Origin of the sequence: Anaerofustis sp., assembly GCF_019420015.1 — a bacterium.
GTDB lineage: Bacteria > Bacillota > Clostridia > Eubacteriales > Anaerofustaceae > Anaerofustis.
Genome location: NZ_JAHZIA010000008.1, coordinates 144,459 through 201,729, shown reverse-complemented (window position 1 = coordinate 201,729; position 57,271 = coordinate 144,459). Strand labels below are relative to the sequence as shown.

Here is a 57,271-nt window from a genome sequence, read left to right as displayed (position 1 = left end):
AGGTATATAAAGATAATTGTGCACGGGTAAAAATTTGGAATGATGTTGATAAGGACAGGAGTATGATTGTTAAAGAGGCTTTGGATAAAAGTTTCGGTTTTAAAGAATATGCAGAGTATATTTTAAATTCTCCTGCGATTTTGGTAGAAGACGAAAACGGCAACAGTGTTTATACCGGAGACAAAAAGATTAAAGATATATATTGTGATAAGGAAATGGATATAAAAGAAATCGAGCATGTGATATCTATGTTTTTCCCTGATGTAAGACTTAAAAACTATGTGGAAATAAGAATGGCAGATTGTATGCCTATATGTTATGCCTTATCTTATGCGGCTGTTATAAAAGGTATTTTTTATGGTTGTAATGCGGTGGATATTTTGCTTGAAAAATTTAAAAATATACGAAATGAAGATGTTGTAAAGGCAAAAAAGAATATAATTAAAGACGGATATGATGCAAGTGTATATGGATTCAATGCAAAAACGTTGATTTGCGATATAATAAAATTGGCTAAAGAGAATTTGCACGAGAACGAAAAAGACAGAGTAAGTTTGTTTCTTGAGTTGGCAAATAAAGGTCTTACTTTGAAAATGATTAATGAAAGAGAGATGACAATATGAAGGTAAGAGAGCTTACGGAAGAATATATAAAACTTATCGAAAAGGATTTGGATGAATCAAAAAAGAGTTATGATGAAGCATTTAAATATATTGAATCTTCAACTGCGATTTATCATGGAGAACACATTAGGTTTGCGTATATTCCCAAGCTTTATACAAATGAAGTTATTGATTACTTTAAATATATAGCAAAAACAACACATGGAATACTTTCTAAAATAATAGACAGGTATATGGAGGATAGAGAATACAGAAAACTCTTTCCTTTCAGTAAAGAGTTGGAAGAACTGATACTTTGTGACAGCGGATATGACCAGCCTCTTCCTATAGCAAGAATAGATTTGTTTTTTAATGAAGATGATTTTTCGTTTAAGTTTTGTGAATTTAATGCCGACGGTGCCAGTGCGATGAATGAAGACCGCGAACTTAACAATGCATATGCATATGACGATATTTTTAAGAAGTTCAGCGAGAACTACAATATCGGATCTTTTGAGTTGTTTGACAGCTGGGTAGAGGAATTTATGAATATTTATAATTCATTTGAGAATAAAGTTGAAAATCCAACTATAGCTATAGTGGATTTTATGGAAAGTGCGACAAAGGAAGAGTTTAAAGTTTTTAAGTCGTATTTTGAAAAAAAAGGATATAAAACCGTAATTGCAGATATAACGACACTTAAATACAATAACGGGCTTTATACCGAGGACGGGATAAAAATAGATGCTGTTTACAGACGAGCTGTTACGAGTGAGCTTATGAAGAAAATTGATAAAGCCTCTGCTTTTGTTAAAGCAATAAAGGATAAAACAACTTGTATTATAGGTTCAATAAGAACACAGGTAATACATAATAAAATAATTTATAAAATTATGCGTCAAAAAGAAACTTTTGATTTTCTTACTGAAGAAGAGAGGGCTTTTGTAAATGAGCATATTCCCTATACTTCGTGGCTTAACACAGGGGAATTTAATAGAGAAGAAGTAATAAGCAATAAAGATAAATGGATAATAAAGCCTGATGATTTATATGGGGCAAAAGGAGTTTATGCAGGTATTGATTATACAAAAGAGGAGTTTGCTGAGCTTGTAGATGAGAACACCGATAAAGGGTACTTGCTTCAGGAATATGCCACTATGTATAAAACGAAAAACTTTTTAAAAGAAAAAAACGGTGATTTTGTTTTTGACGAATTCAGCAACATGCCTGGACTTTTCTTATATAACGGTAAATTTAAAGGCGTGTATTGCAGGGCAGGAAGACAGGGGATTATTTGTGAAGATGCCGGAGGTATCGCGATTTGTTCTAAGTATGTGGATGTTTGATTTCTTTTTTGTGATGTTAAATTAAAATGAAGTTTTTATTTGTTTTAAAGTAAAATTATTTGAAACTTATTGAAATAAATTTTTTCTTTAATATAATTATAAATATAAAAATAAAAAAGGAAATGGTGTATTTATAATATGGAAAGACAAGAGATAATTTCAAAAGGCAAGAAAGTTATTGAAATGGAGAGATACGAGCTTGGTCGCTTGATGGACTCTTTGGATGATAACTTTGTTAAGGCTGTAGAGATGATAACTGACTGCAAAGGAAAAATAATTTTGACAGGAACCGGCAAATCGGGGCTTATAAGCAGAAAGATTGCAGCAACGTTATGTTGTACTGGTAAACCTGCATTTTTCCTTAGTGCATATAACTGTGAAAACGGTGATATCGGAGCTATTCAGCCAAATGATCTTATTATTGCGATTTCAAACAGTGGGGAGACTAATATTTTAAAAGATTTGGTTATTCCTTCTGCAAAAACAATAGGTGCAAAAGCTATATGTTTAACGGGAAATACAGAGTCTACTCTTGCAAAACAATGCGATGTTGCTTTATACATAGGGGTTGAAAAAGAAGCTTGCCCTACAGGTGTAAACGCGACAACATCGACTACAAATACGCTTGCTATGGGAGATGCTCTTGCAATGGTAAGTGAAGAGATAAGAGGGGTAACAAGGGAACAGGTTCTTTTCTATCATCAAGGCGGAGCATGGGGCGAAAAATTAAAAGATGAATTTGAGAAATAAAATCAAAGACTGCTTAAAAAGCAGTCTTTATTATTTGTATTTCTTTCCCTGGTATGATTTCCTTATTTTGAATTCGTGATGAAGGGTGTTAAGTACTTTTTTCTTGTTTCCGCTCCATGTTGGGGATATTAAAATTTTTTTTGGACCGTCTCCGGTAATTCTGTGGATTACTATATTTTCTGATAAATGCTCAACACAGTCAATGACAGTGTCGATATATTCTTCCATTGAAAATGTGTGGAATAATCCCTTTCGATAGTCCTCTGCTAAATCCGTATTTTTAAGGACATGAAGCAATTGTAATTTTATTCCTTGAATATCTGATTTGTTTAAATATGATATTGTCTGAAGAATGTTTTCTCTGGTTTCTCCCGGAAGTCCCAGTATAGTGTGAACTATAACTTCAATATTTCTTTTTCTTAGGTTTTCTACCGCAGTGTCAAAACATTTAAGAGAATATCCTCTTCTTATGTATTTTGCTGTTTTTTCGTGTATTGTTTGAAGTCCTAATTCAATCCATACAGGTTTTATTTTATTTAAATTTTCCAATAAGTCTAAAATTTCCTCGCTCAGACAATCCGGTCTTGTTGCTATTGAAAGTATTTTTATATTTTCGTTGTAAAGTGCTTCTTCATATATTTGTTTCAAATATTCTATGGGTGCGTACGTGTTTGTGTATGCCTGAAAATACGCAATAAACCAGGTTGCTTTTGATTTGTTTTTTACAGTTTTTATTTGTTCTTCAATTTGTTCTGTTATGCTTTTTCTTATATTTCCCGCAAAGTCTCCGGACCCGCCTGAGCTACAAAAAATGCATCCTCTTGTGTCTATTGTTCCATCTCTGTTTGGGCAAGTCATTCCTCCGTTTAATGATATTTTATATATTTTTTCTTTATATCTTTGCTTTAACATATAATCAAGTGAATGATAAGGTTTATTGTTCCAATTCTTCAAGATTTTTCTCCTTAGATTTGCTTTATATACAGGATTTATTTAATTTGGGGTTTGATTGATTTATGTTGTATATATTTTATCATTTTATTATATGTAATTACAAATTATGTTTTAAATTTTGTTTTTTATACCTAAGTATATAAAAATTTATTTGTTAAAATGCTTCATATAACAGTTAAACAAATTTGATTGGTATAAGGTCTACTTATGAATTTATAAGTTTCGTTTTTTTATGTAATCATTTAAATTTGTTATATAAAATTTATCTTTTCAGATAGCTTGTTTATTTTTTTTCTTTCTTTTGGAAAATAATGAAAAGTGCTTGAAAATTTTACATTAATGCTTATAATTATATTAGAAACAAATAGAATAAAAGGAGAAAAAAGAAAATGGTAAAATTATCACCTTCAATTTTCGGAGCTGATTTCGGAAGATTAAACGAACAAATTAAAGCTGTTGAAGATTGTAAAGTAGAAATGTTACATATTGATGTAATGGATGGAAATTATGTTCCTAATATCGCATTTGGTCCTGATCAAATTGCAATGCTCAGACCTCATACAGACTTATACTTTGATGTTCATATGATGGTTACGGAGCCGGATAGATATATTGAAAGAATTGTTAAAGCAGGAGCACAAATGATTACTGTTCATGCTGAAGCAACAACTCATTTACACAGAAGTTTAATGCTTATTAAATCTTTCGGTGTAGACTGCGGTGTTGTTTTAAATCCAGCAACTCCACCGGATGTACTTAAATATGTACTTGACGATATTGATATGGTTCTTGTTATGACTGTTAACCCAGGTGGCGGTGGCGGTGCGTTCAATCCTACAATGATTGAAAAAGTAAGAGAAATCAAAGAAATGATTGGTGACAGAGACATCGATATCCAAGTTGACGGCGGTGTTAATGCTGATAATGTTAAATCACTTGTTGATGCTGGGGCAAACGTAATTGTTGCCGGTTCATTTGCTTTTACAGGCGATGTTGCCAAAAATTTAGACGATTTAAGAAAAGCTGCAGATGCATAGTTTGATGTATCAAATTTTATTTAGATAATAAGGAGAAAAGAAATAAAATGAAAGCTGCAAGATTATACGGAAAACAAGATTTAAGACTTGAAGAAGTTCCAATGCCTGAAGTTAAACCTGGTGAAGTTTTAATTAAAGTTAAAGCTGTAGGTATTTGTGGATCTGACCTTTCAAGATATACAAAGTTAGGCCCTAAATTCCCTGAAAAGGGTCCATTGGTATGGGGACATGAATTCAGCGGTGAAGTTGCTGAAGTTGGCGAAGGCGTAACAAAATACAAAGCAGGAGATCATGTAACTGCTTGTCCGGCTCTTCCATGCTTTGAATGTGAATATTGTAAAAAAGGCGAATATGCAAGATGTATGACTCTAGAAGTTATCGGTGCTGTAAGAGACGGTGCTTTTGCTGAATATATTGCACTTCCTGAAAGAAACCTAGTTCCTCTTCCAGAAAGCGTAAGCTACGAACAAGCTGCTTTGATTGAGCCTACATGCGTATGTTTCCACGGTTTATATAAACTTAATATGCAACCTGGCGATGATGTAGCAGTTATGGGATGCGGACCTATCGGTTTATTAGCTATCCAATCTGCTAAAGTATTCGGAGCTAAGAGAATTATTGCAATTGATATTATGGAAGAAAAACTTGAATGGGCTAAAGCTTGCGGAGCTACTGACGTAGTTCTTTCAAAAATCGATGATTACGATTCTGCAAGAAATGGTGTGTTTGACATAACAGGCGGAAGAGGTGTTGACGTTGTAATCGAATCAGGCGGTACACCTGTAACATCTGCGCAAGTTCTTGGACTTGGATGTAAAGGTGCTAAAGTATTATACTTAGGTATCCCATACGGTGATATAAATATTCCTAGAGCATACTTTGAAAAAATCGGCAGAAGCGAGCTTACAATATATGGTGCTTGGAATGCCATTCAACAAGGTTTCCCTGGAAAACCATGGACAAGCGTTGTTGCATTCCTTGAAAAAGGTATGTTAGATTTCTCTCCAATTATCACTCACAGATATCCTTTGGATGATATTGAAGAAGTATTTAAAGCTAACTATGAAAGAAAAACATTATTTGGTAAGATTTTATTCTTCCCAGAAGGAGTAGAAAAATAATGGAAGGTCAATTCAAAACAATTGCCATAGGTTCTGACCATGCGGCAATAGAAGAAAGAAAACTACTTATTAAAGAATTGGAATCATGGGGAATTAAGGTTATCGATAAAGGTCCTGACGCTCCTAAGCCTCCTGTACAATTTTCTTTGATTGCGGAATCAGTTGCATTAGAAGTCGTAAATGATGAAAAAGGTGAAACAGGCGGTATTTTGATGTGCGGTAACGGCGTGGGTATGTCTGTTGCGGCTAACAAAGTTCCTGGTGCAAGAGCTGCTGTTTGTAATGAATTATTTACTGCTAAATTTGCAAAAAGCGATACAAAATTAAATATTCTTACAATGGGCGCAAGAGTTATTGCTCCAAGACTTATGGCTGAAATTGCTAAAGTTTGGATTGAAACAGAATATTCAAAAGAACCAAGATTTACAGAAAGACTTGGTGTTATGGCTGAAATGGAAGCCAAATATCGTACAAAATAATAAATGGACAAAAATCCTAAAGAGAACGTTATCTTTTCTTTGGGATTTTGTTTTAGTTATTGACCTAAATATTAAATGATTGTATAATAATGTGAGATAAAATTTAAGGAAAGGATGTACTTATATGGATAAAATAGCAGCTTCTATAATGTGTGGAAATGCTCTTGAATATGGTGAAGAATTAGATGCACTTAAAGAAGCCGGGGTTGATATGATTCACTTTGATGTTATGGACGGAGAGTTCGTTGGTAACCTCGGTATGGGACTTTATATGCTTGAAGCCATGAAAGAATATTCTGATATACCTTTTGACGTGCATTTGATGGTTGTTGAACCCGATTGTTATTATGAAAGAATAGCAAAAACGGGAGCAGAATATATTTGCATTCATGCAGAAGCCGTAAAACATTTGCATAGAAGTATTTTAAGAATAAAAAAAGCGGGTGCCAAAGCAGGGGTTGTTTTGAATCCGTCTACTAATTTAAATGTTTTAAAAGAGGTAATAAAAGAAATTGATTTGGTATGTTTAATGACAGTTAATCCCGGAGGCTCGGGAGAAAAGTTTATTCCTAATCAATATAAAAAAATTGCCCAATTAAAAGAAATGAAAGAAAAATATAATCCGGATTTGTTAATTGAAATTGACGGTAATGTAGGTCCTGAAACAATACCTGGATGTGCAAAAGCCGGTGCGGACGTTTTTGTTTGCGGTACAAGTGCAATTTTTAAAGGCGACAGAAATTTATATAAACCTTTGACTAAAGAAATGAAAGATATAATCCATAAAGCGGTAGGGGAGGATAAATAAGATGAATGATTTAAAAGTATCAGCTTCGATTATGTGCGGAAACCCTATGAAATTTGGATGGGAGCTCGAAAAGCTTGAAAAAGCAGGAGCGGATTTGATTCACTTTGATATGATGGACGGGCATTATGTTGAAAATATAGCTATGGGTATTTATATGCTTGAGCATATGAAGAAAAAAACAAATATTCCATTTGATGTTCATTTGGCAATGTTCCACCCTGAAAAGTATATTGAAAAGATTTGTAGTATATTAGATGAAAATGATTTTGTTCACGTTCATCCTGAAAGTACTATACATATACATAGAGTTTTAAGAGATATAAAGAGAATGGGTGTTAAAGCAGGTGTTGCAATTAATCCTGCTACAAACGAAGATGTTTTGGAATACTTAATCGATGATATTGATATAGTTTTGGCGATGACGGTTTCTCCTGGATTTGCGGGACAAAAATTTATTAAACAGACTCTTGGCAAAATAGAAAATATCAGAAAAATGGCAGAAGAAAGAAATCCTGGTTTGATGATTGCTGTTGACGGCAATATTAATGCAGAAACAATTCCTGGATGTGTTAAAGCAGGAGCTGACGTATTGGTGGCAGGAACATCATCTATCTTTAAAGGTGATGATGCTGATTATAAAGAGCTAATTCAAAAAATGAAAGACTCAGTAAAATAAAAGAAAGAGGTAAACTAAATGAGTGAAATGATGAGAGGCTTATGCCTAAACGAAGACAGACAACTTGAACTTAGAGAGTTCCCTATTCCGGAACCTCAAAGAGGATATGTTAGAGTTAAAGTAAAAAGAGGCGGTATCTGTGCTACAGATTTAGCATACTGGAAATTTGGTTCTGACAGACTAGGTGAACTTCCTGTAATTATCGGACACGAAGGTTGTGGTGTTGTAGATAAATTAGGAGAAGGTGCTGAAGGTGTTGAAGTAGGTGATAGAGTTGTTGTTATGACTACATACAAAGTATGTGGTAAATGTAAAAACTGTGCAGTAGGTAACACAAACGTATGTATCGAAAGATTAGGTATCGGTTCTAAAAAGAACGGATGTTTCGCTGAATATGTAGAAGTACCAGCTACAAGCTGTATTAAGATGCCTGATAACATGAGTTTTGAAGAAGGTGCTTTAATCGAAGTGCTTGCTTGTGGTATTCATGCAGTTAGAGAAACGACTACTACTCATGCTGACGAAGTTGTTGTTGTTTCAGGTCCTGGACCAATCGGTACTCTTGCTGCTTTAGCTGCAAAAGCAAATAATTCTACTGTAATCTTAACAGGTATCAATCAAGATAAACATAGATTGGAAATCGCTAAAACATTAGGTATTGATTACTGTGTAAATCAACAAGAAGAAGACTTAAAAGAATTGGTTATGAAATTGACAGATGGCTACGGTGCTGATGTTTGTGTTGAAGCTGCAGGTGCTTATCCATCATTAAATACATGTCTTGATATCGTTAAAAAGACAGGTACAATTTCTCAAATGGGTGTATTCCACGGACCATCTCCTGATTACTTAGACTTAGGAAGAATCCAAGAAAAAGAAATCAGAATTCAAGGTACACTTTCTCAAAAACCAACAGCTTGGAGAAGAGCGGTTGATTTAGTTGCTGCTGGTAAAATTAATATTAAACCATTAGTTTCTGACGTTATGAAACTTGAAGATTGGGAAGAAGCTTTCAATAAAGCTGCAAATGTTACAGGATTTAAAGTATTATTTGATCCTGAAATGAAATAAGAAAATTTTTCTGAATAAGACGGCATTATGCCGTCTTATTTTTTTATCCGATTTTCAAAATATTTTAGGTTACATCTGTAACGATTTATGTAAAAAAATTACAAACGTAATTGACAATGATTGTTATATATTATATAATGTTACCAGTGAGAAAAAACAATATTTAGGAGAGTGAAATAAAAATGGCTAAGAAAAATGTAGTTATTACAGGCGGAGCCAAAGGTATTGGCAAAGCTATTTGCGAAAAATTTGCTAAAGAAGGTTACGATATAATTATCGTGGATTTTGATGAAGCCGGAATGCTTGAAACAAAGAAAGAGCTTGAAGAAAAAGGTACAGTTGCACATGCGGTTAAATGTGACATTGCTAACCTTGATAACTGTAAAGAAGTTGCTGCTTTGGTTGAAAAGGAATATGGATATTTGACAACTTTGGTAAACAATGCTGCAATTGCACCGGGTGGAGAACCTAAAGAAATAAGTTTAGATCCTGCCGTATTCCAAAGAACAATCAATATTAATGTAAACGGTCCTTTCAATATGATTATTTCTTTAATAGATTTACTTTTAAAAGCTAAAGAAAATGATCAAGTACCTTCAGTTGTTAATGTTGCTTCAACAGCTGCATTTACAGGTGGTGGCGGAAGTGTTGCTTATGCAGCAAGTAAAGGTGCCATAGTTTCTATGACAAGAAGTTTTGCAAGATTCTTTGGTGATACAGGCTTAAGAATTAATGCGGTTGCGCCTACATTGATAATGACACCTTTAATGGCAGAAAGATTTAAAGATAATCCGGAAGATTTGGAAGCAAGAAAGAAATCAGTTCCTATGGGAAGATTTATGGATGTTACGGAAGTTGCAGACATAGTTTACTTCCTAAATACACCTTCATTTGTTCATGGCGAAGTTGTTATTGCTGATGGCGGAAGAAGTTTAAGTGTTTAATTGTTATGAGCGAAAAAGAGATTTTAAAAGAAGACGATAAAGTTTTAGATGAAAATGAAATAAAAGATAACGGCGATTTTCATTTGGATCCTACAAGTGATGAAGATAGAAAAAAAATAATGGAGAGTTACAAAAAGAGCCTTAGAAAAAGAGCTTTTGCTCCATTAATCGGAGGAAACGTAGGGATAAATCCTATTGATTTATTAAAAGAGGAAGAGGCTGAGAAAGAGAACGATGAATCTTTGGATATGTATGATTTAATGAACAAAAGATTTCAGGATATCGAAAAAAAAGCTTCTCAGGCGCTTTCTATGGCAAGGCTTGCTTTTATAGTTTCCGTTGCCGTATTCTTTATGCTATTGATATTATTAACTGTAAAATAAAAAGAAGAAATTTTTAATTTCTTCTTCTTTGTTTATTAAAGAATATTATGTTTAATTTAAAATTAAAGTAATAAATCCTTTAATATTTAATATATATTTAATGTAGTTGAATTCCTAATTAATACTTTATAATAATATTGACAAATTCAACATTAAGTATTATACTAAATATGTAACAAAGTCACATTTATGATTAAATGTAACGGTTATCAGATTTTTGACGAAATGTTAAAATTCATTATGATGATTGACAATTTCATAATATTAAATCGGTTAGAATATTTATGCTTACGTGATTTTAATCGGGGGTGATTAGAGATGAAAACAATTCTAGTAGCTTGCGGAACAGCTATTGCTACTTCTACCGTGGTTGCTAAAAAAGTCACAAGACTTTGCGAGCAGAATAATATTGAAGTAAAGACAATTCAGTGTAAAGCTGAAGACGCTGCTTCAAGAGCAAAAGAAATATTACCGGATTTGGTAATTAGTACATGTGATTTGCCCGGGGCTTTTCCTTGTAAAACAGTCAGTGGAAGACCATTTCTAACGGGAATTAAATTACAAGAATGTATTGATGAATTATTAGAAGTATTAAAAAATTAACTTCATTAGGTATTATACGAATTTTAAGTAAGCAGAATATTTAACATAGAAAACAAACAATTTTAATTTTAAAGGAGAAAAACAATGCAAGTCGTAACAAATATATTTAGTTATATAATTGACATGGGTGCATCAGTTATGATGCCAATTATATTCACAATTTTAGGACTTATCTTAGGTGCTAAATTTGGTGAAGCTCTTAGAGCTGGTATGACTTTTGGTGTTGGTTTTATCGGACTTAATGCTGTTATCGGTATTATGTCTAGTGCAATATCAGTTATAGGTCAAAAACTAGTTGAAAACCTTAACTTCCCTTTAACAGCGTTTGACGTTGGTTGGGCAGCCGGTTCAGCTATCGCATGGTCAACAGAGGTTGTTCCATTCGTATTTATCGCAGTAATTATAACAAACATTATCATGATAGCTTTAGGTTGGACAAAAACAATGGACGTTGATATCTGGAACTACTGGCATGTATTATTTACAGCTTCAGCTATTATCTTAGTTTGTGGAGAAGCAAATCCAGCATTAGCTTGGACATTCGCTATAGGTCAAGCTGTAGTAATGATGGGTATTATCTTTATCGTTGCTGACTGGACACAAGCAGACTGTGCTGAAATCTTTGGTTTGGAAGGTATCTCTTTACCACATATCCAATCTATGTGTAACTGTATCGTTACATATCCATTAGATAAATTAATCGGCATGATTCCTGGTATTAAAAATATCAACTGGACAAGTGAAGGTATCGCAGAAAAACTTGGTTTACTAGGTGAACCAATGATCATGGGATTCGTTATCGGTGGTCTTCTTTCAGCTTTAGCTCAATTTACTACAGAAGGTACAACTATTGCAGCAGGTATCCAACAAGTATTAATTGATGGTATGAACATCGCAGCTGTTATGGTTCTTATCCCTAGAATGGTTGCTCTTCTTATGGAAGGTTTAATGCCTATTTCAGAAATGACTCAAACATTCCTTGAAAAGAGATTCCCAGGTAAAGAATTATACATCGGTCTTGATGCTGCCGTAGCTACAGGTCATCCATTCGTAATTGCTTTAGCATTACTTTCTATTCCAATTATTTATGTTGAAGCTCTTATTTTACCATGGAACACAGTTCTTCCATTAACAGACTTAGCAGCATTAGTATTCTATGTAATTTGTGCTGTATTACCTAACAAAGGTAACTTATTCAGAGGTCTTATCGAAACAGTAGTTATGTGTGCTATCTACCTAACATTCTCTACTATCGCAGCAGACGTAATGACAGGTTTAGCAAGCTACACAGGTCTTGCAGTTCCTGAAGGCGCTACACAAATTACTAACATCGCTTTAGGTGCTCAATGGATTACATGGATTCCATTCTTAATTGCTAAATGGATCATGCTTTAATCTGAGTTATTAAAAGTAAAGTAAAATATTTTATAAATAATTAGATTAATCTAGTCACACCCAAGAGTCCTTACTTATGTAAGGACTCTTTTTTATATTAAAAATATTTAAAGATTTGTGTTATGCTGTCGAAAATAAGATGACACATGCAATTACATCAACTTTGATTTATGCGGTAAATATAACAAGTAAATAAGCATCAAGGAAAAAGCTTAATTGAAAATATTGCAATTTATTTCTTATTGTGGTATATTATTTAAGTATTAAATATGCGCCCTTAGCTCAGCTGGATAGAGCGTTTGACTACGGATCAAAAGGCCGGGGGTTCGAATCTTCCAGGGCGCGCCACGATAGAAATAAAACATCCGATATTTTGGATGTTTTTTATTTGCTTAAAAGAAAAGACCTTCGTATTGATATCAATACGAAGGTCTTTTCTTTATAAATTATTTTAATTTGTTGATTGCATCAAAAAGTTTTTTTGCTCCCATTTGTGGATAGTTAAGAGCTAATCCGTCAATTACAGGAATATCAGTATCAGGAACTTTAACTCCTACTTTTACGATTGCATCAGGATTTTCAGAAGCGATTAGTGCTTCAAAGTCATCTGTAACAACATTACATTTTACAACTTCGACATCCTTTCCGCAATTTTTTTGAATAGTTTCTTCAAATTTTACAAATTTAGCATCTTTCATGCTTGCAGCTACTATAAGTTTCATTATCTCTCTCCTTACGTTTTGTCTTGTAATATTATAAATTAATTTACATTTGATTTCAAGTGTTCTAATGCAAAATTAATATAAGTTTATTTTAGACGATGATGGATTTAATGTTTTAAGTCCTCCGTCAATATATATTGTCTGTCCTGTTAAATAATCAGATAAATCTGTAGCTAAAAACTCAATTACTTTTGCGCAGTCTTCAGTGTTTCCGAGTCTGCCCATAGGGACTTTTTCCGTAAGTTCTTTAAATTGTTCCTCAAAATGAGCGTCCCATTTTACTGTGTGTATATATCCCGGAGCTACGGCATTTACATTAACACCATATGGGGCTAATTCAAGGGCAAATGTTCTGGTTAAAGAATCTACGCCTGCTTTTCCGGCAGAATAATGAGCCTGTGTTATAAATAAAGGAACTGAGCCACCTACTGAAGAGATATTGATAATTTTTCCGCTTTTTTGTTTTTTCATTTGTTTTCCGACATATTTACAGAAAATAAAAGTTGAAAGTAAATTTATATGAAGTGCATGAACAAATTTGTCCGTATCCATTTCTGTTGCAAGAGCAGGACCTGCGCCTCCGGTTCCTCCGACATTATTTATAAGTATGTCAATATGTCCAAATTCTTTGATGACTTCATCGACAACTTTTTTTCCGAATTTGTCGTCAGTTGCATCTCCTTCAAAGGCCATTGATTTTCTTCCCAAGACTTCGATTTCTTCTTTTACAGTTGGCGCAAGTACATCTTTTTCTTTAAATTTACTTGCTTTAATATCCAAGTCAGTTATAACAACATCTGCTCCGAGTTTTGCGAGTCTGAGTGCATACTCTCTTCCTATGCCTCTTGCTGCTCCTGTAATAAGAGCAACCTTTCCTAAAAGTTTTTCTTCCATTTTTATATCTCCTTTAATTTTTATCTTATTGTTCTTCCACCGTCTACATGGATTTTTTGCCCTGTTACATAGCTTGACATATCGCTGGCAAAGAACAGTACTGCCTGTGCCGTTTCTTTTGGATCTCCAAATCTTCTCAGTGGTATTTCTTTTGTAACTCTTTTTCGTTTTTCTTCGTCGAAATATTCGTTTACCATATTTGTTTCTGTAGGTCCCGGTGCGACTATGTTGCATCTTATTCCGTGTTCTCCGTGGTTTTGAGCAACAGAACGCATTAAAAGCTCGATTGCTGCCTTACTCATTGCGTACACTCCGTTGCCACTGCTTGGTTGTGCAACTGCAGAGGACGATATGCTGACAATGCTTCCTCCTGTTTTTTGTTTTTCCATTTCGGCTAAAACCAATGTTGTCATATAGTATGTTCCGTCTAGGTTTATTTTCATCAGTTTATGATATTCTTCATTTGTTATATCCAAAATTGAATTTTTGGTAAGCCCCATGCCTGAATTGTTTATGAGTATATCGATATGTCCAAAAGCCTCTATTGCACTGTTAACCAGATGTTTACAATCGTCGTAATCTGATATATCAGCTTTTACAGTTATGGCTTCACAACCCATATCTTCAATTTCTTTTTTTATTTTGTTTGCTTCTTTTTCGCTTGAACGGTAATTTAAAACCACCTTAGCATGGTTTTTGCCGAATAATCGAGCGACTTCTTTTCCTATTCCCGTTCCGGCTCCGGTTACTATTGCAACTTTTCCTTTTAACATATTTAGTCTCCTTATATTTTAATAATATGTACATATGCTATTTTACATTTGTAATAATTAAATGCGAGAATAATAATATGTAATATCTTTTTATATAATATCATATGATTAAACCGAATGTCAATAAACATAGTTATCTTTAGATAAAAACTCTAATGATAATAACCTTTTGTAGGCATAAAAAGAATAATATCAATAAACATAATTAAGTGTATAAAAGAAAAAGAACAGATATTATATTATATCTGTTCTTCGTCTTAATATCTTTTTTAATTAAAGTACTGAAGTTATTTGGGTTTAATAGAATTTATTTTCGTTCTTTAAAATAAATCTTCTTAGTAATAAATACTTAAAAAATAAATATGCTTAATTATTTACAAGCTTCAATTAATTCTTCTTTAAATTGGTTTAAACCAACACCTGTAAGTAGGCATCTACCGTTAAGAAGAGCTGTTCCTTGAAGATCTCCAGGGATATCAGTTGTAGCAACAATTACGTCTGGTTTAATAACTTTAACTTTTGAAGCAGCTTCAGCAGCTTTACATTGAACTGTTTTTACTTGAATACCAGCTTCTTTACAAATTCCTTCACATTTTTTTGCAGCTACTGTAGATGTAGCAATACCTGTTCCACATGCAACTAAAATAGTTTTCATATAATAAAATCCTCCGTTTAATTAAATAAATAATATCATTCTATTATTTACCAAAAAATGTACTTTTAAAAGATTTATTTAAAGCAACTTTTATTACAAACGGCTTAACCGTTTTGTAGCGAATTTGATGAGCTTAATACTTGTACCAAGACCGAGAAAAGCTCTTTTTTAAATTCCGGAATGCCTATTTCCGTTATTAAAGATTTTCCGTTGATAACCGGAACATCAAATTTTTCGTCTAAATTTACAGTTGTAACAATGATATCCGGATCTATCATTTTTTTTCTTGCACTTGCTTCAGATGCTTTGCATTGATATGTATCTATACTTATATTTTCGTCGTTACATAATGATTTTAACTTTTCTGCCGCTAAATTAGACGTAGCAACTCCGCTTCCGCATACAACCAATACAGTTATCATAATAATCCTCTCATGTTACTTTTGCACAAAACTATTATATCATAAATATATATAATTTGAACAATAAAATTATGATTTTTGAAAAAAAGTTCTGCATGGTTACATTTGCTCAATGACTAAAATATGTCTATGTATGCTTATAAAAACTGTTGACAAAAATCACATCTCTAATTAGCATTTTAATGCTTTACAGATAAATTTTCAACACTTTTAGCGAAGTTTTTCATTAATTTTGTATATAGATTTTTTTGTGTTTTTACATTGTAATAATCAATAAATACAAATTTTATTAAAATTCGATTAATAATCATATGTGTTCTTGATAGTACGTTTGATAAGTGATAGAATACTTTAAGTAAGTGCGCCTGTAGCTTAATGGATAGAGCAAGCGGCTTCGGCCCGCTTAGTGGGGGTTCGACTCCTCTCAGGCGTACCATTTGTTTTTTAGAGGGAATTATGAATAAATCGGTATTTTCTAAAATCGCTACGCTTTTTCTGATTTATATTTTTGTTATTTCTATTTCATTTTGTCTTTTCGACAGTGTGAAGGATAATCCGACAATAAGATATTCTATCAAATCTCTTGCATCAGGATTTGATCATGAAAAAAGAATGTTTTGGGGAAGCGGAAAGCAAAAGAATGAAACGGAAAAAATAAAGTCTCCTTTTTTAAGTAAAAAGGAATTGGATAAATTGGATTTAAAAAATGTTAATAAGTTAATGATTGTTGCTCATCCTGATGATGAAACTCTTTGGGGCGGAGTGCATTTAATTGAGGACGATTATTTAGTCTTATGCCTTACCAACGGTAAAAGCACCGGTAATGTAAGATACTCAGAATTTAACAGTGTTTTAAGAAAGACAAAGGATAAGGGGATTATTTTATCTTATCCGGATGCTTATAAGTTTAAAAGAGTGGACTGGAAAAAAGTCGGTGTATACGAGTATATACAAGAAGATATAAAAACTGTGCTTACATATAAAAAATGGGATGAGGTTGTAACTCATAATCCTGAAGGGGAGTATGGACATATACATCATATATATACAAATAATATAGTTACTGATTTATATAAAGAAAATATAAAAGATAATAAGTTGTATTACTTTACAAAATACTACAATAAAGGTGAGATGTTTAAAGTTCGAGAACACATGGTTTCGCTTCCTGTTGAGTTGTTTGAAGAGAAAATGGATTTGTTGGATTTATATGCTTCGCAGCCCGGAGCATTTGTAAAGTACGGTCAAATGATAAAATATGAGAAATTTATAAATGCTGATGATTTTAAATATTCAATATAAACTTTCTTTTAATAATAAGTTATGTTATAATTAAGTAAAATTAACATTACGGAGGATTATATGAACGCAAAAAAAGCTTTGGTAATCGTGGAAGGCTTGGTTGTTATTGCACTTGCGATTTGGGTATTTTTCTTAAAATAAATATATTTAATAAAATCAGATAGTGTACCTACGGTATATTATCTTTTTTTGTATTAAACGAGTATGAATTAATATTTTTCGATGATGGAGGGAATATAATTATGGTAAAGTTAAAAAGTGTAAACACAAGAACATTTGAATTATTAAAAAAACATTTTTGGAAAATGCTCGGATATGTACTTCTTGTATCTTTAATAAGCATATCTATAAATTATATTAATGCATTTGTTTTTGAATCTTTTGCCGTTAGTATTTTGGGTTATTTAATTGAGCTTTATATATCTACGGTTATGGGTATAGGACTATACAAAATAATGATAAAGGCAGATGATGAAGAAGATTTTGGAGTAAATGATTTATTTTCTTTTGTTCCAAGATTCAAAGAATGTTTGATTGCTTACGGTATACAGTTGATGTTTGCCTTTTTTATAACACTGTTGTTTTCTGTATTTGGGGCGATTTTGTTTATGGGAGATTTAGGCAACCTATATGGCGCCTACCCGTTTATTTCGAATAATTTTATGGCGAGCATGATTTTATCATTAATACCCAAACTTTTGTTTTTTATTATTTTTACTATGATTATTACCATTATTTGTGAAATATTTCCTGTGATGGCTATGTTTTTAGCAGCAAAAGAGGACAAGATGTTTAGTAAAAATCTTTTTACCAATACTTTTTCTCTTGGTGTTAAATTTATTAAGCCTTATTTGCTGTTAAATTTGATATATTTGGGCATATGTATATTAATGATTATTCCGTTTTTTATTTTGTTGGTTATCGGGATTGGGGCAGAGACATTGTTTGGTGCTTTTTTGACTCTGTTTATTACAGTTGCATTTATCTGTGCTTTTATATTTCTTTCGGTGTATTTTTCTCTTGCTATTGTTGTTTTGCTTAACAAATCGTTAAATATTGAAATAGCTAAAAGAGAAGAATTATTTAACGCTCGCAGTAGTATTAATAATGATGAAATTCTTTAATGATACAAATAATTTGATTTTAGGCTTCCAAAAATATTTGGAAGCTTTTATTGTATATATTTTAAGGTTTATTTAAGTTAATAAGTTTAATATGTATTATGAATAAATATAATATTTATTTTATGAATATATTATAAATAAATGGATTGGTTAGAATAATTATTTTATTTGATGTATAAATATTGAACGCATCAGAATAGATTAAATTTTCAGAATTTTTTTTAAATTTTTATTTCTCATATATTTAAAATATGCTATAATAAATTAATTATACTTAACGTGTTTTTCGGGAGGTTTTTATGTTGCAAAAAGAAGACAATACTCAAAAGAAATATGCTTTTATGAAAGATACACTCAGTATGTTATATAAAAAGTATGGCTATGAACAAATTACGATACCGATGTTTATGCCTTACGATTTGTATAAGAAATACGATATAAGCCACAGTAACGAGCAACTTAAGCTTATAGACGGAACAGGTAATATTTTGGTTATAAGACCTGATGCTACATTTCATGTGTTAAAAACCGTGGTAAACATGAAAAACAAAGAAAGCGAAAAATATTTTTATGAATCGAAAGTATTTAGAAACACTTTCAAAGACTATACTTTGGATGAAATAAATCAGACGGGAGTAGAGTGCTTTTTAAAAGAGAGCGATTTGGTTGACAGTGACATAATAGCCCTTGCTTTGAACAGTTTATTTGCTCTTGGAATAAATGACATAAGATTGGATTTATCTCATGCAGATTTTGTTTATGGATTAATAGAAGAAATAGAAGAAATAAAAAAAGACGAAGTTGAAACGGTCCATAAATACATAGAGCAAAAAAACAGTGCGGATCTTATATCCTTTTTGGATAAAAGAAATGTTGATAGAAAGTATAAAGAAAAACTTATTGATATTTGTATGCTTTTCGGCGATTTTGAAGAAGTGATGAATAAGGCAAGAGAAATTGCCATAAATGAAAAGATGAATAATGCCCTTGACAAAATAGAAGGTGTATATGAGCTTTTAAAAATATATAATCTTGAAAAATACGTATACCTTGATTTAGGTTTTACAAATGCCATGCATTATTACAGTGGGATTATGTTTAAAGTATATTCTGTCGATGCAGGCGGAGAAATAATAACTGGTGGCAGGTATGACAGATTGGCAAAAAAATTTGCGGGTAGGAACGGTGCTTGCGGATTCAGTCAAAATTTGGATTTAACTTCACAAATAATAGATGAAAACGAAACTTTCTTTAATGTTGATTATATTGTTTATTGTTGTAATGATGATGCTAAAGACGGTATAGAAATATCAAATAAACTAAGAGATAAAAAATACAATGTATCTTTGGTTATGGGCAAAAACTTTAAAGTTATAAATAAGAAAAATAATAAAGCGTTAAAAGAAAACGAAATACAAAGTTTATTGGGAGAATGAGATGATAAAAATAGCGGTTGCAAAGGGAAGAGTTGCAAAACAGGCGATTAAGTTATTTAATGAATTCGGGATTACTTTTTCGGAATTTGACTTAAACCGAAAGCTTATTTTAAACAGTGATGACAACAGCGTGCAGATGGTATTGGTTAAACCGAGTGATACCCCAATATATGTTGAAAGTGGAGTATGTGACTGCGGTATAGTAGGCAAAGATATTTTACTTGAAGATAATCCTGATGTTTACAGATTATTTCCTTTAAATATAGGTAAATGTAAGATGTGTGTTGCAGGATTTAAAGGTATGGATATAAAAAATATGAAGCAAATTGTTGCTGCATCAAAATTTGTGAATATTGCAAAGGAATATTTTGATGAGCTTGGCATAAAAGCAAAGATTATAAAAATAAACGGTTCAGTTGAGCTTGCTCCGCTTTTAAAAATGTCGGATGTAATAGTTGATATTGTTGAAAGCGGTGTTACTTTAAAAGAAAACGGACTTTGCGTTTTGGAAGAAATATTTGATATTTATTCTGTATTTATAGTAAACAAAGCAAGTTTAAAGATGAAGCATTCTTTATTAAAGCCATTTATAGAAAATTTGCAAAAAGCCAGTGACGGAATGGAGCAGTAAAAATATGAAGATTATAGATTTAAAAGGCAAAAGTGATTTTATAGATACGCTAAGAGATGCTTTAAAAAGACATGACAGTAAGCTGGATGAAGTAGAAAGCATTGTTGAAGATATAATTAAAGAAGTAAAGAAGAATAAAGACAAAGCTTTAATTAAGATGATGAAAGACTTTGATGGAGTAGAGGTAAAGAGTCTTAAGGTAGATAAAAAAGATATAAAAAAAGCTTATGATAATGCCGATAAATATTTTATTAAAGTTCTTGAAGAGAGTAAGGCAAATATAGAAAAATACCATAAAAATCAAAAATATTCTCATTTTGATATTGATGACGGCAATAAAAGGTTGACTCAGAAAATTACACCGATTGAAAGAGTTGGGCTTTATATTCCGGGAGGTAAAAGTCCTTATCCTTCTACAGTTTTGATGAATGCTGTTCCGGCAAAGGTTGCGGGAGTAAAAGAAATCGCTCTTATAACACCTCCGGATAAAAGTGGTAAGGTAAATGAAAATATTCTTGCTGCCGCTTATGTTTGCGGAGTGGATGAGATTTATTTATCAGGTGGTGCTGGTGCTATTTCTGCTCTTGCTTATGGTACTGAAACTATAAAACCCGTATATAAAGTCTGCGGTCCCGGAAATCTTTTTGTAGCGGAGGCTAAAAGAAAGGTTTATGGTGATGTCGACATAGATATGTTGGCAGGACCGAGCGAGGTATTGGTTATTGCGGATGAAAATGCCAATCCTATATATGTTGCGGCTGATTTGCTCTCTCAGGCAGAGCATGACGAAAATGCGGCTTGTATACTAGTTACAACATCATATAGCTTTGCAGAATCGGTTCAAAGGGAAGTTTATAAACAGCTTAAAGAATTGTCAAAAGAAGATATTGCATCTAAATCCATAGAAAACTACGGAATGATTTTTATTGTTGACAATATTGATAAAGCTTTTGATGTTTCCAATGAAATTGCACCGGAGCATTTAGAAATATCATTGGAAAATCCTTTTGAATATGTTGATAATATTAAAAATGCTGGAACCGTATTTATGGGAGAATACACTCCCGAACCTGTCGGTGATTATTTTGCGGGCTCAAATCACACGATACCTACTTCAGGCAAGGCAAAATTTTATTCTCCTCTGTCTGCTTATGATTTTATGAAGAGGACGAGTATAGTGTATTATTCAAAGGAGGAGCTTACAAAGCATAAGGATAAGATAATTGCATTTGCGAATAAAGAAGGTCTCAGCGCTCATGCAAAAGCAATTGAAAGGAGATTTGAATAATGAGCATAAAGGATTTTGTTGTGCCTGCACTTAAAGATTATGAATGCTATAAGGCTGCGGGACAGGATTATAATATTATACTTAATGCTAACGAACATTATGAAAATTTTCTCGGTACAAAATTGCAGGGTGAGTTTATAGAGAAAATGAAAAGTATTAATATAAACCGTTATCCGGATCCTGATGCGAAAAAAATAAGAAAATCTTTTTCGTTGCTTGTAGGAGTTGATGTAAATAAAATAATGGCAACATCAGGGTCTGATGAAGGTATAACCATTATAAATAATACTTTTATGGATAAAGATGATGTAGCGATAAGTTTTGAACCTACATTTTCAATGTATGCACAAGCGGCAATACTTGCAAAAGGGAAATATATCGGATTAAAAAGTGATAAAGAAGATTTGTCTCCCGATATTGATATCCTTATATCAGAAGCAAATAAACATGATGCAAAGATTATATATATATGTACGCCGAATAATCCTACGGGTTATTTATACAAAAAAGAGGATATAAAAAGAGTTATTGAAGGTACGAAATCTTTGGTAGTTATAGACGAAGCATATATTCATTTTGCCGAAGGAGATAATCTTGATTTGCTTGATTACAGTAACCGAGTCATTATTTTGCGAACTCTTTCAAAAGCCTTCAGCGGTGCGGGACTTAGAGTTGGATTTATTTTGGCCGATGAAGAGGTTATAAATTATTTAAATGCAGCGAAAGCTCCTTATAATTTGTCGGCAACTTCGCAAATGGCAGGGGAAGTATTGATAGAAAATCATAAATACATTGAAGATGAAATAAATATAATAAAAAAACAAAGAGAAAGAATAGTAAGTGTTTTAAGAAAATATGATGATATATTTATATTTCCTTTAAATGCGAATTTTATAACCATAAGAACTAAAAAGGCAGATAAACTTTATAAAGCATGTGAAAATAAAAGTATCTCTATTCGTTCATATGGAAGCAGTATTCCAAATACGGTAAGGATATCTGTCGGGAGTGAATATGAAAATACAAAACTTATAGAAGTGATAGAGGAGGTTTTTAAATGAGATCAAGTTATGAACACAGAGTAACAAAAGAAACCGATATTGAGATTAATTTTAATATTGACGGTAATGGTAATGTTTATGCGGATACGGGTGTTGGTTTTTTTAACCATATGATAACTCTTCTTTCAAGTCATTCTAAATTTGATATTGATATTAAAGCCAAAGGTGATTTTGAAGTGGACAATCATCATACCATAGAGGATATCGGTATCGTATTGGGTAAGTGTTTTAGAGAATCAATAGGGGATAAAAGAGGTATTAATAGATATTCAACTTTTTTTGTTCCTATGGATGAAGTTTTGGCAAGGGTTTGTGTTGATATAAGCGGAAGAGGATATCTCGTATATGAAAATCCTTTTACGGTTGAAAGAATAGGAGATTTTGAGACCGAGATATTGGAAGACTTTTTATATGCGTTTTGTATTAATGCAGGCATTAATTTGAATATTAAAGTTTTGGATAAGGGAAATAATCACCATATGTGTGAAGCTATATTTAAAGCGCTGGCAAGAGCTTTAAAGGAGGCAGCTACCATAACGGGAGAAGATGTTCCTTCCAGTAAAGGTGTACTATGATAGGTATAATTGATTATGGGGCAGGAAACCTTAAGAATGTTCGTAATGCTTTGTCGAGATTAGGCTTTGAAAGCATAGTAACCGGAGATATTGATAAATTAAGTAAATGTGACAAACTTATTATTCCCGGTGTAGGAGCATTTGAGGATGGTATGAAGGGGCTTGTTAAAAATAATTTAACAGACTTTTTGCATGAGTGGGTAAAAGAAGGTAAGTATATTCTCGGGATATGCTTGGGAATGCAACTTTTGTTCGATAAAAGCTATGAAATGGGTGAACATAAGGGATTGGGTTTTATTAAAGGAGAGGTTGTTCCTTTTGATATTCCAGGTGAGTATAAAGTTCCTCATATGGGTTGGAATGAGCTTACAATAAACAGAGATGATAATATAGTACACAATGTGAAAAACGGTGAGTATGTATATTTCGTACATTCTTATCATGCCGATAATATGAACGATGAAGATTTGGTTGCATATAGCGATTATTATTATAAAGTTCCGGCGGTAGTAAGGCACGGCAATGTTATAGGAATGCAGTTTCATCCGGAAAAAAGTGATAAAACCGGAGAAAAGTTATTATTAAATTATTTAGGAGAATAGGACATGATAATATTTCCTGCAATAGATATAAGAGACAATAAGTGCGTCAGGCTTTCTCAGGGGGATTATGATAAACAGACGGTTTATTTTGACAACCCTCTTTTAGTTGCGAAAGATTTCGAAGAAAAAGGGGTTGAGTATCTCCATATAGTTGATTTAGATGCTGCATTGTCAGGGAATTTAACTAATTTTGATGTTATAAAAAGTATTATTAAAGATACATCCATGAAAATAGAAGTCGGGGGCGGTATACGAGGCGAAGAACAAATAAAAAAATATGTAGACATAGGTGTGGACAGAGTATCAATAGGAACAAAAGCCGTAAAAGACTTCAAATTCCTAAAAGAAATGAGTGAAAAATATCCTTATAAAATCAGCCTTTCTTTGGATGTGAAGGACGAATATGTATACATAAAAGGCTGGAGTGAAAACAGCGGTATTTTAATATGGGATTATCTCGATAAAATAAAAGATTTGCCTCTTATAAGTATAGTTGTGACAGATATCAAAAAAGACGGTATGTTATCAGGACCGAGTTTTGATTTGTATAAGAAGCTTGGCGTGGAGACTGAGCATAATATTGTTGTTTCCGGTGGGGTATCGTCGGTTTTGGATATAAAAAGGCTTGAAGAAGACGGTACTTATGCTGTTATAGTGGGCAAAGCTTTATACGAAAATAAGTTTAAAGTAGAGGATATAATATGTTAGCAAAAAGAATAATACCTTGTCTTGATGTTGATCACGGAAGGGTTGTAAAAGGTAAAAACTTTGCAAATATAAAAGATGTAGATGATCCTGTTAAGCTCGGCAAAAACTATTCAAAATTAGGTGCGGATGAATTGGTTTTTTATGATATAACCGCATCCAGTGACGAAAGAGATATCTTTATCCATACTGTCGAGAGCATTGCAAGAGAAGTATCCATTCCCTTTACGATAGGAGGGGGAATAAGAACTGTGGAGGATTTCAGAAAAGTTCTTTTGGCCGGGGCTGATAAAGTCAGTGTGAATTCAAGTGCTGTTGTGAATCCTTATATTATAAAGGACGGAGCAAAAAAATTCGGTTCTCAGTGTGTTGTTCTTTCAATTGATGCTAAAAGAAACAATAAAAACAGTTGGGATGTTTATGTTAAAGGCGGCAGAGAAAATACACACATGGATGCTGTAGAATGGGCTATAAAGGGCGAGAAGCTCGGTGCAGGTGAAATTTGTATCAACTCTATAGATACTGACGGAGTGAAAAACGGTTTTGACTTGGATTTGATAAAGACTTTAAATAAGAATCTGTCAATTCCTATAATTGCTTCAGGCGGAGCCGGAGAGAAGAAACATTTTCTCGATGTATTGCAAAGTGGCGCTGATGCCGCACTTGCTGCCAGTGTATTTCATTTTGGAGAAATTGATATAATGGATCTAAAGAAATATTTAAAAGATAACGATGTAGAAATGAGGATATAGTATGAATTTCAAGGATTTTAAATTGAACAGTGACGGGCTCCTTCCCGTTATTGTACAAAATCACAAGACAAAAAAAGTGCTTATGCTTGGATATATGAATGAGGAAGCTTTTAATGAAACTCTTAGCAGCGGGAAAGTGAACTTTTATTCAAGAAGCAGAAAAACTCAGTGGTTAAAAGGAGAAAGCAGTAAAAATTTTCTTAATGTAATAAGTATACAAGTCGATTGTGATAAAGATACTCTTCTTATAAATGCATCTCCTGACGGACCTACATGCCATACAGGAAATGAGAGTTGCTTTTTTAATGATATTGTTAAAGAAGAAAAGGATGAGAGTGCAGAGATTTTATTTAAACTTCAAGATGTAATTTCAAAAAGAAAAGACGGAATACAGAAGTTGGAAAAAATGCCTACGAAATATGAAGGATCATATACTCAGTATCTTTTAATAGAAGGTATCGATAAGATTTGTAAAAAAATAGGCGAAGAAAGTGCCGAAACAATTATAGCGGCAAAAAATAACGATAAAAATGAAATTATAGGTGAAGCAAGCGATTTGATATATCATTTACTTGTTTTGTTAAATGACAGAGGTGTTAATATAGAAGATATATTCAATAAGCTGAATGAACGCCACAGTTAAATGATTTAAATTCAGCTTTAATATGATTAATCAAAGGAGGGCATAGATGAGACATAAAAATACTGAAATTAATTTTTCTGATATTACTCCGGAAATAAAAAATTTGAGTGAGATATGTGTGGATAATTGTTATATAGAAAAAGCCCTGTATACCATACATAACGTAAACCGTGGACTTAGAGATAAAAACGGTGTGGGTGTTCTTACCGGACTTACCGAAATTTCCGATGTTTGTGGAAGTGAAATTGTAAATGGGAAAAAAGTCTCAATGGATGGTTACTTGAGGTATAGAGGTATTCCTATAGAGTCGTTGGTAGACGGGTTTATGGAAGATAATAGGTTCGGGTTTGAAGAAGTTACATATTTGCTTCTTACAGGAAAACTTCCAAATAAGCAAGAATTTGAGTCTTTTAATTCGCAAATAGCAAAATACCGAAGTCTTCCGCCTTCTTTTGTAAGGGATATAATAATGAAATCACCAAGTGTGGATGTAATGAACACGATGGCGAGAAGCGTTCTTACTTTGTATTCATATGATGAAAATCCGGATGATATTTCAATTGCCAATGTATTGAGGCAATGCATACATTTGATTTCTATTTTTCCCATGATAGCAGTATACGGTTATCAATCAAGTATGCATTATAATAACGGGGAAAGTTTATTTATACATTCTCCTAAAGCAGAATTATCTACTGCAGAAAATATTTTACATATGCTGAGACCTGACAGTAAATATACAAAACTGGAAGCTCGTATATTGGATTTGGCTCTTGTATTGCATGCAGAACATGGGGGAGGGAATAATTCTTCTTTTACAATGCACGTTGTTTCTTCTTCGGGAACGGATACATATTCTGCCGTAGCAGCATCTCTGGCATCTCTTAAAGGTCCGAAACACGGAGGAGCTAATGTTAAGGTTGTAAATATGTTTGAAGAAATTAAGGAAAACGTAAAAGACTGGAGCGATGAAGAGGAAGTTTCACGTTATCTAAATAAAATTTTAGATAAAGATGCTTTTGATAGGCAGGGGTTAATTTATGGTGTAGGGCATGGAATATATTCTTCATCGGATCCGAGAGCTTTGATCTTTAAATATTTTGTGGGAAAACTTTCGGAAGAAAAAGGTCTTCAAGATGAATTCAAGCTTTATGAAACTGTGGAGAGGTTAGCACCGGGTATTATTGAAGGAAGAGTAAAAACTTATAAGGATATATGCGCAAACATAGACTTTTACAGCGGATTTGTATATAAAATGTTGGGCATACCGAGAGAATTATTTACTCCTTTATTTGCGATTGCAAGAATTTCCGGTTGGTCTGCTCATAGAATAGAGGAACTTATAAATGCAAGTAAAATTATAAGACCTGCGTATATGAATGTTCAGCCGAAAAGAGAGTATATACCTATAGATAAAAGATAAAAAGATGCATTATTGCATCTTTTTTATTGTTTTTTATCTTTGTAGTAGAAATAACTTCCCAGTAGTATCATAAATATACCTACGGCTTCGACCAATGTAAATTTTTCAGATAAAAAGAAAACTCCGGCAAGTGTTGATACTAATACGGTAATATTATTCATTAGTCCTATACTGATTACGCTTATATTTTTTACGGCATAGTTATTTAAGTAAAATACTCCGATTGTCGCAAGGACTGATAAATATAATATCCCTATAATAAAATCTTTTGTAAGAAGGATACTTATAAAGTCTGTTGTCGGAGATAAGAAAGTAAATATTAAGAATATGATTAAAAATATTGTAAATCCGTAGTATATTTGATAAAAACAAACTTTGTCAATACTTTGGTTTATTTTTGATTGTTGCTTTAATTTTGCTTGATATATTGCTCTTGAAAAAATGGAAAGTATTATGAGAATTGCACCGATTAATGCAAAGTGATAATCGTTATGAGCAGAGGATGAGACACTTGCTATTAATGTTCCTATTATACAGATACCCATAAACAGCGATTGTTTTAAACTTAATCTTTCTTTTAACGTAAAGTAGCTTACAACTACATTTGCTATGGGAATTAGTGCTATAAGAACACTTACCGTTGTAACGGGGCAAAGCATTACTCCTATTGTCTGAAAAGAAAAATTTATTACAGGGTTATAAAATGACAGTTTAAACATATCTTTATTTTTTAATGATAAATCTATTTTTTCTTTTTTAATTTTAAAAATTATCATCATAATGAGCAATGCAATAAAAAACCTCACGCTAAGCACAAAAAAAACATTGTTATTGGACAGTTTTATTAAGTCTTTTATAAATATATATTGCATACCCATGATTAAGCTCATGAGTATGGTTGATAGATAACCTTTTTTTTCATTATTCATAATAATATTATTATATGTAAAATAATAAAAAATATAAAAAAACAGAGATTTTAAAATCTCTGTTTAATCTAACATACTATATGCTATTTTATCCAATTCTTCATTTGTTAAATTTTCATTTATATCTACTTTTTGTATTAGGTCATAAAAAGTACCTTTTAAGAATTTTTTTATAGTGTATCCAAAGAAAACTTTTTTTGTTACGTAAATATCGTATTTATCATTGCTAGCCCTGAGCTCGTTAAATTTATTTTTCATGTCTTACTCCCATTTCTTTAAGTGAATTATATGATATAATAACCAAGAATAAAAATCAATATTTTACAGGTAAAATTATGTTAGAAAAATTCAGTGAAAATTTAAATAATAAAATTAAACTGCTTCCGGAAAACAGCGGTGTTTATCTTATGAAAGATGAAAACGGAACGATTATTTATGTCGGAAAGGCAAAAGTTTTAAAAAACAGGGTAACTCAATATTTCAGAAAAAATTCGAATCATACTCCTAAAGTGTTGAAGATGGTAGAAAATATTGCCGATTTTGAGTATATAATCACAAATAATGAAATGGAAGCTTTAATACTGGAATGTAATTTGATAAAAAAATACAGACCGTACTATAATATTTTGATGCGGGACGATAAGACATATCCTTATATAAAGCTTACATTGAAAGATGAATATCCTAAGCTTTTTGTTACAAGAAAATATATAAATGACGGTAGCAAGTATTTTGGCCCTTATGCAAATGCTACATATGCAAAAAAAGCAGTCAGTACGATAAATGAACTTTATCCCATAGCTATGTGTAAGAAAGAATTGCATAAAGGAGTAAAAAAAGGAAATGTGTGCTTAAACTTTCATATAGGTCAATGTCTTGGTGTTTGTAGGGGGAATGTAGACGTAAAACTTTATAATTCTTACATCAAAGAAATAATAGATATACTTAACGGAAAAACATCAAAAATTGTAGCTGATTTGGAAAATAAAATGAATAGATACAGCGATAACCTGGATTTTGAAAATGCAGGGAAAGTCAGAGATAAAATTTTTGCTATTAAAGGACTTAAAAGTGAACAGAATGTTTCAAATTCCACAGCAGATAACATGGATATTTTAGGGCTTGCAATGGGTGAAGATTTGGCTTGTGTTCAGGTTTACGCTCTCAGAGATAAAAAGATAGTGGGAAGAGAAAGCTATATGCTTAAAGGTCAGAATGAAAAAGATGCATCAGAAGTTCTTTCGGCTTTTGTAAAGCAGTTTTATACCAATACGCCTTTTATTCCTCCTTTGATTTTGGTTGAGAGGGAATTTGATGATATAAAAAACATTCAAAATCTTCTTGCTGATTTGAAGTCGGCAAAGGTGGAAATTAAGGTTCCCCAAAGAGGCGAAAAGAGAAAGCTTTTAAAACTTGCCACAGATAATGCCAATTTGAATCTTGAGAACACTATAGGGAAAGAAAAGCAAAGAATTTTGATGGAGAAAAAAGCTGTTGAGGAAATAAACGGATATGCCAATATTTCAAAAGAGGGAAGTTACAGATATGAAGCCTATGATATTTCCAATACATCAGGAGTTGACAGTGTAGGTGTAATGATTGTATTTGAAGGGGCGAAAAAGAATAATAAGGCATATAGGAAGTTTAGGATAAAATCGGTAGAAGGACCTAATGATTACGGAAGTATGGTTGAGGTTGTTTTCAGACGTTTAAACAGGGCAAAAAAAGAGCTTGATGAACATGAAGATAATCCAAGATTTCTTCCTCTTCCCGATATTATATTTGTTGACGGTGGTATCGGTCATGTTAACGCAGTTAGGAATGTTGTTAGTACATTCGGGTTTAATATAAAAGTGTTGGGGCTTGGGAAAAACAACAAACATAAGTTGAAAGAAGTTGTAAAAAATAATGAGGAATCAAAGAATATAAAAGAATTTGAATATGCACAAAAACTTCTTAACGACATAAGTGAAGAGGTGCACAGATATGCGATTGATTATCATAAAAACTTAAGAAGTAAAAGTTTTTTAAAAACAACCCTTGAGGAAATTGACGGTATAGGGAAAGTCAAATGCAGAAATTTGTTAATGCATTTTAAAAATATGGAGGACTTAAAAAAAGCTTCTATTGAAGAAATTTCAAAAGTAGATGGGATGAATGAAGCGTTAGCGAAAAAAGTAAAAGAATATTTGAGTAATGATTAAGTATTATGATAAAAAAGTTTTATTTTACTTATTTGAGTTATTGATATTGATTGAAATAAAAAGATTATGAACTACTTATACAAAATATGTATAATGGATAAAATAAGTTATTTGATTTTATGGGAGTTGATAAGTGTTGTTTTGGGGGTTATTGGGGTGATATTTGCTTTGTTAAATAATATCTTTTATTTTATAAGAATAAGATTGATTGGGGTTTGTATATTATAATTTATTAATAATAGGATATGTTAAACTTAGAAAAATAAATAGGCTATTTAGATGGATTTTGGTAGAAATTAACAAAGTTGAAGTATATAAAAAAGTTATATTAATTAAAGCATTTTACTTATATGGTAAAATGCTTTTTATTTATGATAATTTTATATATAAATATAAAGGGAGAGATGATAAAAAATGGCAAATATTTATGGTTATGTACGGGTTTCAAGTATAGATCAAAACGAGCAACGTCAAATTGTTGCATTAAAACAAAAGAATGTACTTTGTAAAAATATTTATGTAGATAAACAGTCTGGGAAAAATTTTGAACGTCCTCAATACAAAAAACTCGTAAGAAATTTAAAACAAGGTGATTTATTATATATACTTAGTATTGATCGTCTAGGTAGGAATTACATTGAAATACAGGAACAATGGAAAATATTGACAAAAGAAAAAAAAGTTGATATTTGTGTGATAGATATGCCCTTATTAGATACAAGAAACGGAAAAGATTTGATGGGGCTCTTTATTGCAGACCTTATATTGCAAATACTATCATATGTGGCTCAGGTAGAACGGGAAAATATAAAAAAACGGCAAGCAGAGGGAATACGGATTGCAAAGGAAAGAGGCGTACGCCTCGGACGACCACCCATTCCAATTCCAAAAGAATTTAAAGAAATCTATAAATTATGGAAAGAAAATAAAATAAGTAAACGTAAAGGAGCGATGATGTTACATACAAACCATAATACTTTTTCTAATTGGATAAAAAAACATGAAGAAAATCATTAAGAAAACAGTATTTTATGTAATTAAAAGTAGACATTTGTTGTCATATAAAGTAGACATTTTTTACCAGTAGTGATAAAATTATATAATATAAGAATATTATATATTTATTATTGAAAATTAAAAAAACATACTAAATTATATAAATTTTTCAATAAAATATTTTTTGATTTACTGGTAAAAAATGTCTGCTTTTTTTACCATTTTGTTTATCTCTTAATATACAGTGTGTAAAAATTAATAAGGAGGAAATATAAACATGAACTTAATTAAGAGGTTAATGGTATGTTTGCTTGTATCTGCTATGGTATTAAGTTTGATACCTCAAAATGCATTAGCCAAAGATGAAAAAGCGTCTTCTTTACAGTATGAAGTTATACAAGAAATCAGTGAAAATAAATCAGAATCAATGATTTCTTTAAAATTTACAGAAACTGAAAAGGTAAAATTGGAAAAAATAACATTGCCGGACGGTACAGAGAAAACAGAAGATTTATTGAATGTTACTTATACTGTATTTGAAAATGGCATATATGATTTTAAGGTAAACTATTCTATGGACGGTATAGAACAGGACGAAGCAATATCTGTGGAAGTATCTGAAATAAATGAAAAGATTTCAGGAGAAGAAACTGTAACTGTAAAGGAAAGTAACCAGAAATCTTCCTTGCATGTAAAGAATAAGGCTAATATATCTTCAAAAAAAACAATTGAGGCTAATTCTTGGAATGAGTTAAAAACAGTTATTGAAAGTGCATCTACCAATGAAACTGTTTTAATCAGCGGAAAAATTGAGAAAAGTTCAACAGATAGTAGAATTGAGATTCCGAGTGGCGTAAAAATTACTTTAGTAGGAACAGATGTAACATTTCTTCGTCCATCAAAATCAGATGTAGGTGAGTTTTATGTTGGTGATAATTCTCAATTAATATTGCAGGGAAATTATATAATCGAAGCTAAAAATTATGAGCAAGGAAAAGGTACATTGGCACATGCAAATTTTGTTGAAGTTAGCGAAAAAGGGACTTTTTCATTAGATGGAATTTTGAAAGCCAATACTTCAGATGGTTTTTTTAATGGTCAATATGGGGTAAAGGGTTTAATATATTGTAAAGGTAATATGTATATATCAAATAAATCATCCGTATCGGGATGGACTATATATGATACAACATCTATGTCAGATAGTAGAAATGCTGCTGTTGTTCTTGATGGAGCAAGTGCCAATCTTATTATGGATGGGGGAGAAATCACCGGAAACTATAATATAGGATCAAACGGAGTCGCCGGAGCGGCGGTTCAAGTTCATGATGGAGCCTCTTTTACTATGAATGATGGAAGTATTCATGATAACGGAATTATTGATAATCCTAAAAATAATGTGCATTACGGTTCAGGGGTTTTTGTTTGCGGAGGAAACAGTTCATTTAATATGAAAGGCGGTACAATCAAAAATAATAACGGTATGGTTGGAGCTGGAGTATATGTTTATGGCTCAAAAAACACAAAAGCTTATTTGGATATGACAGGTGGTAAAATTGACTATAACAACATTACAAACTTAGGGAAATATGGTTGTAATGGAGGTGGTATCTATGCAAAATATGCCGATGTCAAAATTGTAGGAAAAGAAACTGAAAAAATAAGTATTTCAAACAACGGAACAACTGATTTTGGTACTTCATATAATTCTGTACAAAGCAGCGGCGGTGGTATTTATGTAGAACAATGTACGGTAAATTTAAATAATATTATTATTGATAATAACACTGCTTGTGGAAACAATGCGCAAGGAGGAGCCGGTATTTGGACAGAAGATAGTGATGTTACCATTAATAGTGGAAGTATTTCAAATAATCAAGGTGGGAAACATAATCAAAATGTATATGGCGGTGCATTAAGAGTCGAAGGATCTGGAACTGTTACAGTAGAAAATGTTACATTTGATAATAATCGTGTTTCTCCTGAGTCAGATTATCAATGGAATATTGGATATGGTGGTGCAATCATGATGAATGGAGAAGATACTCTTAACATTAAAGACTGTATCATTAAAAATAATCAAGCAAGCGGTTCTGGCGGTGGAATATATGCAAATCAAGGTTTGACAGAGATACGGGGTCGAACGGTTATTAAAAATAATATTTGTAACAATAATAGAACAGAATGGAAAAGCTATCTTGGCGAAGGTATTTGTATTACTTCAGTTGCTACAGTAAAGCTTTATGATCAAGTAATGATAGATAAAAGCAATACGGTAGGTTTAGAAGCTGATAAAAATGGTGTAGGAGTTATTACCATGTCAAATTCATATACCGGGATAGATAAAGAACATCCGGTATCCATTGAAAGTATGGAGCAAGAGGTAGAACAGCTTCCATCTGATAAAGGAACTCCGTTAGTTGTTTTTTTGGATGTCGCTGGTGGTGAAAAGGGTGCGGAATATGCAGATGAAAATAATCATTTTATTGTAAGTTCCTATATGTCGTCCTCGTTGCATATCGGGCAGAGTATAGAAAATAAAAATATTTTGACATATGTTGCAAATCGTTTACCTGTAATTCATGCAGAAGATAAGACCTTGTTTGTTGGAGATAAGTTTAATCCATATGAAGGTGTGAGTGCAGAAGATGCAGAAGATGGAGATCTTACAAAAGAAATCGAAATCTTGAAAAACGAAGTAAACACTGATAAAGCCGGAGTTTACGAAGTTGTATATAAAGTAACAGATAGTCAAGGGGCGTCCGAGACAAAAACAATTAAAGTGACTGTTAAAGGAGAAGATACATCCAGTGTTCCTAATAAACCCAATAACCATGGTAGTGACAAATCCTCAAATACAGAAATAATAAAAACGGGTGATCATAATTACATTAGATTATATACATTATTATTTGTTATGAGCATAGCCGGTATTGTTATTTTAACTGTATGGAATAAAAAAGAAAATATCAAAAAATAAAGATTTTTTCATATTGTTATTGTATATATAGTGTTTTGTTTGTGAGTGTTAAGGGTTATAATTGTTATCTGTTTTATAATGGGTATATAAACGAATATTTTTTTATAATATACGAACAGTGTTATATAAGAAGTGTTTATTTTACAAATATAAAATTTGGTTAAAAATATGAAAGGTAGTTGATCTTAAGTAAGACTTTGATTACCTTTCTTTTTTTGTTTTATGAGTATTTATAATTAAAATATGATAGTTATATTTCATTTATAAAAATTTAATAATTAAGCTTATAAGAAAATAATGAGGAAATATAATGTATAAGGTATATATTAAATATAATTTGTTATATTTTCATACAAAAGGAAATAGTTATGAAATTGCTTATTTAAAATGTATGGAATATATATTTATGATATTTGTTGCTTTACAAATTTTTTCTATATATTAACAATTTATTTGTATTATATCTACAGTTATTTAAAAAGACACCTTAAGTGTATGTATGGTGTCTTTTTAGATTATATTTATTATCTACTCTATAAAGGATTGTGAATGTATGTAAAATTCTTCTTGGCTTGTACGATATTCTTTTTCTATTTTTTCAAAGTTCATATCGAATTTTTCTGCATCTTCCTCTTTGATATTCATAACCGGACTGTCTTTATAAATCCATTTTTGTCCGCTTAGTACATCTTTATTTAATTCTTTTACAAGCATTGCCGAAGGGAACCTCCCATTTTCTAAGCATACGTTATATTTTTTACAGCTCTTGAAGCCTCTACTTACATAGTTTCCCGGGTTGCCAAATATTACTATGGTATCGTATCCGAGTTCTTTTGCTTCTTTAAAAGAATGCTCCAATAATATCTTCCCATACCCCATTCTTTGGTATTTGGGTAATATTGAAACGGGTCCGAAAGTAAGTATTTCTTTTTCTTCGTTATTTTCGTTGGTAAGCTTTGCCTTTGTATACATTACGTTTCCTATTACTTGCCCATCTTTTTCTATAACAAAATCCAACTCTGGTATGAAATCTTTGTGTGAACGCATAATATGAACCAAATAATGTTCTACACATCCGGGAATGTATAAATTATAGAAAGCTTTACGAGTAATTTCTTCGACTGTTTTATAATCACTTTCTTTTTCATTTCTTACTTTAATCATTTTATTTGTTCCTTTGATATTTGTTATTTTAAAAATCCTGAAATAATTTTTTCTTCAGCTTCTTCTTGAGTTAATCCCAAGCTTTGTAATTTTAATATTTGTTCTCCTGCGATTTTTCCTATCGCTGCTTCATGTATAAGTTCTGCATCAAGATTGCCGGCAATAAGAGAAGGGGATGCTGCGACCCTACCGTTTCCGACAAGTATGGCATCACATTCCGAGTGACCTTTGCACTTAGCTTCGCCGTTTATGGTAGAATTGAATTCTTGGTAAGAATTTCCTTTTGCTACCGATCTTGATATAAGGTCCGCCGCCGAATCTTCTCCTTTTAATAATACTTCGAAGTCAGTTCTGGCTGTTTCGTCATTATCTGTCATAATACGTTCTCTTACAAGGAGTTTTGCTCCTTCTTCTACTATTCCGCTTGTTTTACGTATTGTGCTATCCACTCCTCTTAACTGTATTGTGTCCATTTCGAGTGTTGAACCTTTTTTTAGATGTACATCTGTTACCGGGTCTATTCTTTTCTTCCCTTTACCTTTTCCTGTAGCAATGTGTTTTTCTTCATATAGAACATGAGAATTTTCTTCTAAGAAAAATCTATGTATTCCGTTGTGTCTTACATCGTGCCCGTCATCTGTATGAACACCGCATCCCGCAACTATGGTTACATCTGCATTTTCTCCGACATAAAAATCGTTATAAACAAGGTCGTCAATATTTCCGTGGGTTACACATGCCGGTATATATACTTTTTCATTTTTAGTGTTTGGTTTGATATGAATTATTAGTCCAGGACCGTCTTCTTTTGATTCTATCTTTATATTTTTACTTGATTGTCTTCCTGCACATTGTCCGTCTTCTCTGATATTATAAGCACCTTCAAATTTACCTTTGAATCCCGAAACGGTTTTAAGAATTTTTTCTGTTGTTTTATTCATTGTCTGCTACCTCCTTTTCTTTGGGGCACATATTACCTCTTTCTTCTTTAAATAACGTAGGCAGTATGTCTTCTTTTGTACCTCTGGCTCTTACTTTCCCATCGGATATAACAATGATTTCATCTGCAATTGATAATATTCTTTCTTGATGAGATATAATCATCAAAGTTTCTTTTGTATGTTTTCTTAACATCTCAAATGTTTCAACAAGTTTTGAGAAACTCCACAAGTCGATTCCCGCTTCAGGTTCGTCAAAGATGAAAAGTTTTGCGTCTCTCGCAAGTACTCCTGCTATTTCTATTCTTTTACTTTCTCCTCCTGAGAGGGAATCGTTTAATTCTCTGTTTATATATTCTTCTGCGCAAAGTCCGACTTTACTTAAGAGGGCACAGGCTTGTCCTTCATCCAGTTCTTTTCCCGCAGATAATTTAAGCATGTCTCTTACGGTAAGACCCTTAAATTTAACAGGATGTTGAAATGCATATGCAATGCCTTTTTTTGCCCTTGTCGTGATATCTGCTTTTGTAATATCTTCACCGTCAAGTATTATTTTTCCGTCACTTACTTCTTTAATACCTGCGATTAACTTTGCAAGGCTTGTTTTTCCTCCGCCGTTTGGACCTGTAACTACTATTAATTTTCCATCTTCTATTTCAAGGTCTATGTCTTTTATGATACTTTGTCCGTCTTCTGTATTCCATTTTACGTGTTCCAGCTTTAACATTTTTTTCTCCTTTTATTATCTATAATTTGATATTTTCTTTTTGTTTTAACTTTGTAGAGTATTGTTTTATGGTATGTTTTTATCTTTACAAAGTCTTTTATATAATAGAAAAATCTATATGATTTTTTATGTTCTTTTCGTAAGTAGTATATCATACATTATAAAATAAGGGAAGAATATTTCCTACTAAATTACTATTCTTTTCTTTTTGCAGGGTATCGGTTATCTTTGTTTACAAGATATATGCCTATACAAACCATTATTAATGATATTATTCCCATTACGTTAAATACGCTTCCTTCTTTTAGCAATATAGCAGATAATATTACTCCGCATATTGGATTTAGAAAACCGTATATTGCTACTTTCCCAACCGGATTGTATTTTAAAAGTATTGCCCATAATGAATATGCTATTGCCGAAATAAAAGCCATATAGATAAGAAGCAATATCGCATTTAAGGAATACGCTTCTATTCTGCCTCCCGATAAAAAGCCTATAATTACCATTATTATTCCTCCGAGCATAAACTGATAAGCGCTTAGTATGATTGGTAATTCTTTTTTTGAATATTCTTTAATCAGTATGGAAGAAATTGCGTAGAATAAGGCTGATAAAAATATAAGTCCTTCACCGCTGAATTTCATGTTTAAATCAATTGTATTTCCGCTTAAATTGATTATTACCACCCCGATAAATCCTATGATGCACCCAGTCAATTTTTGTAATGTCAGTTTTTCGTGTTTTAAGATGAGAGCAGGTATAAGTATTGCTAAAAATACGTTTGAAGCTTCAATTATAGATGCTTTTGTCCCTGTGGTATTGGCAAGTCCTACATAAAAGCATACATATTGAAGTACTGTTTGCACCATTGATAATTTTAATATTGATTTGTAAGAGGATTTTTTTGGAATGAGAATTCTTTTAGAAAATACACAGCCGATAATTAAAGCGAGAATTCCGGCAAGAGTAAATCTGTAGCCGGCAAAAAGCATTTGTGATGCCGTATCATTTTCTGCTATATGGAATAATGTATATCCTATTTTTATTGACGGAAATGCACTTCCCCATAATATACAGCATATACAGGCAAGCAAACATATTACGATAGGTTTGTTCAGTATATTGTTGTTTTCTCTCATTGTGTTACAGTCTCCTTGTTTCAAGTAAAAAAGCCCTTTTGGGCTTTTATTTTTTCATTAAAAAATTATATAAATCTCGTTTGTTTATTTTGTTTTCTTTTGCAAGTTTTTTTATTGCTTCTTTCGGATTGTTGCCTTTTGATACTTCTTCGTCAAATATAGGTTTTATTTCTTCCATTGTGAGGAGTTCTTTTGTTTCTTTGTTTCCCTCCACCACTACCACAAATTCACCTTTTACTTCACTTTCATTTAACATTTCAAGCAGTTCTTTTGCTGTTCCTCTGTATGTTGTTTCATGAATTTTTGTTATTTCTTTTGAAATTGCAACTTTTCTGTTTCCCAAAACATTATTGATTGCTGTTAACAAATCTTCTAATTCATAAGGTGAAGAATAGAATATAAGAGTTTTATCCAAATCTTTTAACGTTTTTAGTTTTTCTTCTTTTTTACTGTTTTTTTTTGGTAGAAAACCTATGAATAAAAATTCTTCGCTACTAAATCCCGATAATATCAATGCAGGGAGAAGAGCATTTGCTCCAGGAACGACTGTAAATTTTATATTGTTCGCAATCAGTTCTTTTACAAGTATGCTTCCCGGGTCTGAAATTAAAGGTGTTCCAGCATCCGAAATAAGGGCAATTTTCTTATCTTCATTAAGTAAGGAAAGAATATAATTTATTCTTTCCTTTTCATTAAATTTGTGGTAACTTATTAACTTGTTTTTTATTTCAAAGTGGTTAAGAAGTTTGATAGAATGTCTTGTATCTTCGCAAAGAATTACATTGACTTCTTTTAAAACTTTAACCGCTCTGAAAGTCATATCTTCTAAGTTTCCTATTGGTGTGGAAACTATGTATACTTTATCATCCATAATTAAAAATATTGTTTTCTTACTATTGTATCTTCTCTGTCTGGACCTACTGAAACGATTCCGATAGGAACTTCACAAAGTTCTTCTACTCTGTTTACATATTTTTTCGCATTTTCCGGAAGATCTTCAAATTTTCTTACTTTTGAAATATCTTCATTCCAGCCTTCAAATTCTTCATATACAGGTTCACATTCTGAAAGAACGCTTAGTTCCGCAGGAAAATCTGTTATTATTTGGTCTTTGTATTTATATCCTACGCAGAGTTTGATTGTCTTCATTCCCGTAAGGGTATCTAATTTGGTAAAGACGATACTTGTTAACGAATTAACTCTTACTGCAAATTTTAAAATTACTGCATCAAGCCAACCGCATCTTCTCGGTCTTCCTGTTGTAGTTCCGTATTCATAACCTTTTTCTCTTAAATAATCTCCGTCTTCATCAAATAACTCTGTAGGGAATGGACCTTTTCCTACTCTTGTTGTATATGCTTTTGCTATACCGCATACGTCATCTATATAAGCAGGACCTATCCCCGAACCTATGCAGGCACCTGCGGCTGTAGGATGAGAAGACGTTACATACGGATATGTACCGAAGTCTATATCAAGAAGTGTTGCTTGAGCTCCTTCGAATAGAACTTTTTTGCCTTTTTTTATGTAGTCATATATTATGACTGTTGCATCGTCAACATATTTTCTTATTATGTCTGCACATTTGTTGTATTCTTCAAATATATCTTCGAATTTTAAAGCTTCTCCTCCGTAAACTTCAGTTATTTCTTTATTTACGCTTTCAAGGTTTATTTTTAGCTTTTCTTCGAATAATTTAGTATCTATAAGATCACATATTCTGATTCCGCTTCTCTTGATTTTATCCGTATAAGCGGGCCCGATACCTCTTTTTGTTGTTCCTATATCGTTTTTCCCGAGGGATTTTTCGATAAGTTCATCAAGTACTCTGTGATAAGGCATGATTACCTGTGCTCTTTTGTCTATGATTAATTTATCAAATTTAACACCTTGTTCTTCCAGTGTACTCATTTCTTTGACTAACCATGTAGGGTCTACTACCATACCGGCACCGATAATTGATGGTTTGTTTTGAATGACTCCTGAAGGGATAACGTGTAATTTATATGTAACACCATTTGCTATTACAGTGTGTCCGGCGTTGTTTCCGCCTGAACTTCTTACGACGATATCACATCTGTCCGTAAAGTAATCCGTTATTTTTCCTTTTCCTTCATCGCCCCATTGTGAGCCGACTACTACTAAATTTCCCATCATTAATACCTCCTAGTACTTTTTAACGACACTTTATTTTACCCCATTTGTATATTATAATCAATACTAAAATCCTTCTTTTATCCACTTTTAGTACCATTTTTCATGAATTTTCAGACTTTTTCTTGTAATATCGAAAGACTATAGGCACCGTTGTGGTATAATCATATAAATAAAAAGAGGTGGTAGGTATGAGAATAACTGTGTTAAATGAAAATACGGTTTATAAAAAGAGATTGCTTGGAGAACATGGACTTTCTTTTATAATAGAATATAAAGATAAAAAGTTACTTATGGATACGGGGCAGAGTGATGTATTTATAAAAAATGCCGAAACTTTAGGTGTTAATCTTGATGATTTAGACGGTATTATTATATCTCACGGTCATTATGATCATGGGGGAGGGCTTAAATATATTGGTTCACTGAAAAATATCCCATCGGTTTTTGTTAACAAAAAAGCTCTTATTTCAAAATACAGTACGAATTATAAGAATGGTAAATTTTATTTTAACGGTATTGATTATGACAGTGTTGATTGTATAAAGGATAATATTGTATATACAAAAGATACTGATGAAATATTTAAAGATATGTATTTAGTCAGTAATATTCCTTGCAGTGATAATAGTGAAAGAGTATCAAGCAGATTTTTTCTTAAGGATAATAATAGATTTATTCCCGATTTTATGAAGGATGAACAGGTATTTGTCATTGATACAAAGGATGGGCTTGCCTTATTTGCAGGTTGTGCCCATGTGGGGATTATGAATATAATTAATTATGTAAAAGAGATATTTTCCGGAAAGAGTATATATCTTCTGTTTGGAGGTATGCATTTAATAAATGTGGATGCCGGCAGAATTGAACAAACAACTGCATTCTTAAAAAAAGAGAATATAAGGTATATAATGCCTTGTCATTGTACGGGCTATACTGCTGCTGTTTATATGGCAAAAGAGCTTAAAGATAATTTTGTTTCTGTTGAATGCGGAAAAATATTAGAAATATAAATTTGTTAAAAGAAAGTAAAAAGTGTTAATGATTTTTTTGATGTTTCTTATTATGAATTTTTTTAAAAGCGATAGTTTTATCGCTTTTTTATTGTGTAAAAATATAATCGAATAAAAAAGCGGCAGAATCTGCCGCTTTTTAACTTTCATTTTCCATTAATATTTCGCTTACTTCCATCCATCGGTTTTCCTTTTCTTCCAAAAGAAGTTCTATTTCATTTAATCTATTTACGGTGTTTGATGCGATTACACTGTCTGAAAAGAAATCAGGGTCATTCATTTTGAGAGCTATTTCTTCTTTTTCTTCCTCGAGTTTTTCAATGCTTTTTTCAATGTCTTTAATTTCTTTTTCGTAAGCTTGCTTTTTATTGTTACTTAAAGATGTGTTTATGCTCTTTTTGCTATCTGTACTTTTTGATTTTTGTTCATTTGAAATTGTTGTTTTGGCACAAAGGGTTTCTTCTTTAGCCATTGCATAATCATAATTTCCGTCATAAATTCTTATATCATCTCCGGTTAAGTACATTATTTTATTGCAAATTTTATTTAGATAATATCTGTCATGAGAAACGCTGATGACAGCACCGTTATAATCAAGTAGTGCATCTTCCAATATCTCTTTTGTTTCGATATCCAAATGGTTTGTTGGTTCGTCCAGCATCAAAACATTGGATTCTTTCATCATAAGTTTTGCAATTGCCACACGGCTTTTTTCTCCTCCTGAAAGCATAGATATATTTTTGTTTATATCTTCTCCGGGAAAAAGCATACATCCGAGTATATTTCTTATTTTGTTGTCATCCGCTCCCGTTGATTTCCTTAATTCTTCTATTATTGTCAGGCTGTCATCCAAATCGTTGTGTTCTTGTTCGAAGTATAATATTTGACATTTGGGATTTTTCTTTATGAGTCCCTTGTCTTCTTTGAGCATACCTGTAATAAGTTTTAAAAATGTGGATTTGCCTGTTGCATTTCTTCCGCATATTCCAAGCCTATCAGTGCTTCCTATTGTTATATCGAAATCTTTAAATAATTTTTTTTCTTTAACATATCCAAATTCCAGCCCTTCAACCGTAATGGCTTTTTTGCTGATCATCGGGGTGTATGAAAACTTTATGTGAGAATTTTTTGCTTGGTAAGGAGACTCTGCTTTTTCTATTTTGTTGAGCATTTTTTCTCTGCTTCGGGCTCTTTTGACGGTTTTTTCCCTGTTAAATTGTTTTAGTGTTTTTATTACTTCTTCCTGTCTTTTTATTTCAGCTTGTTGTTTTTTATACGCATTTTCTTCGCTTATAATTCTTTGTTTTTTCTTGTAAACATAATCGGAATAGTTGCCGTTATAGGTATAACATTTTTTATTTTCTATTTCGATTATTTTATTTGTGAATTTGTCCAAAAAATATCTGTCATGGCTAACGACAATAACTGTGGATTTTATCGAATATAAGAAATTTTCCAACCAAGATATGCTTTGTGTGTCTAAATAGTTGGTAGGTTCGTCTAGGATGAGAACTTCCGGAGATGATACCAATAGTTTAGCAAGAGCTACTCTCATCTTTTGCCCTCCTGATAAGGTGGATATTTTCTTGTTAAAATCAGACTGTGTATACCCCAGTCCTTTTATAATGCCTACCATAAGGCTTTTGTATTTATATCCACCCATATCTTCAAATCGTGAAAGTAATTCATGATATTTTTCGTTTAGTTCTTTAAGTCTATCCTCATCTTTTTCATAATCCAGCATAATTGAGATTTGTTCTATTTCATTTTCTGCTTTTGTGTACTTCTCCGCACCTATAAGTACTTCCGAGTATATGTCATTATCACTTTTTAAATTTAAATTTTGTCTTAAAAAGCCGATTTTATTTTTATCAATTTTGGAAATGTATCCGTCATAATCACTATCGATTCCCATGATAATATTAAGTAAGGTGGTCTTGCCGGCTCCGTTTCTGCCGACAATGCCCACCTTATCTTTGTCACTTATCATAAGTGAATTAATAGTAAATAAATGTTCGCTTCCAAAACTTTTATTTAAACTATTTATATTTATTTGCATTTTTTTATTAATCACTCCTTGGGTCCTGTGAAAGTTGTTGTGTATCTATGTTAAATAAGTCTTTAACGAAAGTAACTCTCTCCGATTGATTTACTATCCAATAAGACACTCCTGAGAGATTTCCGAAATTTCCCGGAAGTGTGTATGATTGTAAGTTGTCTATATTGAAATCTTTAAATGATAATCCGAGAGATGCTATCTGTGCAAATTTTAAATCGGTCTCAACCATATCTTGAACCAAGTTATAAATTTGCGGTATTTGAGAAAAGCTTCCTTGCTTTTTAAATTCAGAGAAGATTGCTTTCATTATTTTTTGTTGTATTTGAACTCTTCCTATATCTCCGTCGACATATGCACGGTATCTGCTGTAGTAAAGAAGTTGGTCTCCGTTTAAAACCTGTCTTCCTTCTTTTATTTTTATGGTTGAGCGGTCATGACCGTTTTTTGCATATAAATTTTGATGTACATCTATTGTTACTCCACCCATTACATCGGCTATTTTAGGAAGTGCATCCATATCTATTCCCAAATAATAGTCAATTTGGATTCCACCCAGTACATCACTTACTGTATTTTTAAGATATTTTATGCCTTCGCTGAATACTTTGTCCGGATTTTTTTTGTCTGTTTCATTTAATCCTTGATTTGCGTAATAGAAGCATGAGTTTACTTTATCACGTCCTCCTGTGTTGTAAATATCAACCCTGCTGTCTCTTGGTATAGAAACCAACTTTATGGTTTTTTCTTTTGTGTTTATACTCGCCAGCATTATGGTATCAGGTCTGAATATAGTTGCGGTTTCGCTTCTTTTTTCGTTTTTATCTATACCGAATACCAATATATTCATTGTATCTTGAAGGGTTGCTGAATTGCTTAATTTTGTTTTGGTACTGAATCTGGTATATTTTTCACTTTGAAAAGGGTCGTTGTTTAGAACGTTGTATCCCAGAGATTTAGCAAGACCGAGTCCGCTTGAAGCAAATATGATAAGTACTGCCAATAATACGGTAACAATATTCTTTTTTCTGTTAGATCCTTTTTTTGATTTTCGATTTTTATTTCTTTTTAAAGATTTTTTGGGTTTTATTACTTTGTTTTGTTTCATCGTATTCTCCAAAAAAGTGTTTATAATTTTTTATTATAGCATAAAAATGAAATCAGACCATTATATTTTATAATTTTTATGGTTAAATAAGAAATATTTGTAAAAAGTATTAGAAAATGATATAATAAATAACTAAATTAAATTATTACTTTTAAAGGGAAAGCCATGAAAGAAGTAAGCAAAGAAGGAATAAGAAAATATAATAATACGATAATTATAAAGAGATTGATTGATATTATCTTTGCTCTTTTACTTAGCGTGGCTTTTATTGTACCTGCGGTTGTAATATCGATTATAATAAAACTTTCCGATGGAGGAAAAATATTTTTTGTGCAAGAAAGAATAGGAAGGCATGGGAAAAGCTTTAATATAATCAAATTTAGGACAATGAAAGAGGGTAGCGAGAAAGAAGAAGAGAAACTTTTGAAGAAATCAAGAAATGGATTTGTTCAAATTAAACAGGATCCTCGGGTTACTGAATTCGGGAAATTCTTAAGAAAGACGAGTTTTGATGAAATACCACAGCTTATAAATGTTTTAAGAGGGGATATGAGTCTTATTGGTCCCAGACCTTTTATTCCTATAGAAACGGATTTATTGGATGATTATGAAATGCAAAGGTGTATTGCATATCCGGGACTTACAGGACTTGCACAGTTAAAAGGTCGTTCAAAGCTTAATATTCATGATGTGGTAAAATTTGATTTGGAATATCTCGATAATTATTCTATTTTTTTGGATATAAAAATATTTTTATCTACGGTTTTTGTAGTACTAAAGGGTATATAAGAGGTTTATTAATGCAAAGAGACAAAAAAGATTTAAACAGAAACCATAGGGGAAATGTAAATAAACAGTATATAAAAAGAAGACGTAAAAAAAATTTTATAAGAAAAAGATATAAAGAGATTATAATTATATCTTCTATTTTGGTCTTTTTTTTATTTTCTGTTTTGCATACAGAAGATACCATAATACTTAATGCGCAAAAAAATATAACTAAGGAAACTGCCGAAAGTTATATTTTTACTAATTCGGAATATGTTGACCTTAAAGAAACGAAACCTATTAAATACACTGTAAAAGAAGGGCAGAAGGTCGGAGCGAACACTACTCTTTCCAAAAGTTATAAGATAAAGACAAATAAATATATAGATGACGCTATAGAAGTAATCGATTGGAGACTGAAAAATAAATCTTATGAAAACAGAGATGTTTTTTTTAAGGATTTAAGTAAGTTAGATGAAGATGTAAGAAAAACCGAAGAGAAATATAACAAGGCAAAAGCTTCAAATAACACATCGGGAATGAATAAATACAGCTCTTCTTTAACTAAGTTAAAAAATAAGCAAAAAATGATGCAAAAGTCCATGAAGTATATTTTTGCAGATGACGGGACTTTAAAAAAGATAAAAAAGGAACTAAAGAATAAAAGAAGTTCGTCAGACAAGGCGCTGACTATTTCAAATTTGAATTTTTCCTTTACGGGAAATATATTTTTCTCAAGAACGGGATATGAAGAAGTGTTGAATACGAATGTGATGTCTGCATTGAGTGATGATTATTTCGATTATTTAAAAGATTATAAGCCTCCGAGCACAAAGGATGATCAGTCTATAATTAAAATAGTGAGTAACCAATGTGCTTATGTATGTGCAGTTGTTGACAAAGATACATATATTGACGGTGAAAAAGAAGCAAAAAAATACAATAAATCTGTAAAAAAGAATCATGATTTAAAAACAGACGGTGAGTATTATGATTATTTGCTGACAAGAGTTGATATGCTTATTACATATCCTACAATAAAATTTGAAAACGGAGATGGTGTATTAGACGAGGGATATCTGATAAATACACTTGATTACAAAGAAGATAAAAAGATATTGGTGATATGTTTAAAGGATGAGTTTGATCATCTGATTAATGTCGATAAAACAAAGCTTAATATTTATACCAATGAAGTTACCGTGTATACAGTACCTAAAAAAGCAATAATAGAAGACGGTGATAAAAAATATGTATATGCTATTACAAGCGGAAATTTTAAAGAATTGGTAGAAGTAAAAGTATACGAAGAGGGATTTAAAGATGTTTTGTTAAAACCTAGTGAAAATCCGAACTTGACGAATAATATGGAGATAATATCAAATCCTGATTAGGAGGTAAAATATGTCAATAAAAAACAATTTGGACAATATTTTGAGTACAATTAGAGAAAGCCAAAATAAAAGTGAATTTGATGAGAATGTGCAATTGCTTGCCGTTACGAAGTTTAGAACAAATGAAGAAATTCAAGAAGTGATAGATTACGGTATAAAGAATTTGGGAGAGAATAAGGTAAAAGAGTTTTTAAACAAATATGAATTTTTTAAAAATCAAGATATAAACTGGCACTTTATAGGGCATTTGCAACGAAATAAGGTAAAGGATATCGTAGGTAAAGTAAGTCTTATTCATTCTGTTGACTCTATAAGGTTAATGGAGGAAATAGATAAACAAAGTTCAAAGAAGCAAGTTGTAACAAATATATTGATAGAATTTAATATATCAAAAGAAGAAAACAAATATGGATTTAATGAAGATGAGGTAGAAGAAGCTTTCTTAAAAGCCAAAGATTTTAAAAACATAAATGTTTTAGGGGTTATGTGTATGGCTCCTTTTATTGATGATAGGGAGATTTTGGTAAATGTGTTTAGAAAGTTAAGAAAAATTTATGATAATTGTAGAAAAACATATGATAAATATGATAATATAAACTTATCTATAATATCTATGGGGATGTCTAATGATTATGAGGTTGCCATAGAAGAAGGAAGTAATATTGTCCGTATAGGGACGAGTATATTTAAAGGAGAATAATATGGGATTTAATGATTTTATAGGTGAATTAGGTGAAAAAATCGTTGGAAAAGATGAATATTACGAAGACGAATATTATGAAGATGATGAATATTATGATGAAGAACCTAGAAAAGGACTTTTTGGGAAAAGATCGTCTGTAAGAAGTGAAAATGCACCTGTAGCCACTCACGCTGCTTCAACCGTTATGTTGGTTGAACCAAGAAATTTTAATGATGCACCTCTTGTGTGTGATAAATTAAAAGCGGGAATTACTGTTGTAGTAAATATGGATAAAGTTGAGAATGAAGATGCAAAGAAAATTTTTGACTTTTTAAGCGGTGCAGTTTATGTGCTTGCAGCGAGCATGAAAAGAATTGCACAAAATGTATTTATATTGGCTCCATATGGTGTTGAAGTTGAAACTCAGGAAAAACCCGGTGATACATATCATACAGAAACCCGCCAAAAAGATATTTGGGAGTATGAAGGATAGTTATTATGGGTGAATATGATATTTTTATATCAAGAATAGAAGATATGGCACTTTCGTCTGATAAAAAAGACGGAAGTGTCTTTTCTGGTTTTTTGGATCCTTCTGAGCAAATAATTGCAGGCAGAGAGATAGGACGATATAAGAATAAAGATTGCAGCTTTTTCGGGGGGCATGTATATACAGAAAGAAAAATGATGAGTATACATCCTGCGGATAAGCCGGTTAGAGATGAAGATTATCCCATAAAAGTTTTAAAGTCTAGTGGTGCTATTGATGTTCGTCACCAAGATGTACTCGGTTCGATACTTTCTTTGAGTATTGACAGAAGTAAAATCGGAGATATAAATATTTTGGAAGATCATATACAAATTTTTGTTTGTGATACTATAAGTGAATTTATTGTAAATGAGCTTACTAAAATAGGTGGGAAAAGTGTAAGCTTATGTGAATATGATATAGATAAGGCTGATATAGTCGAGCCTAAATTTAAAGAGCAAAATATAATTGTTCCGTCAATGAGGTTGGATGCGGTTGTGGGAAATATTTTTAAGCTTTCCCGAAATGAAGCAAATATGTTTGTAAAGGGCGGAAAGGTAAAAGTAAATCACAGTGTTGCATCAAAGCCCGCCATGGCTGTAAAATCAGGAGATATGATTTCTGTTAGAACTAAAGGAAGAGCTATTGTAGACAGTATCAATGGTCAGACAAAAAAAGGAAATACAAAGTTATTGGTAAAAAAATTTATTTAAGTAGGTTTTAAGTGGAAAAGAAAGAGTTTATCGTTAACGGTGAAAACGAAAATAAAAGATGTGATAAGTTTTTGGCCGAGAATCTTGAAGAGTTTTCTCGGGAGAGGTTGAAGAAACTTTTTAGGCAAGGTGAAGTTTTTATTAATAATGAAGTTGTAAAGGCATCAAATAAGCTACTTGCTGGAGATGTCGTTTCCCTTACTCTTCCAGATCCTGAGACGCTCGATATAAAAGCGGAAAATATCCCAATAAATATCGTTTATGAAGATGAAGATATTGTGATAGTTGATAAACCGCAGGGGATGGTTGTTCATCCTGCAAACGGGAATTATACATCGACTTTGGTAAATGCACTTATGTATCATGTAAAAGATTTATCTACCATAAACGGCGTTATACGCCCTGGTATAGTTCATAGGATAGATAAAGATACGTCGGGACTTTTGGTTGTAGCCAAAAACGATACCGCTCATAATCATTTGGCGAGGCAGTTTAAAGAGCATTCCATAAACAGAAGATATAAGACTTTGTGTCACGGAATAATTCATGAGGAAAAAGGTACTGTAGACGCACCCATAGGAAGGCATAAAGTGAAAAGAAAAGAAATGTGCGTTACTGAAATGAACTCAAAAAAAGCAGTAACTCATTTTGATGTGCTAAAAAGGTTTAACGGATATACATTTCTTGATGTCCATTTGGAAACGGGAAGGACTCATCAGATCAGAGTGCATTTGAGATATATATCGCATCCTGTGATAGGTGATAAGGTTTATGGTTATAATACAAAAATTGATAAGCCCTTTAAAGGACAGTTGCTTCATGCATATAAGCTTGGATTTATTCATCCCAGAACCAATGAATATATGGAATTTAACAGTGAGCTCCCGGGATATTTTAATACGTTGTTAAATAAATAATCTAAATTAAAAAGGAGCTATAAATGCTCCTTTTTAATTAGATTAAATGAAAATTTTAATATAACGGTAATGGTATTTTATTAACATTTATTTATTGTTTACTGACCTTTTTTCTTGTTTTTCTTTTGTCGATAAGATGTTTATTTAAAACTACATTAATATATTGAGAAAAAGACCTGTCATCTTTTTCGGCTAACTTTTTTATATCTTTAATAACTTGTTCATCCAACGTAATACTTACTTTTGCTTTGAGTGGTATCATTGTTCCCTCCTATTACATATAATTACGAATTATCATTATTGTAAATTAATTATACTACTAAAGTCTTTGAAATGCCTATAAATATGATAAAGTAATATATAATCGTATTTTGTCATATTATGTAGAAAAACATAAAAAAAGAGATAATCATCTCTTTTTTATATTTTATTATTTGAATTATCATCTTTTTGGGTTTCTTTATCTTTATTGTTGTCTGGAGTGTCCTTTATTTCTTCATTGTTTTTGCTGTTGCTGGTTGCTATTGTGATTTTTGATATTTCAATCTTACATTCTTTGTTGACTATATTTTGTATTTTTGAGGCGTCTGCAGGGCTTAAGTTTTCTGCGTCCACAATTACATTGGCATAACCTTCATGCACGATGACTATTGCGTCATCAAATCCTTTTGATTTTATTAAATTTTCCACAACCAATTCTGTTTCCGAAAGTTTTGATATTTTTACACTCTCTTCCACGGCTTCTTTCACTATTGCTTTATCTGCAGAGGAATCTTTTGCTATGTTTTGAAGGGCTTCTAAATTTTGGCTTCTTATTTTATCTCTGTTTAATCTGTATTCGCTGAAAAACTCCCCTGATAACTGTGCATTGCCGCTTAATACATCTTCTTCGCTTATATTTGAAACCAGGGTGGCATTGCCTGGTCCTTCACTGTCTATATTTGACACCGAAGATGCATCGGATTTGTAGAACACTGTATAATTGGCAATGCTTATAACCAATAAACAGGCCACAAGTCCTACTAGAATAGCATTTTTTTTCTTACTTTTATTCATTTTTATTTCTCCTTATATATTTTCTTTACTTGGTAAAACAACCACTTTATAACTAGGTAAGTCTAAAAGTGCTTCAACACTTTTGGTTATGTAATATTCAACCGTTTTATTATTTGCACCACTTGCAACTATTACAACACCGACAACTTCCGGATATTTATCTTTTGTTGTAAATGGACTTTCGCTGGAACCTTCTCTGACCATTACGGCATCTTTGGAGGAATTTGTGTTGTCGTTTGATTCTGCATTATCGTTGGAGGAGGTGCTTGTGGAGTTGCTTTCGTTATAGGCAATATTTTTTTCGATATCTCCGTCCAGAGTTACTGTTACTTTTACATTCCCAACTCCTTTTACTTCTTTTAATGTATCTTCAATACTTTTTTCCAATTCGATTTTATATTCTGAGGAAGAAATCATGTTGACGCTTTTTTCACTTTCATTGTTTTTATCCGATGAAAATAAGGATGAGCAGAAGATTAGAAATAATCCGGTCAGCAACAATAAAATTAATATGTATTTGTTTTTATCGTCGCTTTTAATAAAATTATTAAATATATCATTAATTTTATTTTTATTCATTATGTAACACTTCCTGTCTTAATATTTATATTCTTTATATCTACAAGATATGTTTTGCTTATATAATTTTTAATTTTATTTTTTTTTCTTGAATCGTCTTTATTTATAATAATGTCAATATTTGTTATGTCACCGTAATTTTCTTTGTTACTGTCTTTTAACAGGGAAACCTTAACTTTGTTTTTTGTATAGTATTTTTTTTCTATTATTGAAGAAATATTATTTTCTATTTTCAGTTTGTAATTTTCTATTATTAACTCTTCTGTATTGATTTTTCCTTCATTTATTTGTGTCTCAAATTCATCTATTCGTATGTAGTTGTCGTTAAGTATTTTAGAAAATTTTCCGTCTTTTATTACAGTGAGTATCGGAGAAAAAATTGATATAACCAAAAGCAGCGATATAAAAAATTTTATATATTTATCGTATTCTTTAGATGGTGAAAGCATTCTGAGTATACTTATAATCATAATCAAATATAAAAAGTTTTTTGCCATATCACTCATAAAAGTTAACCTCCTATCATTGCAATGATACCTATGAGCATAATGAACAATACCGCAACCATCAGAAAACATCCAAACAGTAGACTGAGAAAAGAGGATGCATCATTTAGTGCTTTGCTCACTCTGCTGTCGGTTAAGGGCTGTGAAAGGAATGCAGATATTTTTAGAGTGACAATTGAGCATATCATATGCATAAATGGGATTATAAGCAATGATATAAGTATCAAAACACCTATAAGCCCCACAGAGTTTTTTATTACTTTGATAAATCCTATGACAGTATCGGTACTGTCTGATATTAGGGAACCCAATACCGGGACTAATTTGCTTACCGCAAACTTAGCGGTCTTTAAAGAAAGGCTGTCCAGTGATGCAAACAAACTTCCTTGAATGCTTAATATTCCTATAAACAAGCATGAGAATATTCCCATTATAAAGAGTACACTTTGCTTTATGAATGATACCAAATATGAGATATTTATGTCAGCCAGCAGATTGTCAATAATGCTTAATATAAAACCAAAGCTTAGTGTTGGAATTATAAAATATGTCATTGCCGATGCAAACAGGTTGATTATAAATACCAGACTTACACTTATGATATTTCCCGAAAAAATATTACCGCTTAAGTTCAGAAGTATTATTATGATGGGCAAAAGAACATTCATAAATCCTGTAATGGCTTTTACCAAAGAATATGCTATAGTCACAGTGTTAAAGAAAGTCTTGATGATGGCAGCTACAAGTACCAAATAAATCCCAAAGAATGCAATCTCACTTATTTCTTTATTCATAAAGGAAGTGTTCAGCAGATTTATCATGCTTAAAAATACGGATAAGGCAATAAAGGTAGTGAGTATGGATAAGCTTTCTTTTAGTGTAAGGAAAAACATATCTTTTACGGTATTTATAAAATCATGGTAATCGAATGAGTAATTGCCGCTTACTACATCATGTATAAAGTTTTTAATATTGTTATAGTTAAATAAATCATAAAATTTATTGTCATTGGTATATAAATCCAATTTATATATTTGGCTTTTTTCATATATACTGTCTGTAATCGCGGAGTAATCTTCATCATTGTTTTCGCCGTAAATAATAGTACAAGGCAGTGTAATAATCAGGATAAATGTAAATATTATTATCGTTTTTTTCATAATACTTCCTCTATATATGAAAATAGGCTTATGATTAACGGAAGTGAAAAATATATAATCATTATTTTGGCAAAGAAACTGATTTTGGTACTTAGTGTTTTATTCCCGGCATCCAAGCATAGCTCGCTTGCAAATTGTCCTATATACGAGGTTGCAATAATTTTGAATATTGCTTTAATATTTAGCATGTCCATATTTGCTTTAAGTGAGTAGGTATTAATGACATCTATTACTCCATATAGATATTTTATTGCAAAAGATAAAATTATAATTCCTGCTATGATTGAAATAAATATTGCATATTCTTTATTGTCTTTTATAAAAAATAAACTTATGACGGTACCTAAAATACCGATTATTGCAATTTTAATAATATCCATATCAATAAAGTCCAAACATTGTTTTTACCGTAGAGAAAAATTCGTTAACCATGTTTACAACGAGCATTAAAACCACTATAATTCCGGCAAGTGCTACCATTGTTGCCATATCTTCTCTGTCGCTTTTTTTCAAGATTATGCTCAGTACCGCTACAATGAATCCTATTCCCGCAATTTTAAAAATAATATCAATCTGCATTTAAATTCTCCTTATATAAATATAATTACTAAAAAACTTCCGAATAACACCCCCATTTTTTCATATAATGAAACTTTTGTTTCTTTATCTTCTTTAGCTTTTTTTATTTTATCTTCAAGGGAAGTTTGTGCTAAAGTAAGCTGCTTAATCATTCTGTTTTTATCGTTTAAAGAAAGGCTTACTCCTATGTTTTCCAGAATGATTTTTTCTTCTAAAGTAATATTGAGTTTATGGTGGTTTAAGTTTTCAAACCATATCAAAGAAAAATCATTTACGTCTTTTTTATCCATATCCTTATTAACTCCAATCAGAAAATCGTGATATTGGGTTTTTGTTGTTTTTATTGCTTCTTTGATTAAAAATTTAACATCATATAAGCCAATGTTTATGCTTATTATGAAATCATTTAAAACTTTGTTTATTTCTTCAAGTTCAACAAGCTTGCTTTTTATTTTTCCAGTTATTTGTCGTGAAAATAATATACTGAACCCAAATAGACAGGATATCCCAATAAATTTTGTATACATCATATCAACCTTTCCAAATTTTCATTGTATATTTCTTTAATACTTCTTCTTCCGTTCGTATTGTCAAGAAAAATATATCTGTTAAAAATCTTCTTTTTGAATAATGGAATAAAAGAATCTTTTTTCAATATTTCTTTCATATTGTTGCCATGAGCGGAGGCAATAACCTTTACCCCGCTTAAAACGGAGTTTTCCAATGCCGTTACATCTTCAGTCTTTCCGATTTCGTCTGTTATGATTACTTCGGGTGACATGGATCTTAACAGCATATTCATGCCTGTGCTTTTATCTATTCCTTCCAAAACATCGGTTTTTTCTCCTATGTTTAGTCTGCTTATACCTTCGTGCATACTGGCAATTTCTTTTCTTTCATCTACTATACAAACTCTTTTTCCGGTAAAGTTCGACTTATTTGTGGAAATTTCCCTGGAAATATCTCTCAGCAATGTGGTTTTCCCGACTTTGGGCGGAGATATAATCAGAGTGTTTTTTATCTCGTTTTTTTCTATTATGTATTTAATTACTATATTGCTTATTCCAATAAGTTCTCTTGCAATTCTTATGTTTAATGAATTTATATATCTAAGACCTAGTATTTTCCCGTTTTCAGATATTATGCTTCCGCTAAATCCTATTCTGTGTCCTCCGTCTACAGTTAAGAATCCTCTTATAATATTGTCTTCATTTGCGTAAAAAGAATAGTTTGTTGCAAGGTTTAATATTCCGTCTATGTCTTTTCTTGTGATATTGTAATTTATAAGTAAGTCGTTTTTGCTTCCGATTAAATGTATGTTTTTTTGAAGTCGTAGCCTGATCTCTTCTATATCTTCATTAAAGTTTGAAACTTCTATGGCTTCAAGTACTTTTGGGGGAAGAATATTTGTTATTTCTTTAGGTATGTTTAAAGTATTCATGAAACTTGTCCTTTAACTTTAATTTACTTATACTATACTTTTTTGAAATGTCGTATTTGAGAAAAGAGGGTTGTTTACTTTAAGTTTTTTTATTTTTATTGAAATGGGGAATATCGTCTTTCTTATAAACGGACTATAGTTTTTGGATTTGGATGGAGCAGTTTAGTGTAAATAAATTATTTTGTTGAGAAATTAAAGCGTTTTATTGTAAGAGTAAGAATATAGCGATAAGTTAAAAAACATCATAAAATATTTATTAATATAATTTTTTTTGTTATAATATAATTTAAGTTTAAATTAAGATAGGTATATTTTATGAAAATAATAACTAAAAGTGATATTGAAACCATTGAGCTTGGTAAATATATTGGAGCGTTGTTAAATGATAATACGGCTGTGTATTTGATTGGGGATATGGCAAGCGGTAAGACTCAACTGAGCCGAGGTGTTGCGGAAAGTTTAGGACTCTTGGAAGAATTTTCCTCACCTACATATACTATAATTAATGAATATAAAAATGATAGCGATGTACTGTATCATATGGATGCTTACAGAATAGAAGATATCAGTGAGCTTGATTATATCGGGTTTTATGATATATATAAAAATGAAAAAATTATTATTGAATGGGCAGATATGATTATGTCTGAACTGGAAAACTTTGGACTTTGGGTTGAGATAAAAAAATCCGACAGTGATTTTAATTTAAGACATATTACCGTTAAATCTTTTGATAAACAGACTGATTTGATTTTGAAAAAATTGGAGGAAATGTATGAGTAGAATACTGGCAATAGATACTTCGACGATTGCCGCAAGTGTTGCTATAACGGAAGAGAATAAAATATTGGGGGAAGAGTATACGGCATATAAGTTAAAACATTCTGAAAAACTTCTTCCTCTAGTAAATCATTTACTTGAAGATGTGAGATTGACTTTAAATGATATAGATTATTTTGCAGTGGGATCCGGACCTGGGTCTTTTACAGGGCTTAGAATTGCCGCATCTACTTTAAAAGCTTTTGCTCATGCTTTGCAAAAACCAATCATATCGGTTTCTTCTTTGTTTGCATGTGCAAAAAATCTGGAATATGCGGATGATATTATTTGTGTTATTTTTGATGCGCAAAGAAGGGATACTTACTTTAATTTGTTTAAAAAAGAGGATGGTTGTTTGAGACCTTTATATGATGATATGATAAAAAATATTGATGAGGTAATAGATGATGTGTCAAAGTATGACAGGGTTCTATTCGCAGGGGATGGAATATTTAAGTATAAGGATATAATTTGTGAAAATCTCGGTAACAAAGCATTATTTGCAAATAGTTATAACTATCTTCCAAAGGCCAGCGGAGTATCGTTGATAGCTAAGTCTTATATTGAAGAAGGTATAAACATATATTCTTACGATAATTATTTGCCGAATTATATCAGGCCTTCAGCGGCAGAAGAACAAAGAATGAAGAATAGTTTGTAACGGATGAAAGAGATATTATGAGTATTACTATAAGAGAAGCGGTTATAACGGATGTTGAGGATATTATCGAGTTTGAAAAGGGCTGTTTTTCTCATCCCTGGGGAGATCAATCCATATTTGCCGAGTTGATAAATGATAAAAGTTTTTATATTATTTTTTATGATGGCGATGAAGTAATTGCCTTTGGAGGTTATCAAAATGTTGTCGGGCAAGGGCATATTACGACTATGGGAGTAAAGGAAGACAGGAGAGGACTTGGTTACGGTAAAAAGTTGCTTGATTTGATAATAAGACATGCACTGAAAAAAGGCATTACTGATATGACTTTAGAGGTCAGGGAATCAAATCAGACGGCAATAAACATGTATAAAAGCTTGGGATTTAAAACATATGGTAAAAGAAAAAATTACTATGAGGATAATAAAGAAGATGCATATATAATGTGGAGATTTGAGGAAGAGGAGAAGTTTTTCTAGAGAGGGCATAATGAAAAGAAATATAAGAAATAAATTTAAAACAGTTTTTGTTGTTTTGATGTTGTTATTTGCTGTTCCGGTATTTGTTTTTGCGAGCAATGCTGTAAGCAATAATGAGCTTAAACCCAACACAAAAGGCAGTGCGTTTACTTTAAGTAAAAAAGATACATACGATAAATCCATATTTATGTCAACATATACATTAATAGAAAATGAAGGTAAGATAAATGGGAACATTGTATCATTAAGCACGTCTATAAGTAATAAAGGAAATATATCAGGGTACATAATAGGATTTTCGCCAAGTCTTACAAATAACGGCGTTGTTGAAAAAAGCATAGTAGGTTTTTATAACAATATGTATTTAAACAATTCTATTTTAAAAAGAGATTTGATTGTGTAC

64 protein-coding genes and 2 tRNA genes (1 of these 66 running past the window's edge) are annotated in these 57,271 nt (G+C 31.7%); 41 read left to right on the top strand and 25 right to left on the bottom strand.

All coding sequences use genetic code 11. The annotated features are described in order from the left end of the window. The 3 genes from QZ357_RS02445 to QZ357_RS02435 form a co-directional block, all read left to right on the top strand. Positions 1–623: the 3' end of a glutamate-cysteine ligase family protein gene (locus QZ357_RS02445; protein WP_290771406.1), read on the top strand. Its footprint begins 631 nt before the window's first position; 623 of the gene's 1,254 nt are visible here — the last part of the coding sequence; the start codon falls outside the window, past its left edge; it ends in the stop codon at positions 621–623. Continuing rightward, positions 620–1,948: a glutathionylspermidine synthase family protein gene (locus QZ357_RS02440; RefSeq protein ID WP_290771404.1), complete on the top strand. Its 1,329-nt coding sequence runs from the start codon at positions 620–622 to the stop codon at positions 1,946–1,948. Before QZ357_RS02445 ends, QZ357_RS02440 begins: the two co-directional genes overlap by 4 nt. Before the next feature lie 138 nt (positions 1,949–2,086). Then, positions 2,087–2,698 (top strand): SIS domain-containing protein, encoded by a 612-nt coding sequence (locus QZ357_RS02435; RefSeq protein ID WP_290771402.1) that lies wholly within the window; start codon positions 2,087–2,089, stop codon positions 2,696–2,698. 30 nt (positions 2,699–2,728) lie between these two features. Here QZ357_RS02435 and QZ357_RS02430 read toward each other — a convergent pair whose 3' ends face one another. After that, on the bottom strand, positions 2,729–3,652 hold the full coding sequence (locus QZ357_RS02430; protein WP_290771400.1) for a TIGR01212 family radical SAM protein: 924 nt from the start codon (positions 3,650–3,652) through the stop codon (positions 2,729–2,731). A 389-nt stretch (positions 3,653–4,041) separates the two neighbouring features. Here QZ357_RS02430 and rpe (QZ357_RS02425) point away from each other — a divergent pair, with 389 nt between their 5' ends. From rpe (QZ357_RS02425) to QZ357_RS02375, 11 genes are all read left to right on the top strand, one after another. Then, positions 4,042–4,689 (top strand): ribulose-phosphate 3-epimerase, encoded by a 648-nt coding sequence (gene rpe, locus QZ357_RS02425; RefSeq protein ID WP_290771398.1) that lies wholly within the window; start codon positions 4,042–4,044, stop codon positions 4,687–4,689. Positions 4,690–4,736: 47 nt separating this feature from the next. Further along, positions 4,737–5,810, top strand: a complete 1,074-nt coding sequence (locus QZ357_RS02420; RefSeq protein WP_290771396.1) for a galactitol-1-phosphate 5-dehydrogenase — start codon at positions 4,737–4,739, stop codon at positions 5,808–5,810. Next, positions 5,810–6,289: an RpiB/LacA/LacB family sugar-phosphate isomerase gene (locus QZ357_RS02415; RefSeq protein ID WP_290771394.1), complete on the top strand. Its 480-nt coding sequence runs from the start codon at positions 5,810–5,812 to the stop codon at positions 6,287–6,289. The genes QZ357_RS02420 and QZ357_RS02415 overlap by 1 nt, the downstream gene beginning before the upstream one ends. Positions 6,290–6,413: 124 nt before the next feature. Then, positions 6,414–7,097, top strand: coding sequence for a ribulose-phosphate 3-epimerase (gene rpe, locus QZ357_RS02410; protein WP_290771393.1), 684 nt, complete (start codon positions 6,414–6,416; stop codon positions 7,095–7,097). Position 7,098: 1 nt separating this feature from the next. Further along, positions 7,099–7,773 carry a ribulose-phosphate 3-epimerase gene (rpe, locus tag QZ357_RS02405; protein WP_290771392.1) on the top strand — a complete coding sequence of 225 codons (675 nt, stop codon included), beginning with the start codon at positions 7,099–7,101 and terminating at the stop codon, positions 7,771–7,773. An 18-nt stretch (positions 7,774–7,791) separates the two neighbouring features. Continuing rightward, a complete protein-coding gene (locus QZ357_RS02400; RefSeq protein ID WP_290771390.1) occupies positions 7,792–8,844 on the top strand; it encodes an alcohol dehydrogenase catalytic domain-containing protein in 1,053 nt (350 codons plus the stop codon). 182 nt (positions 8,845–9,026) lie between these two features. Beyond that, positions 9,027–9,788 (top strand): SDR family oxidoreductase, encoded by a 762-nt coding sequence (locus QZ357_RS02395; RefSeq protein ID WP_290771388.1) that lies wholly within the window; start codon positions 9,027–9,029, stop codon positions 9,786–9,788. Between the two features lie 5 nt (positions 9,789–9,793). Then, positions 9,794–10,171 (top strand): hypothetical protein, encoded by a 378-nt coding sequence (locus QZ357_RS02390; protein WP_290771385.1) that lies wholly within the window; start codon positions 9,794–9,796, stop codon positions 10,169–10,171. Between the two features lie 318 nt (positions 10,172–10,489). Beyond that, positions 10,490–10,774, top strand: a complete 285-nt coding sequence (locus tag QZ357_RS02385) for a PTS sugar transporter subunit IIB (protein ID WP_290771383.1) — start codon at positions 10,490–10,492, stop codon at positions 10,772–10,774. A gap of 84 nt (positions 10,775–10,858) precedes the next feature. Then, positions 10,859–12,169, top strand: a complete 1,311-nt coding sequence (locus QZ357_RS02380; protein ID WP_290771381.1) for a PTS transporter subunit IIC — start codon at positions 10,859–10,861, stop codon at positions 12,167–12,169. Positions 12,170–12,440: 271 nt separating this feature from the next. Then, positions 12,441–12,517 (top strand) — tRNA-Arg (locus QZ357_RS02375). A 98-nt stretch (positions 12,518–12,615) separates the two neighbouring features. Here QZ357_RS02375 and QZ357_RS02370 read toward each other — a convergent pair. The 5 genes from QZ357_RS02370 to QZ357_RS02350 form a co-directional block, all read right to left on the bottom strand. Then, a complete protein-coding gene (locus tag QZ357_RS02370; RefSeq protein WP_290771378.1) occupies positions 12,616–12,891 on the bottom strand; it encodes a hypothetical protein in 276 nt (91 codons plus the stop codon). A 75-nt stretch (positions 12,892–12,966) separates the two neighbouring features. Next, complete coding sequence (locus tag QZ357_RS02365) at positions 12,967–13,785, bottom strand: SDR family NAD(P)-dependent oxidoreductase (protein WP_290771376.1); 819 nt, start codon at positions 13,783–13,785, stop codon at positions 12,967–12,969. Between the two features lie 20 nt (positions 13,786–13,805). Continuing rightward, a complete protein-coding gene (locus QZ357_RS02360) occupies positions 13,806–14,558 on the bottom strand; it encodes a glucose 1-dehydrogenase (RefSeq protein WP_290771373.1) in 753 nt (250 codons plus the stop codon). 370 nt (positions 14,559–14,928) lie between these two features. Then, positions 14,929–15,213 (bottom strand): PTS sugar transporter subunit IIB, encoded by a 285-nt coding sequence (locus tag QZ357_RS02355; protein ID WP_290771371.1) that lies wholly within the window; start codon positions 15,211–15,213, stop codon positions 14,929–14,931. 104 nt (positions 15,214–15,317) lie between these two features. Next, entirely contained in the window at positions 15,318–15,635 is a 318-nt protein-coding gene (locus QZ357_RS02350; RefSeq protein ID WP_290771369.1) for a PTS sugar transporter subunit IIB, read from the bottom strand. 361 nt (positions 15,636–15,996) lie between these two features. Here QZ357_RS02350 and QZ357_RS02345 point away from each other — a divergent pair. The 13 genes from QZ357_RS02345 to QZ357_RS02285 all read left to right on the top strand — a co-directional run bounded on the left by QZ357_RS02345 (position 15,997) and on the right by QZ357_RS02285 (position 27,177). Continuing rightward, positions 15,997–16,071 (top strand) — tRNA-Arg (locus QZ357_RS02345). A gap of 20 nt (positions 16,072–16,091) precedes the next feature. Then, the gene (locus QZ357_RS02340) at positions 16,092–16,937 is read left to right on the top strand and encodes a PIG-L family deacetylase (protein WP_290771367.1); all 846 of its coding nucleotides are present in this window, start codon (positions 16,092–16,094) and stop codon (positions 16,935–16,937) included. A gap of 242 nt (positions 16,938–17,179) precedes the next feature. After that, positions 17,180–18,061, top strand: coding sequence for a hypothetical protein (locus QZ357_RS02335; RefSeq protein WP_290771364.1), 882 nt, complete (start codon positions 17,180–17,182; stop codon positions 18,059–18,061). 299 nt (positions 18,062–18,360) lie between these two features. After that, positions 18,361–19,497, top strand: a complete 1,137-nt coding sequence (locus tag QZ357_RS02330) for an ATP phosphoribosyltransferase regulatory subunit (protein WP_290771362.1) — start codon at positions 18,361–18,363, stop codon at positions 19,495–19,497. Position 19,498: 1 nt separating this feature from the next. Further along, positions 19,499–20,128 (top strand): ATP phosphoribosyltransferase, encoded by a 630-nt coding sequence (hisG, locus tag QZ357_RS02325; protein ID WP_290771360.1) that lies wholly within the window; start codon positions 19,499–19,501, stop codon positions 20,126–20,128. Between the two features lie 4 nt (positions 20,129–20,132). Next, entirely contained in the window at positions 20,133–21,416 is a 1,284-nt protein-coding gene (gene hisD, locus QZ357_RS02320; protein ID WP_290771358.1) for a histidinol dehydrogenase, read from the top strand. Next, positions 21,416–22,477: a histidinol-phosphate transaminase gene (gene hisC, locus QZ357_RS02315; protein WP_290771356.1), complete on the top strand. Its 1,062-nt coding sequence runs from the start codon at positions 21,416–21,418 to the stop codon at positions 22,475–22,477. The genes hisD and hisC overlap by 1 nt, the downstream gene beginning before the upstream one ends. Then, positions 22,474–23,052: an imidazoleglycerol-phosphate dehydratase HisB gene (hisB, locus tag QZ357_RS02310; protein ID WP_290771354.1), complete on the top strand. Its 579-nt coding sequence runs from the start codon at positions 22,474–22,476 to the stop codon at positions 23,050–23,052. Before hisC ends, hisB begins: the two co-directional genes overlap by 4 nt. Continuing rightward, positions 23,049–23,654, top strand: coding sequence for an imidazole glycerol phosphate synthase subunit HisH (gene hisH / locus QZ357_RS02305; RefSeq protein WP_290771352.1), 606 nt, complete (start codon positions 23,049–23,051; stop codon positions 23,652–23,654). The genes hisB and hisH overlap by 4 nt, the downstream gene beginning before the upstream one ends. A 3-nt stretch (positions 23,655–23,657) precedes the next feature. After that, positions 23,658–24,362 (top strand): 1-(5-phosphoribosyl)-5-[(5-phosphoribosylamino)methylideneamino]imidazole-4-carboxamide isomerase, encoded by a 705-nt coding sequence (hisA, locus tag QZ357_RS02300; protein WP_290771350.1) that lies wholly within the window; start codon positions 23,658–23,660, stop codon positions 24,360–24,362. Further along, positions 24,356–25,111, top strand: coding sequence for an imidazole glycerol phosphate synthase subunit HisF (hisF, locus tag QZ357_RS02295; RefSeq protein ID WP_290771348.1), 756 nt, complete (start codon positions 24,356–24,358; stop codon positions 25,109–25,111). Before hisA ends, hisF begins: the two co-directional genes overlap by 7 nt. 1 nt (position 25,112) lies before the next feature. Further along, the gene (gene hisIE, locus QZ357_RS02290) at positions 25,113–25,754 is read left to right on the top strand and encodes a bifunctional phosphoribosyl-AMP cyclohydrolase/phosphoribosyl-ATP diphosphatase HisIE (protein ID WP_290771346.1); all 642 of its coding nucleotides are present in this window, start codon (positions 25,113–25,115) and stop codon (positions 25,752–25,754) included. Positions 25,755–25,800: 46 nt separating this feature from the next. Continuing rightward, complete coding sequence (locus QZ357_RS02285; protein WP_290771344.1) at positions 25,801–27,177, top strand: citrate/2-methylcitrate synthase; 1,377 nt, start codon at positions 25,801–25,803, stop codon at positions 27,175–27,177. A 23-nt stretch (positions 27,178–27,200) separates the two neighbouring features. On the opposite strand, the gene QZ357_RS02280 is transcribed toward QZ357_RS02285, so the two are convergent. Together QZ357_RS02280 and QZ357_RS02275 are read right to left on the bottom strand one after the other, a co-directional pair. Next, positions 27,201–28,106, bottom strand: a complete 906-nt coding sequence (locus tag QZ357_RS02280; RefSeq protein WP_290771342.1) for a DMT family transporter — start codon at positions 28,104–28,106, stop codon at positions 27,201–27,203. A gap of 63 nt (positions 28,107–28,169) precedes the next feature. After that, complete coding sequence (locus QZ357_RS02275) at positions 28,170–28,364, bottom strand: hypothetical protein (RefSeq protein WP_290771340.1); 195 nt, start codon at positions 28,362–28,364, stop codon at positions 28,170–28,172. Between the two features lie 77 nt (positions 28,365–28,441). Between QZ357_RS02275 and uvrC the strand changes: the two genes are divergently transcribed. The 3 genes from uvrC (at position 28,442) to QZ357_RS02260 (ending at position 34,286) form a co-directional block, all read left to right on the top strand. Beyond that, positions 28,442–30,310, top strand: coding sequence for an excinuclease ABC subunit UvrC (gene uvrC, locus QZ357_RS02270; protein WP_290771338.1), 1,869 nt, complete (start codon positions 28,442–28,444; stop codon positions 30,308–30,310). Between the two features lie 414 nt (positions 30,311–30,724). Continuing rightward, positions 30,725–31,327 carry a recombinase family protein gene (locus tag QZ357_RS02265; protein ID WP_290771335.1) on the top strand — a complete coding sequence of 201 codons (603 nt, stop codon included), beginning with the start codon at positions 30,725–30,727 and terminating at the stop codon, positions 31,325–31,327. Between the two features lie 256 nt (positions 31,328–31,583). Further along, complete coding sequence (locus QZ357_RS02260; RefSeq protein WP_290771333.1) at positions 31,584–34,286, top strand: immunoglobulin-like domain-containing protein; 2,703 nt, start codon at positions 31,584–31,586, stop codon at positions 34,284–34,286. Between the two features lie 528 nt (positions 34,287–34,814). On the opposite strand, the gene QZ357_RS02255 is transcribed toward QZ357_RS02260, so the two are convergent. From QZ357_RS02255 to QZ357_RS02230, 6 genes are all read right to left on the bottom strand, one after another. After that, positions 34,815–35,450 (bottom strand): GNAT family N-acetyltransferase, encoded by a 636-nt coding sequence (locus tag QZ357_RS02255; protein ID WP_290771331.1) that lies wholly within the window; start codon positions 35,448–35,450, stop codon positions 34,815–34,817. Between the two features lie 23 nt (positions 35,451–35,473). Further along, positions 35,474–36,391 carry a SufD family Fe-S cluster assembly protein gene (locus QZ357_RS02250; RefSeq protein WP_290771329.1) on the bottom strand — a complete coding sequence of 306 codons (918 nt, stop codon included), beginning with the start codon at positions 36,389–36,391 and terminating at the stop codon, positions 35,474–35,476. After that, positions 36,384–37,115, bottom strand: a complete 732-nt coding sequence (locus tag QZ357_RS02245) for an ATP-binding cassette domain-containing protein (RefSeq protein WP_290771327.1) — start codon at positions 37,113–37,115, stop codon at positions 36,384–36,386. Before QZ357_RS02245 ends, QZ357_RS02250 begins: the two co-directional genes overlap by 8 nt. A 194-nt stretch (positions 37,116–37,309) precedes the next feature. Then, the gene (locus QZ357_RS02240) at positions 37,310–38,257 is read right to left on the bottom strand and encodes a DMT family transporter (protein ID WP_290771325.1); all 948 of its coding nucleotides are present in this window, start codon (positions 38,255–38,257) and stop codon (positions 37,310–37,312) included. Positions 38,258–38,303: 46 nt separating this feature from the next. Next, positions 38,304–39,128 carry a 16S rRNA (cytidine(1402)-2'-O)-methyltransferase gene (gene rsmI, locus QZ357_RS02235; protein WP_290771323.1) on the bottom strand — a complete coding sequence of 275 codons (825 nt, stop codon included), beginning with the start codon at positions 39,126–39,128 and terminating at the stop codon, positions 38,304–38,306. A gap of 2 nt (positions 39,129–39,130) precedes the next feature. Continuing rightward, complete coding sequence (locus QZ357_RS02230; RefSeq protein ID WP_290771648.1) at positions 39,131–40,411, bottom strand: adenylosuccinate synthase; 1,281 nt, start codon at positions 40,409–40,411, stop codon at positions 39,131–39,133. 191 nt (positions 40,412–40,602) lie between these two features. Here QZ357_RS02230 and QZ357_RS02225 point away from each other — a divergent pair, with 191 nt between their 5' ends. Then, the gene (locus QZ357_RS02225; protein WP_290771321.1) at positions 40,603–41,424 is read left to right on the top strand and encodes an MBL fold metallo-hydrolase; all 822 of its coding nucleotides are present in this window, start codon (positions 40,603–40,605) and stop codon (positions 41,422–41,424) included. Positions 41,425–41,563: 139 nt separating this feature from the next. On the opposite strand, the gene QZ357_RS02220 is transcribed toward QZ357_RS02225, so the two are convergent. Then, a complete protein-coding gene (locus QZ357_RS02220) occupies positions 41,564–43,483 on the bottom strand; it encodes an ABC-F family ATP-binding cassette domain-containing protein (RefSeq protein ID WP_290771319.1) in 1,920 nt (639 codons plus the stop codon). Positions 43,484–43,490: 7 nt separating this feature from the next. Next, a complete protein-coding gene (locus QZ357_RS02215) occupies positions 43,491–44,588 on the bottom strand; it encodes an LCP family protein (RefSeq protein WP_290771316.1) in 1,098 nt (365 codons plus the stop codon). Between the two features lie 165 nt (positions 44,589–44,753). Between QZ357_RS02215 and QZ357_RS02210 the strand changes: the two genes are divergently transcribed. From QZ357_RS02210 to QZ357_RS02185, 6 genes are read left to right on the top strand one after another with little or no spacing between them, the layout of a single operon-like run. Then, on the top strand, positions 44,754–45,377 hold the full coding sequence (locus QZ357_RS02210) for a sugar transferase (RefSeq protein ID WP_290771315.1): 624 nt from the start codon (positions 44,754–44,756) through the stop codon (positions 45,375–45,377). Positions 45,378–45,388: 11 nt separating this feature from the next. Then, on the top strand, positions 45,389–46,750 hold the full coding sequence (locus QZ357_RS02205; RefSeq protein ID WP_290771312.1) for an HlyD family efflux transporter periplasmic adaptor subunit: 1,362 nt from the start codon (positions 45,389–45,391) through the stop codon (positions 46,748–46,750). A 10-nt stretch (positions 46,751–46,760) separates the two neighbouring features. After that, a complete protein-coding gene (locus QZ357_RS02200) occupies positions 46,761–47,450 on the top strand; it encodes a YggS family pyridoxal phosphate-dependent enzyme (RefSeq protein ID WP_290771310.1) in 690 nt (229 codons plus the stop codon). Position 47,451: 1 nt separating this feature from the next. Continuing rightward, on the top strand, positions 47,452–47,925 hold the full coding sequence (locus QZ357_RS02195; protein WP_290771308.1) for a cell division protein SepF: 474 nt from the start codon (positions 47,452–47,454) through the stop codon (positions 47,923–47,925). 5 nt (positions 47,926–47,930) lie between these two features. Further along, a complete protein-coding gene (locus QZ357_RS02190) occupies positions 47,931–48,674 on the top strand; it encodes a YlmH/Sll1252 family protein (RefSeq protein ID WP_290771306.1) in 744 nt (247 codons plus the stop codon). Positions 48,675–48,685: 11 nt separating this feature from the next. Next, complete coding sequence (locus tag QZ357_RS02185; RefSeq protein WP_290771304.1) at positions 48,686–49,591, top strand: RluA family pseudouridine synthase; 906 nt, start codon at positions 48,686–48,688, stop codon at positions 49,589–49,591. A gap of 91 nt (positions 49,592–49,682) precedes the next feature. Here QZ357_RS02185 and QZ357_RS02180 read toward each other — a convergent pair whose 3' ends face one another. The 9 genes from QZ357_RS02180 to spoIIIAA form a co-directional block, all read right to left on the bottom strand. Continuing rightward, the gene (locus QZ357_RS02180; RefSeq protein ID WP_290771302.1) at positions 49,683–49,853 is read right to left on the bottom strand and encodes a toxin-antitoxin system protein; all 171 of its coding nucleotides are present in this window, start codon (positions 49,851–49,853) and stop codon (positions 49,683–49,685) included. Between the two features lie 158 nt (positions 49,854–50,011). Beyond that, the gene (locus QZ357_RS02175) at positions 50,012–50,647 is read right to left on the bottom strand and encodes a SpoIIIAH-like family protein (RefSeq protein WP_290771300.1); all 636 of its coding nucleotides are present in this window, start codon (positions 50,645–50,647) and stop codon (positions 50,012–50,014) included. 12 nt (positions 50,648–50,659) lie between these two features. Continuing rightward, positions 50,660–51,226 carry a hypothetical protein gene (locus QZ357_RS02170; RefSeq protein ID WP_290771298.1) on the bottom strand — a complete coding sequence of 189 codons (567 nt, stop codon included), beginning with the start codon at positions 51,224–51,226 and terminating at the stop codon, positions 50,660–50,662. Next, entirely contained in the window at positions 51,226–51,732 is a 507-nt protein-coding gene (locus tag QZ357_RS02165; protein ID WP_290771296.1) for a stage III sporulation protein AF, read from the bottom strand. The genes QZ357_RS02170 and QZ357_RS02165 overlap by 1 nt, the downstream gene beginning before the upstream one ends. Positions 51,733–51,737: 5 nt before the next feature. Beyond that, on the bottom strand, positions 51,738–52,892 hold the full coding sequence (locus QZ357_RS02160; protein ID WP_290771294.1) for a stage III sporulation protein AE: 1,155 nt from the start codon (positions 52,890–52,892) through the stop codon (positions 51,738–51,740). After that, complete coding sequence (locus QZ357_RS02155) at positions 52,889–53,272, bottom strand: SpoIIIAC/SpoIIIAD family protein (protein ID WP_290771292.1); 384 nt, start codon at positions 53,270–53,272, stop codon at positions 52,889–52,891. The genes QZ357_RS02160 and QZ357_RS02155 overlap by 4 nt, the downstream gene beginning before the upstream one ends. Position 53,273: 1 nt before the next feature. Continuing rightward, complete coding sequence (gene spoIIIAC / locus QZ357_RS02150) at positions 53,274–53,471, bottom strand: stage III sporulation protein AC (RefSeq protein WP_290771290.1); 198 nt, start codon at positions 53,469–53,471, stop codon at positions 53,274–53,276. An 11-nt stretch (positions 53,472–53,482) separates the two neighbouring features. Further along, complete coding sequence (locus tag QZ357_RS02145) at positions 53,483–54,001, bottom strand: stage III sporulation protein AB (protein WP_290771287.1); 519 nt, start codon at positions 53,999–54,001, stop codon at positions 53,483–53,485. Next, complete coding sequence (spoIIIAA, locus tag QZ357_RS02140) at positions 53,998–54,912, bottom strand: stage III sporulation protein AA (protein WP_290771285.1); 915 nt, start codon at positions 54,910–54,912, stop codon at positions 53,998–54,000. The genes QZ357_RS02145 and spoIIIAA overlap by 4 nt, the downstream gene beginning before the upstream one ends. Positions 54,913–55,227: 315 nt before the next feature. Here spoIIIAA and tsaE point away from each other — a divergent pair, with 315 nt between their 5' ends. From tsaE to QZ357_RS02120, 4 genes are all read left to right on the top strand, one after another. Beyond that, on the top strand, positions 55,228–55,695 hold the full coding sequence (gene tsaE, locus QZ357_RS02135) for a tRNA (adenosine(37)-N6)-threonylcarbamoyltransferase complex ATPase subunit type 1 TsaE (protein ID WP_290771283.1): 468 nt from the start codon (positions 55,228–55,230) through the stop codon (positions 55,693–55,695). Further along, the gene (gene tsaB / locus QZ357_RS02130; protein WP_290771281.1) at positions 55,688–56,392 is read left to right on the top strand and encodes a tRNA (adenosine(37)-N6)-threonylcarbamoyltransferase complex dimerization subunit type 1 TsaB; all 705 of its coding nucleotides are present in this window, start codon (positions 55,688–55,690) and stop codon (positions 56,390–56,392) included. The genes tsaE and tsaB overlap by 8 nt, the downstream gene beginning before the upstream one ends. 17 nt (positions 56,393–56,409) lie before the next feature. Then, entirely contained in the window at positions 56,410–56,868 is a 459-nt protein-coding gene (gene rimI / locus QZ357_RS02125; RefSeq protein WP_290771279.1) for a ribosomal protein S18-alanine N-acetyltransferase, read from the top strand. A gap of 10 nt (positions 56,869–56,878) precedes the next feature. Then, the coding region (locus QZ357_RS02120) for a hypothetical protein (RefSeq protein ID WP_290771277.1) at positions 56,879–57,271 on the top strand (393 nt) is incomplete at its 3' end.

Excerpts from the sequence above, each read along its gene's own strand:
- QZ357_RS02440 (WP_290771404.1), top strand. The coding sequence starts at position 620 with ATGAAGGTAAGAGAGCTTACGGAAGAATATATAAAACTTATCGAAAAG.
- QZ357_RS02435 (WP_290771402.1), top strand. The coding sequence starts at position 2,087 with ATGGAAAGACAAGAGATAATTTCAAAAGGCAAGAAAGTTATTGAAATG.
- rpe (WP_290771398.1), top strand. The coding sequence starts at position 4,042 with ATGGTAAAATTATCACCTTCAATTTTCGGAGCTGATTTCGGAAGATTA.
- QZ357_RS02420 (WP_290771396.1), top strand. The coding sequence starts at position 4,737 with ATGAAAGCTGCAAGATTATACGGAAAACAAGATTTAAGACTTGAAGAA.
- QZ357_RS02415 (WP_290771394.1), top strand. The coding sequence starts at position 5,810 with ATGGAAGGTCAATTCAAAACAATTGCCATAGGTTCTGACCATGCGGCA.
- rpe (WP_290771393.1), top strand. The coding sequence starts at position 6,414 with ATGGATAAAATAGCAGCTTCTATAATGTGTGGAAATGCTCTTGAATAT.
- rpe (WP_290771392.1), top strand. The coding sequence starts at position 7,099 with ATGAATGATTTAAAAGTATCAGCTTCGATTATGTGCGGAAACCCTATG.
- QZ357_RS02400 (WP_290771390.1), top strand. The coding sequence starts at position 7,792 with ATGAGTGAAATGATGAGAGGCTTATGCCTAAACGAAGACAGACAACTT.
- QZ357_RS02395 (WP_290771388.1), top strand. The coding sequence starts at position 9,027 with ATGGCTAAGAAAAATGTAGTTATTACAGGCGGAGCCAAAGGTATTGGC.
- QZ357_RS02390 (WP_290771385.1), top strand. The coding sequence starts at position 9,794 with ATGAGCGAAAAAGAGATTTTAAAAGAAGACGATAAAGTTTTAGATGAA.
- QZ357_RS02385 (WP_290771383.1), top strand. The coding sequence starts at position 10,490 with ATGAAAACAATTCTAGTAGCTTGCGGAACAGCTATTGCTACTTCTACC.
- QZ357_RS02380 (WP_290771381.1), top strand. The coding sequence starts at position 10,859 with ATGCAAGTCGTAACAAATATATTTAGTTATATAATTGACATGGGTGCA.
- QZ357_RS02370 (WP_290771378.1), bottom strand. The coding sequence starts at position 12,891 with ATGAAACTTATAGTAGCTGCAAGCATGAAAGATGCTAAATTTGTAAAA.
- QZ357_RS02365 (WP_290771376.1), bottom strand. The coding sequence starts at position 13,785 with ATGGAAGAAAAACTTTTAGGAAAGGTTGCTCTTATTACAGGAGCAGCA.
- QZ357_RS02360 (WP_290771373.1), bottom strand. The coding sequence starts at position 14,558 with ATGTTAAAAGGAAAAGTTGCAATAGTAACCGGAGCCGGAACGGGAATA.
- QZ357_RS02355 (WP_290771371.1), bottom strand. The coding sequence starts at position 15,213 with ATGAAAACTATTTTAGTTGCATGTGGAACAGGTATTGCTACATCTACA.
- QZ357_RS02350 (WP_290771369.1), bottom strand. The coding sequence starts at position 15,635 with ATGATAACTGTATTGGTTGTATGCGGAAGCGGAGTTGCTACGTCTAAT.
- QZ357_RS02340 (WP_290771367.1), top strand. The coding sequence starts at position 16,092 with ATGAATAAATCGGTATTTTCTAAAATCGCTACGCTTTTTCTGATTTAT.
- QZ357_RS02335 (WP_290771364.1), top strand. The coding sequence starts at position 17,180 with ATGGTAAAGTTAAAAAGTGTAAACACAAGAACATTTGAATTATTAAAA.
- QZ357_RS02330 (WP_290771362.1), top strand. The coding sequence starts at position 18,361 with ATGTTGCAAAAAGAAGACAATACTCAAAAGAAATATGCTTTTATGAAA.
- hisG (WP_290771360.1), top strand. The coding sequence starts at position 19,499 with ATGATAAAAATAGCGGTTGCAAAGGGAAGAGTTGCAAAACAGGCGATT.
- hisD (WP_290771358.1), top strand. The coding sequence starts at position 20,133 with ATGAAGATTATAGATTTAAAAGGCAAAAGTGATTTTATAGATACGCTA.
- hisC (WP_290771356.1), top strand. The coding sequence starts at position 21,416 with ATGAGCATAAAGGATTTTGTTGTGCCTGCACTTAAAGATTATGAATGC.
- hisB (WP_290771354.1), top strand. The coding sequence starts at position 22,474 with ATGAGATCAAGTTATGAACACAGAGTAACAAAAGAAACCGATATTGAG.
- hisH (WP_290771352.1), top strand. The coding sequence starts at position 23,049 with ATGATAGGTATAATTGATTATGGGGCAGGAAACCTTAAGAATGTTCGT.
- hisA (WP_290771350.1), top strand. The coding sequence starts at position 23,658 with ATGATAATATTTCCTGCAATAGATATAAGAGACAATAAGTGCGTCAGG.
- hisF (WP_290771348.1), top strand. The coding sequence starts at position 24,356 with ATGTTAGCAAAAAGAATAATACCTTGTCTTGATGTTGATCACGGAAGG.
- hisIE (WP_290771346.1), top strand. The coding sequence starts at position 25,113 with ATGAATTTCAAGGATTTTAAATTGAACAGTGACGGGCTCCTTCCCGTT.
- QZ357_RS02285 (WP_290771344.1), top strand. The coding sequence starts at position 25,801 with ATGAGACATAAAAATACTGAAATTAATTTTTCTGATATTACTCCGGAA.
- QZ357_RS02280 (WP_290771342.1), bottom strand. The coding sequence starts at position 28,106 with ATGAATAATGAAAAAAAAGGTTATCTATCAACCATACTCATGAGCTTA.
- QZ357_RS02275 (WP_290771340.1), bottom strand. The coding sequence starts at position 28,364 with ATGAAAAATAAATTTAACGAGCTCAGGGCTAGCAATGATAAATACGAT.
- uvrC (WP_290771338.1), top strand. The coding sequence starts at position 28,442 with ATGTTAGAAAAATTCAGTGAAAATTTAAATAATAAAATTAAACTGCTT.
- QZ357_RS02265 (WP_290771335.1), top strand. The coding sequence starts at position 30,725 with ATGGCAAATATTTATGGTTATGTACGGGTTTCAAGTATAGATCAAAAC.
- QZ357_RS02260 (WP_290771333.1), top strand. The coding sequence starts at position 31,584 with ATGAACTTAATTAAGAGGTTAATGGTATGTTTGCTTGTATCTGCTATG.
- QZ357_RS02255 (WP_290771331.1), bottom strand. The coding sequence starts at position 35,450 with ATGATTAAAGTAAGAAATGAAAAAGAAAGTGATTATAAAACAGTCGAA.
- QZ357_RS02250 (WP_290771329.1), bottom strand. The coding sequence starts at position 36,391 with ATGAATAAAACAACAGAAAAAATTCTTAAAACCGTTTCGGGATTCAAA.
- QZ357_RS02245 (WP_290771327.1), bottom strand. The coding sequence starts at position 37,115 with ATGTTAAAGCTGGAACACGTAAAATGGAATACAGAAGACGGACAAAGT.
- QZ357_RS02240 (WP_290771325.1), bottom strand. The coding sequence starts at position 38,257 with ATGAGAGAAAACAACAATATACTGAACAAACCTATCGTAATATGTTTG.
- rsmI (WP_290771323.1), bottom strand. The coding sequence starts at position 39,128 with ATGGATGATAAAGTATACATAGTTTCCACACCAATAGGAAACTTAGAA.
- QZ357_RS02230 (WP_290771648.1), bottom strand. The coding sequence starts at position 40,411 with ATGGGAAATTTAGTAGTAGTCGGCTCACAATGGGGCGATGAAGGAAAA.
- QZ357_RS02225 (WP_290771321.1), top strand. The coding sequence starts at position 40,603 with ATGAGAATAACTGTGTTAAATGAAAATACGGTTTATAAAAAGAGATTG.
- QZ357_RS02220 (WP_290771319.1), bottom strand. The coding sequence starts at position 43,483 with ATGCAAATAAATATAAATAGTTTAAATAAAAGTTTTGGAAGCGAACAT.
- QZ357_RS02215 (WP_290771316.1), bottom strand. The coding sequence starts at position 44,588 with ATGAAACAAAACAAAGTAATAAAACCCAAAAAATCTTTAAAAAGAAAT.
- QZ357_RS02210 (WP_290771315.1), top strand. The coding sequence starts at position 44,754 with ATGAAAGAAGTAAGCAAAGAAGGAATAAGAAAATATAATAATACGATA.
- QZ357_RS02205 (WP_290771312.1), top strand. The coding sequence starts at position 45,389 with ATGCAAAGAGACAAAAAAGATTTAAACAGAAACCATAGGGGAAATGTA.
- QZ357_RS02200 (WP_290771310.1), top strand. The coding sequence starts at position 46,761 with ATGTCAATAAAAAACAATTTGGACAATATTTTGAGTACAATTAGAGAA.
- QZ357_RS02195 (WP_290771308.1), top strand. The coding sequence starts at position 47,452 with ATGGGATTTAATGATTTTATAGGTGAATTAGGTGAAAAAATCGTTGGA.
- QZ357_RS02190 (WP_290771306.1), top strand. The coding sequence starts at position 47,931 with ATGGGTGAATATGATATTTTTATATCAAGAATAGAAGATATGGCACTT.
- QZ357_RS02180 (WP_290771302.1), bottom strand. The coding sequence starts at position 49,853 with ATGATACCACTCAAAGCAAAAGTAAGTATTACGTTGGATGAACAAGTT.
- QZ357_RS02175 (WP_290771300.1), bottom strand. The coding sequence starts at position 50,647 with ATGAATAAAAGTAAGAAAAAAAATGCTATTCTAGTAGGACTTGTGGCC.
- QZ357_RS02170 (WP_290771298.1), bottom strand. The coding sequence starts at position 51,226 with ATGAATAAAAATAAAATTAATGATATATTTAATAATTTTATTAAAAGC.
- QZ357_RS02165 (WP_290771296.1), bottom strand. The coding sequence starts at position 51,732 with ATGAGTGATATGGCAAAAAACTTTTTATATTTGATTATGATTATAAGT.
- QZ357_RS02160 (WP_290771294.1), bottom strand. The coding sequence starts at position 52,892 with ATGAAAAAAACGATAATAATATTTACATTTATCCTGATTATTACACTG.
- QZ357_RS02155 (WP_290771292.1), bottom strand. The coding sequence starts at position 53,272 with ATGGATATTATTAAAATTGCAATAATCGGTATTTTAGGTACCGTCATA.
- spoIIIAC (WP_290771290.1), bottom strand. The coding sequence starts at position 53,471 with ATGCAGATTGATATTATTTTTAAAATTGCGGGAATAGGATTCATTGTA.
- QZ357_RS02145 (WP_290771287.1), bottom strand. The coding sequence starts at position 54,001 with ATGATGTATACAAAATTTATTGGGATATCCTGTCTATTTGGGTTCAGT.
- spoIIIAA (WP_290771285.1), bottom strand. The coding sequence starts at position 54,912 with ATGAATACTTTAAACATACCTAAAGAAATAACAAATATTCTTCCCCCA.
- tsaE (WP_290771283.1), top strand. The coding sequence starts at position 55,228 with ATGAAAATAATAACTAAAAGTGATATTGAAACCATTGAGCTTGGTAAA.
- tsaB (WP_290771281.1), top strand. The coding sequence starts at position 55,688 with ATGAGTAGAATACTGGCAATAGATACTTCGACGATTGCCGCAAGTGTT.
- rimI (WP_290771279.1), top strand. The coding sequence starts at position 56,410 with ATGAGTATTACTATAAGAGAAGCGGTTATAACGGATGTTGAGGATATT.